The organism is Shewanella sp. 1180_01 (assembly GCF_052850535.1).
On record NZ_VXCT01000002.1, the window covers coordinates 57672 to 115342 of the forward strand.

General features: G+C 46.9%; 52 protein-coding genes (2 of these 52 cut by a window edge). 32 read left to right on the forward strand and 20 right to left on the reverse strand.

The features are described from left to right. A protein-coding gene (locus FW758_RS02640; protein ID WP_446444561.1) for a cysteine hydrolase family protein crosses the window boundary here: on the forward strand, positions 1–415 show its 3' portion. The gene continues 281 nt to the left of window position 1, outside the view; 415 of the gene's 696 nt are visible here — the last part of the coding sequence; its start codon lies beyond the left edge, outside the window; its stop codon occupies positions 413–415. A gap of 103 nt (positions 416–518) precedes the next feature. Beyond that, a complete protein-coding gene (locus tag FW758_RS02645) occupies positions 519–1514 on the forward strand; it encodes a GlxA family transcriptional regulator (RefSeq protein ID WP_446444562.1) in 996 nt (331 codons plus the stop codon). A gap of 246 nt (positions 1515–1760) precedes the next feature. Here FW758_RS02645 and FW758_RS02650 read toward each other — a convergent pair whose 3' ends face one another. Continuing rightward, on the reverse strand, positions 1761–2627 hold the full coding sequence (locus FW758_RS02650) for a LysR family transcriptional regulator (protein WP_107403520.1): 867 nt from the start codon (positions 2625–2627) through the stop codon (positions 1761–1763). A 99-nt stretch (positions 2628–2726) separates the two neighbouring features. Between FW758_RS02650 and FW758_RS02655 the strand changes: the two genes are divergently transcribed. From FW758_RS02655 to FW758_RS02695, 9 genes are all read left to right on the forward strand, one after another. Then, on the forward strand, positions 2727–3338 hold the full coding sequence (locus FW758_RS02655) for a LysE family translocator (protein WP_446444563.1): 612 nt from the start codon (positions 2727–2729) through the stop codon (positions 3336–3338). A gap of 501 nt (positions 3339–3839) precedes the next feature. Further along, positions 3840–4184 (forward strand): metalloregulator ArsR/SmtB family transcription factor, encoded by a 345-nt coding sequence (locus FW758_RS02660; protein WP_071940010.1) that lies wholly within the window; start codon positions 3840–3842, stop codon positions 4182–4184. 169 nt (positions 4185–4353) lie between these two features. Continuing rightward, a complete protein-coding gene (locus FW758_RS02665) occupies positions 4354–5349 on the forward strand; it encodes a permease (RefSeq protein ID WP_006079975.1) in 996 nt (331 codons plus the stop codon). Between the two features lie 9 nt (positions 5350–5358). Next, a complete protein-coding gene (locus FW758_RS02670) occupies positions 5359–5595 on the forward strand; it encodes a thioredoxin family protein (RefSeq protein ID WP_006079976.1) in 237 nt (78 codons plus the stop codon). A 203-nt stretch (positions 5596–5798) separates the two neighbouring features. Continuing rightward, complete coding sequence (locus FW758_RS02675) at positions 5799–6812, forward strand: ArsJ-associated glyceraldehyde-3-phosphate dehydrogenase (protein ID WP_446444564.1); 1014 nt, start codon at positions 5799–5801, stop codon at positions 6810–6812. 10 nt (positions 6813–6822) lie between these two features. Then, on the forward strand, positions 6823–8091 hold the full coding sequence (gene arsJ, locus FW758_RS02680) for an organoarsenical effux MFS transporter ArsJ (protein WP_446444565.1): 1269 nt from the start codon (positions 6823–6825) through the stop codon (positions 8089–8091). Between the two features lie 6 nt (positions 8092–8097). Further along, on the forward strand, positions 8098–8994 hold the full coding sequence (locus FW758_RS02685; protein WP_446444566.1) for a DUF2927 domain-containing protein: 897 nt from the start codon (positions 8098–8100) through the stop codon (positions 8992–8994). Positions 8995–9111: 117 nt separating this feature from the next. Then, the gene (locus tag FW758_RS02690) at positions 9112–10554 is read left to right on the forward strand and encodes an MBL fold metallo-hydrolase RNA specificity domain-containing protein (RefSeq protein ID WP_006084249.1); all 1443 of its coding nucleotides are present in this window, start codon (positions 9112–9114) and stop codon (positions 10552–10554) included. Positions 10555–10844: 290 nt separating this feature from the next. Further along, positions 10845–12221, forward strand: coding sequence for an alanine/glycine:cation symporter family protein (locus FW758_RS02695; protein ID WP_006079981.1), 1377 nt, complete (start codon positions 10845–10847; stop codon positions 12219–12221). Positions 12222–12307: 86 nt separating this feature from the next. Here FW758_RS02695 and FW758_RS02700 read toward each other — a convergent pair whose 3' ends face one another. Further along, positions 12308–13663, reverse strand: a complete 1356-nt coding sequence (locus FW758_RS02700; protein ID WP_283627751.1) for a flavohemoglobin expression-modulating QEGLA motif protein — start codon at positions 13661–13663, stop codon at positions 12308–12310. Positions 13664–13941: 278 nt separating this feature from the next. Here FW758_RS02700 and FW758_RS02705 point away from each other — a divergent pair, with 278 nt between their 5' ends. Continuing rightward, positions 13942–14904 carry a PDC sensor domain-containing protein gene (locus FW758_RS02705; protein WP_446444567.1) on the forward strand — a complete coding sequence of 321 codons (963 nt, stop codon included), beginning with the start codon at positions 13942–13944 and terminating at the stop codon, positions 14902–14904. Positions 14905–15086: 182 nt separating this feature from the next. On the opposite strand, the gene FW758_RS02710 is transcribed toward FW758_RS02705, so the two are convergent. Further along, positions 15087–15263: a PA3496 family putative envelope integrity protein gene (locus FW758_RS02710; protein WP_006079984.1), complete on the reverse strand. Its 177-nt coding sequence runs from the start codon at positions 15261–15263 to the stop codon at positions 15087–15089. Positions 15264–15587: 324 nt separating this feature from the next. Between FW758_RS02710 and FW758_RS02715 the strand changes: the two genes are divergently transcribed. The 4 genes from FW758_RS02715 (at position 15588) to rimK (ending at position 20982) form a co-directional block, all read left to right on the forward strand. Further along, positions 15588–17741: a CHASE domain-containing sensor histidine kinase gene (locus tag FW758_RS02715; protein ID WP_446444568.1), complete on the forward strand. Its 2154-nt coding sequence runs from the start codon at positions 15588–15590 to the stop codon at positions 17739–17741. Then, positions 17738–18172, forward strand: coding sequence for a response regulator (locus FW758_RS02720; RefSeq protein ID WP_446444569.1), 435 nt, complete (start codon positions 17738–17740; stop codon positions 18170–18172). Before FW758_RS02715 ends, FW758_RS02720 begins: the two co-directional genes overlap by 4 nt. 9 nt (positions 18173–18181) lie before the next feature. Next, the gene (locus tag FW758_RS02725; protein WP_107949355.1) at positions 18182–19915 is read left to right on the forward strand and encodes a putative bifunctional diguanylate cyclase/phosphodiesterase; all 1734 of its coding nucleotides are present in this window, start codon (positions 18182–18184) and stop codon (positions 19913–19915) included. Between the two features lie 161 nt (positions 19916–20076). Further along, positions 20077–20982, forward strand: a complete 906-nt coding sequence (gene rimK, locus FW758_RS02730) for a 30S ribosomal protein S6--L-glutamate ligase (protein WP_107949353.1) — start codon at positions 20077–20079, stop codon at positions 20980–20982. Positions 20983–21068: 86 nt separating this feature from the next. Here the strand turns inward: rimK and FW758_RS02735 are convergent, their stop codons facing one another. From FW758_RS02735 to FW758_RS02750, 4 genes are all read right to left on the reverse strand, one after another. Continuing rightward, entirely contained in the window at positions 21069–21761 is a 693-nt protein-coding gene (locus FW758_RS02735; RefSeq protein ID WP_446444570.1) for a TorF family putative porin, read from the reverse strand. Positions 21762–22051: 290 nt separating this feature from the next. Beyond that, a complete protein-coding gene (locus FW758_RS02740) occupies positions 22052–22324 on the reverse strand; it encodes an HU family DNA-binding protein (RefSeq protein ID WP_006079990.1) in 273 nt (90 codons plus the stop codon). 159 nt (positions 22325–22483) lie between these two features. After that, a complete protein-coding gene (locus FW758_RS02745) occupies positions 22484–23281 on the reverse strand; it encodes a response regulator (protein WP_006079991.1) in 798 nt (265 codons plus the stop codon). An 83-nt stretch (positions 23282–23364) separates the two neighbouring features. Continuing rightward, positions 23365–23745: a hypothetical protein gene (locus FW758_RS02750; RefSeq protein WP_432321570.1), complete on the reverse strand. Its 381-nt coding sequence runs from the start codon at positions 23743–23745 to the stop codon at positions 23365–23367. Positions 23746–23872: 127 nt separating this feature from the next. Between FW758_RS02750 and FW758_RS02755 the strand changes: the two genes are divergently transcribed. Continuing rightward, positions 23873–24382, forward strand: coding sequence for a DUF4240 domain-containing protein (locus tag FW758_RS02755; protein ID WP_006079993.1), 510 nt, complete (start codon positions 23873–23875; stop codon positions 24380–24382). A 12-nt stretch (positions 24383–24394) separates the two neighbouring features. Here FW758_RS02755 and FW758_RS02760 read toward each other — a convergent pair whose 3' ends face one another. After that, entirely contained in the window at positions 24395–24709 is a 315-nt protein-coding gene (locus FW758_RS02760) for a hypothetical protein (RefSeq protein ID WP_446444571.1), read from the reverse strand. Positions 24710–24844: 135 nt separating this feature from the next. Beyond that, positions 24845–25153: a hypothetical protein gene (locus tag FW758_RS02765; protein ID WP_446444572.1), complete on the reverse strand. Its 309-nt coding sequence runs from the start codon at positions 25151–25153 to the stop codon at positions 24845–24847. Between the two features lie 277 nt (positions 25154–25430). Here FW758_RS02765 and FW758_RS02770 point away from each other — a divergent pair, with 277 nt between their 5' ends. Next, entirely contained in the window at positions 25431–25955 is a 525-nt protein-coding gene (locus FW758_RS02770) for a DUF3016 domain-containing protein (RefSeq protein WP_012090284.1), read from the forward strand. A gap of 54 nt (positions 25956–26009) precedes the next feature. Here FW758_RS02770 and FW758_RS02775 read toward each other — a convergent pair whose 3' ends face one another. Beyond that, positions 26010–27767: a GGDEF domain-containing protein gene (locus FW758_RS02775; protein WP_107403547.1), complete on the reverse strand. Its 1758-nt coding sequence runs from the start codon at positions 27765–27767 to the stop codon at positions 26010–26012. A 159-nt stretch (positions 27768–27926) separates the two neighbouring features. Then, positions 27927–28235, reverse strand: a complete 309-nt coding sequence (locus tag FW758_RS02780) for a prephenate dehydrogenase (protein ID WP_446444573.1) — start codon at positions 28233–28235, stop codon at positions 27927–27929. 48 nt (positions 28236–28283) lie between these two features. Here FW758_RS02780 and FW758_RS02785 point away from each other — a divergent pair, with 48 nt between their 5' ends. Next, the gene (locus FW758_RS02785; RefSeq protein WP_446444574.1) at positions 28284–29186 is read left to right on the forward strand and encodes a TraB/GumN family protein; all 903 of its coding nucleotides are present in this window, start codon (positions 28284–28286) and stop codon (positions 29184–29186) included. A gap of 34 nt (positions 29187–29220) precedes the next feature. On the opposite strand, the gene FW758_RS02790 is transcribed toward FW758_RS02785, so the two are convergent. After that, on the reverse strand, positions 29221–29994 hold the full coding sequence (locus FW758_RS02790) for a methyltransferase domain-containing protein (protein ID WP_311988664.1): 774 nt from the start codon (positions 29992–29994) through the stop codon (positions 29221–29223). A 415-nt stretch (positions 29995–30409) separates the two neighbouring features. On the opposite strand from FW758_RS02790, the gene FW758_RS02795 reads away from it, so the two are divergent. Continuing rightward, on the forward strand, positions 30410–31240 hold the full coding sequence (locus tag FW758_RS02795; RefSeq protein WP_106651707.1) for a MaoC/PaaZ C-terminal domain-containing protein: 831 nt from the start codon (positions 30410–30412) through the stop codon (positions 31238–31240). 80 nt (positions 31241–31320) lie between these two features. Here the strand turns inward: FW758_RS02795 and FW758_RS02800 are convergent, their stop codons facing one another. Next, positions 31321–32211 (reverse strand): aldo/keto reductase, encoded by an 891-nt coding sequence (locus FW758_RS02800; RefSeq protein WP_342900472.1) that lies wholly within the window; start codon positions 32209–32211, stop codon positions 31321–31323. Between the two features lie 204 nt (positions 32212–32415). On the opposite strand from FW758_RS02800, the gene FW758_RS02805 reads away from it, so the two are divergent. Next, on the forward strand, positions 32416–34203 hold the full coding sequence (locus FW758_RS02805; RefSeq protein WP_446444575.1) for a formate--tetrahydrofolate ligase: 1788 nt from the start codon (positions 32416–32418) through the stop codon (positions 34201–34203). Positions 34204–34362: 159 nt separating this feature from the next. Here the strand turns inward: FW758_RS02805 and FW758_RS02810 are convergent, their stop codons facing one another. Next, positions 34363–36012, reverse strand: a complete 1650-nt coding sequence (locus tag FW758_RS02810) for a mechanosensitive ion channel family protein (RefSeq protein ID WP_446444576.1) — start codon at positions 36010–36012, stop codon at positions 34363–34365. Between the two features lie 245 nt (positions 36013–36257). On the opposite strand from FW758_RS02810, the gene FW758_RS02815 reads away from it, so the two are divergent. Further along, the gene (locus FW758_RS02815) at positions 36258–36587 is read left to right on the forward strand and encodes a hypothetical protein (protein WP_006084232.1); all 330 of its coding nucleotides are present in this window, start codon (positions 36258–36260) and stop codon (positions 36585–36587) included. Between the two features lie 110 nt (positions 36588–36697). Here FW758_RS02815 and FW758_RS02820 read toward each other — a convergent pair whose 3' ends face one another. Next, positions 36698–36823 (reverse strand): hypothetical protein, encoded by a 126-nt coding sequence (locus FW758_RS02820; RefSeq protein WP_086010635.1) that lies wholly within the window; start codon positions 36821–36823, stop codon positions 36698–36700. A 290-nt stretch (positions 36824–37113) separates the two neighbouring features. Here FW758_RS02820 and FW758_RS02825 point away from each other — a divergent pair, with 290 nt between their 5' ends. The 6 genes from FW758_RS02825 (at position 37114) to rraB (ending at position 41736) form a co-directional block, all read left to right on the forward strand. Beyond that, the gene (locus tag FW758_RS02825; RefSeq protein ID WP_006084230.1) at positions 37114–37404 is read left to right on the forward strand and encodes a hypothetical protein; all 291 of its coding nucleotides are present in this window, start codon (positions 37114–37116) and stop codon (positions 37402–37404) included. An 82-nt stretch (positions 37405–37486) separates the two neighbouring features. Further along, positions 37487–38686, forward strand: coding sequence for a hypothetical protein (locus FW758_RS02830; protein WP_446444577.1), 1200 nt, complete (start codon positions 37487–37489; stop codon positions 38684–38686). Next, positions 38670–39578 (forward strand): metal ABC transporter solute-binding protein, Zn/Mn family, encoded by a 909-nt coding sequence (locus FW758_RS02835; RefSeq protein ID WP_006080012.1) that lies wholly within the window; start codon positions 38670–38672, stop codon positions 39576–39578. Before FW758_RS02830 ends, FW758_RS02835 begins: the two co-directional genes overlap by 17 nt. Positions 39579–39582: 4 nt before the next feature. Then, the gene (locus FW758_RS02840) at positions 39583–40383 is read left to right on the forward strand and encodes a metal ABC transporter permease (RefSeq protein WP_012090275.1); all 801 of its coding nucleotides are present in this window, start codon (positions 39583–39585) and stop codon (positions 40381–40383) included. A gap of 161 nt (positions 40384–40544) precedes the next feature. After that, positions 40545–41288 (forward strand): 1-acylglycerol-3-phosphate O-acyltransferase, encoded by a 744-nt coding sequence (locus FW758_RS02845; protein WP_006080014.1) that lies wholly within the window; start codon positions 40545–40547, stop codon positions 41286–41288. 40 nt (positions 41289–41328) lie between these two features. Next, positions 41329–41736 carry a ribonuclease E inhibitor RraB gene (gene rraB, locus FW758_RS02850; RefSeq protein ID WP_107949328.1) on the forward strand — a complete coding sequence of 136 codons (408 nt, stop codon included), beginning with the start codon at positions 41329–41331 and terminating at the stop codon, positions 41734–41736. Positions 41737–41815: 79 nt separating this feature from the next. On the opposite strand, the gene FW758_RS02855 is transcribed toward rraB, so the two are convergent. Together FW758_RS02855 and FW758_RS02860 are read right to left on the reverse strand one after the other, a co-directional pair. Further along, entirely contained in the window at positions 41816–42802 is a 987-nt protein-coding gene (locus FW758_RS02855; protein WP_259511061.1) for a sensor domain-containing diguanylate cyclase, read from the reverse strand. A gap of 18 nt (positions 42803–42820) precedes the next feature. Further along, positions 42821–43816: a response regulator gene (locus tag FW758_RS02860; protein ID WP_006080020.1), complete on the reverse strand. Its 996-nt coding sequence runs from the start codon at positions 43814–43816 to the stop codon at positions 42821–42823. 540 nt (positions 43817–44356) lie between these two features. Here FW758_RS02860 and FW758_RS02865 point away from each other — a divergent pair. Next, a complete protein-coding gene (locus FW758_RS02865; RefSeq protein WP_446444578.1) occupies positions 44357–45163 on the forward strand; it encodes a crotonase/enoyl-CoA hydratase family protein in 807 nt (268 codons plus the stop codon). A gap of 35 nt (positions 45164–45198) precedes the next feature. Here FW758_RS02865 and FW758_RS02870 read toward each other — a convergent pair whose 3' ends face one another. Then, positions 45199–46095 carry a DUF3530 family protein gene (locus FW758_RS02870; RefSeq protein WP_446444579.1) on the reverse strand — a complete coding sequence of 299 codons (897 nt, stop codon included), beginning with the start codon at positions 46093–46095 and terminating at the stop codon, positions 45199–45201. Positions 46096–46352: 257 nt separating this feature from the next. Further along, positions 46353–49259, reverse strand: coding sequence for an RNA polymerase-associated protein RapA (gene rapA, locus FW758_RS02875; protein WP_446444580.1), 2907 nt, complete (start codon positions 49257–49259; stop codon positions 46353–46355). 406 nt (positions 49260–49665) lie between these two features. Here rapA and FW758_RS02880 point away from each other — a divergent pair, with 406 nt between their 5' ends. From FW758_RS02880 to FW758_RS02890, 3 genes are all read left to right on the forward strand, one after another. Further along, positions 49666–51060 carry a PhoH family protein gene (locus tag FW758_RS02880; protein ID WP_259582640.1) on the forward strand — a complete coding sequence of 465 codons (1395 nt, stop codon included), beginning with the start codon at positions 49666–49668 and terminating at the stop codon, positions 51058–51060. 215 nt (positions 51061–51275) lie between these two features. Continuing rightward, positions 51276–54992, forward strand: a complete 3717-nt coding sequence (locus tag FW758_RS02885; protein ID WP_006084221.1) for a response regulator — start codon at positions 51276–51278, stop codon at positions 54990–54992. A gap of 137 nt (positions 54993–55129) precedes the next feature. Continuing rightward, the gene (locus FW758_RS02890) at positions 55130–57538 is read left to right on the forward strand and encodes a zinc-dependent metalloprotease (RefSeq protein WP_446444581.1); all 2409 of its coding nucleotides are present in this window, start codon (positions 55130–55132) and stop codon (positions 57536–57538) included. 20 nt (positions 57539–57558) lie between these two features. Here the strand turns inward: FW758_RS02890 and FW758_RS02895 are convergent, their stop codons facing one another. Continuing rightward, a protein-coding gene (locus FW758_RS02895; RefSeq protein WP_446444582.1) for a protein kinase domain-containing protein crosses the window boundary here: on the reverse strand, positions 57559–57671 show its final stretch. The gene runs 1696 nt beyond the window's last position; 113 of the gene's 1809 nt are visible here — the last part of the coding sequence; the start codon falls outside the window, past its right edge — the gene reads right to left on this strand; it ends in the stop codon at positions 57559–57561.

The window sequence follows — 57671 nt, forward strand, 5'->3', positions numbered from 1 at the left end:
GCGTCATTTAGGACCAGCTGCTGGGCCACTATTTGCGGAAGGCAGCGTTAACGCTGAGTTTCATCAGGATCTACAACCGCTAGATATTGATTTTGTTATCAATAAGGCGACGCCGAGTTCGTTTGTGGGAACTAATCTTGATCAACAACTGAAAGAGAAGGGCATCAAAACACTGGTGATTACTGGGCTGATGACGCACATGTGCGTGTCGAGCACGGCGCGTGATGCTGTGCCTATGGGTTATGATGTGATCATTGCAGAAGATGCCACCGCCACTCGCGATCTGGCAACTTGGGACGGATCTATCGTAGATCACGCCACGCTGCAACGTGCTGCAATAGCCGGTGTCGCCGATGTTTTTGCTGAGATTAAAACTACTCAAGCGGTGCTCAACATGCCAGTGGTGCGACTGTAACGGCCAACAAGCGCAAGATACCCGTTAGTACATAAATGAGTATTAGCTGGTATCTTTGAGTGAGCGACATTAAGGATAGTCTGAGCCGACGATGATAAATACGATGAACCAGAGTGAGATAGAAGCAGCTTCAAAAGTGACCATAGCCATAGTGGTCTTTGATGGGATCATTCCATTTCATCTGTCAGTTCCCTATGAAGTCTTTGAAAAAGTGCTCAAGGCCGATGGCACGCCCGCCTGCGAAATCACCATCTGCGCCGCCACACCCGGAATACTCAAAACCAGCGCAGGCTTTTCGATGATAGTAGAAAAGGGGCTGGATGAATTAAGCTCAAAAGACATCATCATAGTGCCGAGTTGGGATGATCCTGCACACGAGCCAGAACCCTGTATTATTAATGCCTTGCAGCAAGCGCACGCCAATGGATCGCGCATCATAGGCCTGTGCATGGGCGCTTTTGTTGTGGCTGCTGCAGGATTACTCGACGGACGTTCCGCTACCACCCATTGGCGCTGGGCACAATGTTTCCGTAATCTGCACACGAATGTATTTGTCGATGAGAAGGTGCTGTATATCGATAATGGAGATGTGGTCACCTCTGCGGGCACTGCCGCGAGTATTGATTGCTGCCTGTATATCGTTCGGCAAATGTGGGGATCTGAAACGGCTAACGCAGTCGCTCGCCATCTCGTTGTGCCACCGCACCGCCAAGGTGGTCAGGCTCAATACATAGATATTCCCGTTCCAGCGGTTAATCAGCGCGAGCCTTTATCCGCCATTATGGATTGGGCGATAGCAAATATTGCATCGCCGCTGACGGTTGACACTATGGCTGAGAAAGCCTGCATCAGTCGCCGCCATTTTACTCGGCGTTTTCAGCAAGCCACTGGTACCAGTTTTTCATTCTGGTTGGTTAATCAACGGCTTATTATGGTGAAACGATATTTAGAAACGACAGACCACTCCATCGACCGCATCGCCGAACAAGCCGGCTTCGCTTCTACCACCTCACTTCGGCGCCATTTTCGTCAACAGTTTGATATTTCCCCATCGAATTACCGATTTGTATTTAGGGGGAAGAGTAAGGCTAGCGAATGAAAGTTGTTTTATCATTAAAATCTGCACTGACTTTGATGTGATGACTTATCAAGGTTTAGGTGAGTCACTAATCCCCCGCTGTTTTAACAGACTGAACTTATCTCAGCTTGAGATTTCCTCTAAAACTTAACTGACGCATAGACATGGTCTGTCTGCTCGCTGGGTAAAAAATCAGTTATTAAGGTGATGTGAGATTTGAACGGCTTGGGATATTTCTAAGTTAGCGTTCCATACCTAAAATCTGAACTAAGGAGTTTCTGGTTGGCATAAAGACATGGTTTTTTCTAACCACGTTAAGAACTCTAATTCATTGCTTCCCAGTCTTTCTGTATGACTGAGCAGTACGTACTTATGTCCGGATTGAGTAAATCCAAATGGAGCGACCAGTCTCCCACTTTTCAAGTCATCTACTATAAGAGGATATGATCCAATCGCAGCCCCTAAACCGTCAACTGCTGCCTGTAAGCAGAAATAGAAATGCTCAAAGGATTTGGACTTGTTCGTATAAAAGGTATGTGTTGAGCGTGATGACCAATCTGACCATGCAGAAGGTCTCGTTTCACTATGAAGAAGAACAATATCACCTAAGTTGTTCTGAGATTTTCTCCAATATTCAGGGGAAAAAACAGGACCAACCCACTCATTGACTAAGTTGTGCGCCGTATATTCAGGGCTAATATCGAAGTCATCGCGCCGAATGGCTAAAGATAATCCTGTTTCATTTAAATCTACAGGTCCTCCAGCGGTTGATAGCCGAACATCAATACCCGTAAGCCGAAAAAAACTGGCCAGTCGAGGCATCAGCCAGCGCATCGTTAATGTTGGTTCACAGGAAACTTCGAGATGTTTGTTACTTTCCCTTGTTAACTTCTTAATTCCATTATCTAAAGCATTAAAAGCAATGTCAGTGTACTGCTTGAGCAATTCACCTTCCTGCGTTAGACACATTCCTCTGCCTTGCTTGTAAAACAGCATCTGCGATAGATGACTCTCCAGCAATTTAATTTGCTTACTTACTGCTCCGTGAGTGATATGAAGTTTCTCTGCTGCTTTACTGTAATTCGATGACTCTGCCGTAACATGAAATACATAGAATGCTTTTAAATGTCTCATCTGTGATTTTTTCTCACATTTAGGATGCCTTTTTTTCGATTATAACTCATCAATAAATCTATACAATTATCTCAAAATTATGAAAAGTGAGGAGATTAAATGGAGTTATTAAGTTTTGCAGTGTTTGGGCTTTTAATCGTGGTAAGTCCTGGAGCTGACTTTGTTTTGGTATTTAAAAATAGTGCAATTTATGGCAGAAAGGCAGGCGTTTTAACGGCTCTTGGGATAGGGATAGGTGTTTGTGTACATATTACCTATTCTGTTATTGGGATCAGTCATTTAGTTTCTCAAAATGCGGTTTTATTTAGCATAGTGAAGTATGTTGGTGCAGCGTATTTAATTTATCTTGGTGTGACAGGATTAGTCAGTTCCAAGTTAAATCTAGACTATGAAAAAACAAACGTTCAACCCACACAAACTAGAAAGTATATATTTCAAGGTTTTTTATGTAATACATTGAATCCTAAGACGATGATTTTCTTTCTTAGCGTCTTCAGCCAACTCATTTCATCTGATAATGAAAGCATGTCTTTCGCCATTACCTATGGTTTTTACATTGCTTTTTTACATGCAGCTTGGTTTTGTATAGTCGCTTACCTAGTGACATCAAAACACGCGAGTAACATGCTTAAAAAGTTTGGTCATAGAATCAATCAGGCGTGCGGTTTTGGTCTCATTGCTTTTGGCGCGATACTGTCAACCAATGCCTAAACGACACCTTTCACACCTTAAGGAAATATGTTGTAAATTCAGTGGAACCTACAATCGCTAAATAATGATTTTATCTCACTTCAGGGCAATTATTTTTTAGTTAAACGGACTGCTAAAGGATTAGTTAGGATTGGCATTGTTTCACCAGTGACCTTTTAAAACAGGGATGTTTGAACTGAGCCATCATGGATACTTCTTGTAAAAGAAACTGATGGTGAGTCACTGGGAAACAATGACAATGAATGTCGCACAACTGACGATAAAGTTATCTTGCTAGAGCAATAGACATTAGCTGAACAAGAAGTAAAAACTGCACCTCTATCGGATAGCGTTCAACAGTATTTTCGATAATTTTTTCATTGGGTTGTATCAATTCTGATTTCAAATAATCAATCCTTCCTGTCAATGCATCTCACATTTCTTTAAAAAATAACTCAATACATACGTTTTTTCATATATATTATTTACCATATATACTCCAATCAACTTTGGGATCAATCGATGCAACCTGTCGCATTTTTTAAGGCACTTGCCGATGAGACTCGGCTTAAATGCCTACTGCTAATCCAGCGTGAAGGTGAACTATGTGTGTGTGAGCTGATGGCTGCGCTGTCTGAGAGTCAGCCTAAGGTCTCGCGCCACTTAGCCCAGTTGAAAAAGGCTGGGTTGTTGGTCGATAGGCGCCAAGGTCAATGGGTGTTTTATCGGATCAATGCTGAGATCGCGCCTTGGTGCCAGCAGGTACTTGGCCAAACCTGTGATGATAACGACAGCTTTTTGCAGGAGAACGTGCTTAATCTTTGTCAGATGGGCGGTCGACCCGATCGTGTTATGGCCTGTTGCTAAGCGACTGCTGTTAAGCATTAGTGACAGGGGGGCAGTGATAAGCGGTGCTCTGTCATTTCGTGCTGATTCTAAGTGAGTAGAGTCTTAGTCAATTGTGAGTTTAGGGTCGAGCAGACTCGCGCGATTCTAGCGATATTTAAGTAAGTAAACCGTCAGTGTAGGGATCAATATGTTCCAAATATTTACTGATTTTGCGACTTGGCTAGTGTACGGCGTTTTTGGCCTAGAGGCGGGTTCGGCCTTGGGCGGAGCTGTGCATTTTTTTGTTGAAGATGTCAGTAAAATTTTCGTATTGCTGGTGGTGATGATTTATTTCATCGCCTTGCTGCGGGCTTCCTTAGATGTTGAGCGAGTTCGAGATTATTTAGCGGGTAAGAATAAGGGAGTAGGTTACTTGCTGGGGTCGATTTTTGGCGCCATTACGCCTTTTTGTTCTTGCTCGAGTATCCCTGTCTTTTTAGGTTTTACCTCGGCCGGGATCCCCCTTGGGATCACTATGGCCTTTTTGATCACTTCACCTTTGATCAATGAAGTCGCCGTCCTGCTGCTCATGAGTTTACTCGGCTGGAAATTTACCTTGCTATATGTGGCTGTGGGCATGACAGTGGGTATGCTCGGCGGACTATTGTTAGATGCGATTAAGGCCGAGCGTTGGTTGCAGTCCTTCGCCGCCGAAGCCCTCGTTCGTGGACGCCAGATGGCGGTATCGAATGAGGTTTCTACCACTGAGCGGGTCTTATCTTTATCTGAACGTCATGAATTTGCTAAAGCTGAGGCGCTTGAGATTTTTGGCCGCGTCTGGAAATGGGTCATTATCGGCGTGGGTCTTGGCGCTGCCTTGCACGGTTTTGTGCCTGAAGGTTGGGTTGAAACCCATTTAGGCCAAGGCCAATGGTGGTCTGTGCCTGCGGCCGTGTTAGTCGGTATTCCCCTGTATTCCAATGCGACTGGCATCATTCCTGTGATGGAAAGTTTGCTGGCGAACGGCCTGCCTATTGGCACTACGCTGGCGTTTTGTATGAGCACAGTGGCTGCCAGTTTCCCCGAATTTATTTTACTGAAACAAGTGATGCAGTGGCGCCTTTTGGCGGTGCTGTTGGTTGTGCTATTGACGGCATTTACGTTAGTAGGTTGGATTTTTAATTTTGCAGCACCGTATCTTTAAGGAAATAACATGAAACAAGTCAAAGTATTAGGTAGTGGTTGCGCTAAATGTAGTAAAACCGCCGAGATGATTGCGGACATATCAGAAGAAATGGGCGTGGATGCGATTGTGAAAAAGGATACAGATCCTCAAACCCTGTTGAAATTTAAAGTGATGAAGACGCCTGCGGTAGTGATCGATGGTGAGCTCATACACAGCGGATCAGTACCGACTCGTGACGAAATTGAAGGATGGTTAAGAGACTAAGTTGTAGTCAGCTTTAGTCAATCAAGGCTGCTCGTTCGCCAAGCACATAAGTTAAGAAACATAAGCGAATAAATACACGCCATTGCCATACTCAGTCTTTGGCAATGGCGGTGTTATCGTTTAAGTAAACCGTTAGTAGCGTTAAGAAAATATAAAAAAATTAAAGACATATAAATTTAAAATTAACATATTGGAATATCATCATGGCAATCAAAATCGGCATTAATGGCTTCGGCCGTATGGGGCGTTTAGCACTGCGCGCGGCATGGGACTGGGATGAGGTGGAGTTTGTGCAGATCAACGATCCCGCAGGCGACGCCCATACATTGGCACATTTACTCGAGTTTGATTCTGTCCATGGCCGTTGGCGTTATCCCGTGACGGCGAATGCCGATGCGATCCAGATCCAAGATAAAACTATTCGCACCACGCGCAATAAAGCCATTGCCGAGACCGATTGGTCTGGATGCGATGTAGTGATTGAAGCCTCTGGGGTGATGAAAACCAAAGCCTTATTACAAGCCTATTTAGATCAAGGTGTTAAGCGGGTGGTTGTCACTGCTCCCGTGAAAGAAGAGGGCGTGTTAAATGTGGTGATGGGCGTGAACCATCAGTTATATGACCCAGCCATGCACCCAATCGTCACTGCAGCCTCTTGCACCACTAATTGCCTTGCGCCTGTGGTGAAAGTGATCCATGAGCAGATAGGCATCAAACACGGTTCTATGACCACTATCCATGATATTACTAACACCCAAACCATTCTCGATGCGCCGCATAAAGATTTACGCCGCGCCCGCGCCTGTGGTTTGAGTTTAATCCCAACCACCACTGGCAGCGCTACAGCAATTACTCATATATTCCCAGAGCTTAAAGGTAAACTTAATGGCCATGCCGTGCGGGTACCACTGGCTAATGCCTCGCTGACGGATTGTGTATTCGAGCTTGAGCGCGCCGTTACCGAAGCGGAAGTGAATGCGCTACTTAAAACCGCCGCCGAGGGTGAGCTTAAGGGGATTTTAGGCTATGAAGAGCGGCCGCTGGTGTCGGTGGATTACAAAACCGATCCGCGATCGAGCATTGTTGATGCGCTCTCGACCATGGTGGTGAATGGCACTCAACTTAAGCTCTATGTGTGGTACGACAATGAATGGGGCTACGCTAACCGTACGGCTGAGCTTGCCCGTTTAGTCGGCCAGCTTGATTTGCCGCACTAGGAGAGCTCAATTGTTTGCCGCCAAGCCATTTGAACAACTGATGCAATTGCCTGCTGCCGTGCGGCAATATTTGTTGATCACCTTCAATTATTGGAGTTTTACCTTAACCGACGGCGCACTGCGGATGTTAGTGGTGCTGCATTTTCACGATCTTGGCTACAGTCCGCTGGCGATCGCTATGCTGTTTTTGTTCTACGAGATTTTTGGCGTAGTGACCAATCTGATTGGCGGCTGGCTAGGGGCGCGTTTAGGGTTAAATCGCACCATGAACTTGGGCCTTGGCATGCAAGTGTTTGCCTTAGCCATGTTGTTAGTGCCGGCGGCGAGTTTACCCCAGTGGCTCGCAGGCGTGCCTTGGGTGATGGCGGCGCAAGCTTTATCTGGGATCGCTAAAGATCTCAATAAGATGAGTGCCAAAAGCGCGATAAAACTGCTGGTGCCCAAAGGCGAGCAGGGCAAACTTTACCAGTGGGTTGCCCTATTAACGGGGTCTAAAAATGCCCTCAAGGGTGCGGGTTTTTTCCTCGGCGGCACCTTGCTTGCCTTGCTCGGGTTTGAGCTGGCGATCGCCGCTATGGCGCTCATGCTTGGACTCGTCTGGTTACTCAGTTTAGTGATGCTGAAAAAGGATTTAGGTAAAGCCAAGAATAAGCCTAAATTTACGGAGATTTTCTCTAAGAGTCGCAGCGTAAACATTCTCTCGGCGGCGCGATTATTCCTGTTTGCTGCCAGAGATGTGTGGTTTGTGGTGGCGCTACCCGTGTATTTGGCCAGCCAATTAGGCTGGGATCATTGGGCTGTGGGCGGCTTTTTAGCTGTGTGGGTTATCGGTTACGGCATAGTGCAAACCCTAGCACCTAAGATCACGGGCAATCGCCAAGCGCAAAGTCAGTTAACTGATACAGCCCCCGATGGTCGCAGCGCGTTAATTTGGGCCAGTTTGCTGGCCTTTGTACCAGCGCTTATTGCCAGTGCGATACAGTTTAGTTTTTATCCTGAGGCCAGTTTGTTGTTGGGCTTAATGTTATTTGGTGCCCTGTTTGCGGTGAACTCGTCGCTGCACAGTTACTTAATTGTGAGTTACGCCAGTGAAGATGCGGTGTCGCTGGATGTGGGTTTCTACTATATGGCCAATGCTATGGGGCGTTTAGTCGGCACTGTGCTGTCTGGCTTAGTGTATCAAGCCTATGGTTTAGCAGCCTGTTTGTGGATTTCGACCGCTTTTATCGGCATCACTGCTATGATTTCGATTAAGTTACCTCGGCAAGTCGCGGAATAAATGCCAATGCAAACGTGGTGTAAGGTATCAACAGATTACTGCAACGGGTTAATGTTACTTGCGCGTCTGCGGCGTTTAGGATGCAGTGGGTGTTTTATCTTAGGTTTATTCTTTGCTACTGCTTGTCCGCTTTACGCTGCGCCAATGCAATCTGCGTTAACTCCGGCATTAACTCCGGCGCTAGGTCCCGTAGCAGATTGGAAAAACTTAGCCTACATCACCCAAGCTTTTAGCGAAGTCGCCCTTAAAAATGAATACGATAAAGATAAGCATCGTGTGCGTAAGTGGCATGTTCCGGTGCGAGTGTTTATTGAGCATCAAGTGGGCGAAAGGGCGATGCACACCCAATTAGTGCAGATGCACTTAGCGCACTTAGCCGAGATTACGGGTCATGATATTCAGCTGGTGGATACGCTCTTGGATGCGAATCTGCACTTAGTGTTTACCCGTCAATCCCAATGGGAGAGTGAAGTTACCCGCTTAATGGGGCCAAGTTCGGCGAAAAATGTCCACGGCTCAGTGTGTATGGCCAAGTTTGCTCTTAATGCTAAGAGTGAAATTGAACGCGCATGGGTGATTATTCCCGTCGATCAGGCGCAAATGCACGGTAAGTTAGTGGCTTGCGTAGTTGAGGAAATTACTCAAGTGCTCGGGCTGCCCAATGATTCTGAAAAAGTATTCCCCTCCATTTTTAACGATAAAACCCCGCAGGATTTACTTACAGGGCTCGATTTCATTCTGCTCAAACTGCTCTATAACCCGAGTATTCGCGCTGGTATGACGGCCGCTGAGGTCAAAGCGCCATTGCAGATATTGCTCGAACAATGGCAGCGTGATGGCACCCTAATCCATGCCGATAAAACCGTGCGTCAAGGCCAGTTATACCCTTTATTAGGTTATTGATGTTTGAGTGTTACTGCGAAAGTTGACATTGCTCGCATGCGACCAATTAATCCTTTTTCTTTGAGGAATAAGGGCATAGTCTAGCTTTATACAAGGTAAAAACGTTGGAGGGACACCATGCGAATGACACTGCAGTTTTTAGGGGCGACAGAGGAAGTGACCGGCTCGTGCCATTTACTCTCGGTCGATCATGAACACTTATTACTCGATTGTGGTTTGATCCAAGGTGGTAAAGCGGATGAACTGCGTAATCATGATCCCTTCGCCTTCGACCCTGAGTCTATTTCCGCTGTTGTGCTCAGCCATGCCCATATCGACCATTCTGGGCGTTTACCACTCTTAGTCAAAGCGGGTTTTGATGGGCCAATCTACACCCATAAAGCCACGGCAGAACTGTGCGCCATCATGCTCAAAGATGCGGCCATGCTGCAGACTCGCGACACCGAAAGGGTCAATAAAAAGCGCGCTAAACATGATCTTGAACCCTTAGAACCGCTATTCACCGTCGAAGATGCTGAACAGGCCATCACCCAATTTGTGCCGCTGGAATACGGCCAAGTAACTCGGGTCATTCCCCATGTGGATATTTGCCTCTCAGATGCGGGGCATATTTTAGGTTCTGCGTTGGTTGAATTGTGGTTAGGCGAGGGTAAGTCCCAGAAAAAAGTCGTCTTCAGTGGCGATCTTGGCCGTGCGGGTATGCCGATTTTACGCAATCCGACCTTAGTGGATACGGCGGATTTAGTGTTAATGGAAAGCACCTACGGCAACCGTTTTCACCGCAGTTGGACTGAAACCTTAGCCGAGTTGAAAGACATTTTTGCTAAGACAGTCAACGAGAGCCAAGGCAATATCTTACTGCCAGCTTTCTCGGTTGGACGGGCGCAGGAGTTATTATATCTCTTTCATTTATATGCTAAAGAATGGGATCTCGGCCGCTGGAAAATCTGCCTAGACAGTCCCATGGCGATTGAGGCGACTCGCGTCTATGTCAATAATTATCCGTTAATGGATGAGGATTTTAAACGTTTTACCCGCCAACATCCTGGGCAGCATCCGCTGTTGTCGAATGTCGAATTTATCCAGACGACCGAAGAGTCGATGGCGCTGAACGAAGTGCATAAGGGATTGATCATTATCGCGGGTAGCGGCATGTGTAACGGTGGGCGTATTCGTAGCCACTTAGAGCACAATTTATGGCGTCCTGAATGCGATGTGATTATCTGTGGTTATCAAGCCCTTGGCACACCGGGACGTGCCTTGGTCGACGGTGTTGAGGAGCTGACTATCCACGGAAATAGCATCAAAGTCGCGGCAAAATTACACACAGTGGGCGGGCTTTCTGCCCATGCGGATCAAGCTGAGTTATTGCGTTGGTATCGCCACTTTGAAGGTCAACCGCCGCTGATTTTAGTCCACGGAGAACCCGATGCGCAGCATGGATTGGTCGATGTGGTTAACCAAGATCCTAAGACTAAACCTCAAGCCACCGCGATTGCGACCCATGGCGACAGGTTAGATTTAACCGCGCTGCCACAGTTAGTGTGGAAACCAGCTTAAGTTAAGTATCCTACTTTACGGCGCACTGCTCGAGAGGCTCCCTGCATACTCAATGCGGGGAGTTTTTATTTGTGTTGCAAATCAATATCTCACCGCTCGGCAACGACTCTGCGTGCCAATCCATTTCAGATAAATTCGCAGATGATTTAGATTTCCAATTGTTAACTATTCGTTGTAATCTGAGGTGCAACTGTTAGATTGGCTCCTTGATATGTCGTGTTCGTTAGGCCAAGTCCTAATCCGACGGCGTCAGTCAAACTATAACAATAACAAGCAATCACGAGGTTTGAATGGAAGCGATTACGGAGTTTGTTGGCCTGATTAATGGCTTTGTCTGGGGCACACCTATGTTGGTGATGATCTTAGGCGTTGGTTTGTTTCTTTCCCTCGGGCTGAGATTAATGCCCATTCTGAAGTTAGGCACAGGCTTTAAGTTACTTTGGTCTGGCCGTATTCCTGACAAAGATAAAAATGTGAAAGGGGATGTGAGTCCGTTTAATGCGCTGATGACCTCCCTTTCAGCCACTATTGGTACGGGTAATATCGCGGGCGTGGCGACGGCGATTTTTGTCGGTGGCCCAGGCGCGTTATTCTGGATGTGGTGCACCGCATTAGTGGGCATGGCGACTAAGTATTCTGAGGCCGTGCTGGCGGTTAAATTCCGCGAAGTAGATGATCAGGGCAACCATGTCGGTGGCCCTATGTATTACATTAAAAATGGTCTCGGCAAGAAGTGGGCTTGGTTGGGCACACTGTTTGCGATTTTTGGCTCACTCGCTGGCTTTGGTATTGGTAACACAGTACAAGCCAACTCAGTGGCAGCAGCATTAAGCAGTAACTTCGGCGTTCCGGCTTGGGTGTCGGGCGTGGTGATGATGTTGCTCGTGGGCGCGGTATTGATGGGTGGCATTAAGCGTATAGCTGAAGTTGCCGGTAAGTTAGTGCCATTTATGACGATTTTTTATATCACTGCTGGCCTTGGTGTATTGGTGGTGCATATTCAAGATGTGCCAGCGGCGTTTGCCCTAATTATTCACAGTGCTTTTAATCCTGTCGCAGCCCAAGGCGGTTTTGCGGGTGCAGCTGTGTGGGCGGCGATTCGTTTTGGTGTAGCGCGCGGCGTATTCTCCAACGAAGCGGGTTTAGGTAGTGCGCCGATAGCCCATGCTGCGGCACAAACCAATAATCCTGTGGCGCAGGGGCTAGTGGCTATGCTCGGCACCTTTATCGATACGATCGTGGTCTGCTCGATTACAGGGTTGGCCATTGTGGTTTCAGGCTCTTGGACCTCAGGTGAGAATGGCGCCGCGCTGACGTCATACGCTTTTTCCCATGCTTTGCCTCTGGGTAATTATATCGTCGCCATCGCCTTGTCTATTTTTGCCTTCACCACCATTATTGGCTGGAGCTTCTACAGCGAAAAATGTGTGCAGTATCTCTTTGGAATCAAAGCGGTAAAACCTTTTAGGTTGCTATGGACCATAGCCGTGCCACTAGGCGCGGTGAGTTCATTGGATTTTATCTGGCTATTGGCTGATACCTTAAACGCCATGATGGCCATTCCTAACTTAATCGCCTTGGCACTATTAAGCCCTGTGGTCTTTGGGTTAACGCGGGAATACTTCATTAAAAAGCGTGCCGATGAAGCAGCAAAGGCCCAATCTTAATCTGATGAATAAAGTTGAGTCACGTTAGAATAAAAAAGCTCACCTAGTAGTGAGCTTTTTTCATTTAAATCAATAATATTTACGTATTAATCCGAGTTGTTATCGAACTCAGTATCGTCGAGTAACTCAAAGGTTGGTTCGACGTTTGGTAAGTCTTTAAACAGGCGAGTGAAGTGACGTTGTACGCCTTTCAAATCGATTCCCGCGAGACCTGAAGCAAAACCAAACCAAGCATAAAGACCACTAAAGTTATCGAACATGGGCGGTAAATATTTCGGTGTCGTCAGTATGCCCTCTTGGCAGGCCTGGTATAACACAGGGATATCTTCGATCGCCAATTTACCGAGGAACAACATAGGGATAAGTTCGGGAAGGCCTGAGGTGATAGCGCTGCGGATAAAGTTGATGTTTTCCACATAGCCGCGCACATAGGAAATATCCTTAGTGAAGAAGCTGCCGCCTTCTACCATACCCCCACGGAAAACCCTTTGGGTGACGCGATAACTGTCGGTCGTGCTCAGGTTTAATCCTCTGAAATAATTGAATACTTCAATAAAGTCGGCGCCATTTTCTGCCATATCGACCGCGGCGACACGGTCGCTAATACGCCGAGCTCGTCCCGGATTTGAACTTAGGGTCAGCATTTCCAGTAAAACAGCTAAACCCTCTTGAGTCGCGGCTACCCGCGGCGAACCGACACTGAGCCAAGTGGCGTGGGGTTGGGCTCGACCATTTAGCGTAGTGCCGACATGCACCCAACCTTCGTGAACCTCGTATACATTGAGATCCGACTCGCTGAACATGGCTTTGCTATTGAGCTTAACGGTATCGCCACCTACAGCGGCATCGGAGACGATACCGTCACTGAGGCGCACGCGCATGTCATCGCTATGGAAGTATTTCTCTAAACGTTGACTGAGCACGTGAACTGCTTCGGGTGCGCTAATAATCTTAGGGTGATGTTTATTCATGTGTCTCGCTGCCGGCAGCGAGAAGATATAACTGAGTTTATCGCCTAACTGTCGCAGCGTATGACGATCGCCGTGCAATCTGTGACTCGCGCTGCCGTATAATTCTTGGCTAAGTTTACCAAAGGTCGGCGTGCCTCTGTTTTCGAGCATATCGACCACAAGGCGATATTGATCGACGTTAGCCACCAATATCTTGCCGAGTTTATCCCGTTTACCTAAACGTCTATGGATATCCTGTTTTAGGGAGGCGAGTTCTGCGTGGGTTTTGACGGGGTCAAAAGGTAAGGCAATGTTTTGATAGAACTCTTGCTTGATAGCCGGAAGTACAGTGCCCTTATTCGAGAGAAAGCGCTCCTCCATTTCCCGCGGCCATTTGATAGCATCTAAGATTTTTATTGGCGTTTGGATGCGAATTAATTCATCGGAAAAACGGCGTAGATCTTGTTGATATTGGGCTAACGACTCAGACATTCCCGTATATCCTGCAGGTAATTTCAGCGAGAGAGATGTGGCTAATCATAGCCTTAAACCTCATTTATTCATATTGATTCGCAGGCTAGCTGAGGAAATATACCGATTGCATAAATTAACTGTTATCGGTTTTGTGAATCATTTTGGTGCACCTGTGACTATTTTAGCGCTGTGTTTATGAGCCATAAATTAGTAACTATTTGTTTAATAGTATTTTATTGATATGGCATTAAAGCTGCTTTGTTCTGGACTTAGAAATCGGTTGATTGGAGCGAAACATGGCTGCGATGAGTTATTTGAGTGTGATCGAGCGGTATCACGAATACGAAGCCACAGTGCATGAACTGATGGAATCGATTTTAACTGGGATTGCCGATGCCGAGTTATTTAAGCAACCTAAGGTCGATGTCAAAGCGATGAAAGGAATCGCGAAGAGCTATCCCTTTGTTGAGCTGATGTATTTACTCGATAGCCAAGGTTTGCAGATAAGTCAGAATATTGCTGTAGTAGACCACCAAATTGAGTTAATTCCGTTAGGTGGCAATCGTGATCGCAGCCAACGACCCTATTTCACTAATCGTGATGAGTCCGATGGCGTCAACATTACACGTCCCTATTTATCCAATGCCAGTGGTAATTTATGCCTTTCCGCCTCTTTAGCGATTTATCAACAGGAGCAAAAACTGGGTTATTTAGTGGTGGATGTGGACTTGACGCGTTTGATTGAATTTATGATGGGCGACAGTGCACGGCGGCGTGTAACGCCGGCATTTAAAGCGGTTTATGGCGTGATAGTCGCTGGGTTGTTTGTGCTGGTCACTGTATTGCTCTGGACCGCATTGCGGGATATTTACGGACTCTTTACGGTCGAGCGGATTGGCCAAGATCCACTGCAACCCTTTGGGATCATTATTTTTATGACGCTGGCTTTAGCGATTTTTGATCTTGGGAAAACGATTCTCGAAGAAGAAGTGCTAATGCATAAGGATATCTTTCGCCACAGTTCAACACGGCGAACCATTACACGGTTTGTGTCTACCATCCTCATTGCCATTTCCATTGAGGCGCTATTGACTATGTTCAAGGCGTCACTCGGTGAGAAACAATATATTGAACCCGCGATTTGGATTATGTTAGCCGTAGTTGGTTTACTCGTAGGATTAGGTGCTTACGTTTATTTAGGTGCTAAGGCCGAATGGTTGCTGATTAAAACGCAAGCCTATAAAAGCGGTAAAAAGTGACAAGGATGATGTAGCTTTGAAGGTGGTGATTAAGAGGGCTAAACAAGGTCACACCCAGCACTGAGGGCTGGGTGAGATATTAGGTCTGAGTGGACACGAACTGTATGAGTTCTAGATGAGCAATCTGCGATTTAACGCAGCATCACCCTAATTTTGCCCACTAGATACTGAGATCAAATAGGCTAGAAAAAATCGTCATCTCCTAATGCACGCTTTAACTCCGCCCGTTCGAGGTAGTCTTCTAAACGCTTTTTGACTTCACGTCTATGTTGCATTGCCTCGGCAGCTTTGCTGTTTCTCGGTGTGGTCATTGCCTCAAGTTCAGTATCGTTGGGCACGACTTCAGTAATATGAGCCATAACGAATTCCTCTTGTTGTTCCTAACGACTTTCTAACTAAAAAGAGTAGGGTAGAAAAGCAAATAATTTTGTGAGTCAGGGTGAAAAATTCTTCCCGTGTGCCGGATGATTCAGCTTGCCGCTGTTTGGCTTAAGCCTGAGGTTGCAATTGGATATTTGATTAATTCAGTTCTTGCTTATTTTGTGATTGAGAGCACAACAGTGTCATCGATATATTCGGGTTAATTCCGAGTTAAATAGTAGGATAAACTTGAATTTAGGCATAATTGCAACAACACTTGTAGCTGTGTTTATTGCTAATCTTTTGCTAGGGAATTGGCTCATATGGACAAGGATGAGTTTTCTAAATCGCATAGCCCATCAAATAATATCTACTTTAGCGTGCTGAGCTCTAGCTGGCTGATGATTGTCACTGCTTTACTTTTCATGGGCATTTCTTGGTATGTGCTGGAGCAATATCTTAGAGATAGGGGTGAAGAGCGTTTCGAGAACAGTGTTCAAGAGTTAACCGAAGCGGTGAATCGCAGAATGCTTGCCTACGAGCAAGTCTTACGCGGTGGTGTCGGCTTGTTATTATCTTCAAATGATGTGACCCGAAAGGAGTGGCAAACCTATGTTGTCAATGCGCATTTATCCGAGTATTACCCGGGTTTCCAAGGCTTTGGCTATGCTCAGTTACTTAAACCTGACACATTAGATGCCCACGTTCAACAAGTTCAAGCCGAAGGCTTTAAAGACTATAAAATTTACCCTGAAGGAGTTCGTGATCAGTATTGCGTGATCTTGTATTTAGAGCCTTTTGATTGGCGCAATCAAAGAGCCTTTGGTTATGACATGTGTTCCGAGGCTAATCGGCGTAAAGCCATAGATCACGCCATTAGCACTGGCCAGCCAACTATCTCTGGCAAGGTCGCTTTAGTTCAAGATACTCCCGAAGATGCTCAAGCGGGTTTTTTGATGTATTTGCCAATTTATCAAGGAATTGTGGCAACGGAGGCAGAGCGGAAGCAGCAGGCGATTGGACTCGTGTATGCGGCGTTTAGGATGGACGACCTCATGCAAGGAATTATGGGGGATCGATTCTCAGGTTTGAAGCTCGCCATTTATGAAAGCCCGCAGGCAAATGCCGACAGTTTAATGTTTACTAGTAGTAAAGTACTTCCAAATCAAAAAGATGTGTTTTATCAGTCACAGACTGACTTGATTGGCGGTAGGCAGTGGCGCTTGGACATTTCGTCACAATCGCGTTTTATTTCAAGCTCGGAAGAGACCCAAGGTATCTGGCTGCAATTTATCGGTTGTGCATTCATTTTGGCATTGTTTTACTCGGTGCTAATCATGGCGCGTAATCGATATAAAGAGTCATTACTTACCTCTGAGCTAATCGCGAATGAAAAACGCTTTAGACTCGTCATTGAAGCCTCTCCAAGCGCACTGTTTATGGTGGATAAGGCTGGAATTATTACATTGGTAAACACCCATGCCGAACGTTTATTTGGTTATGCCAGAGATGAGTTACTCGGTCGCTCTATTAATATGTTATTGCCAGACGCGCTGAGGGATGTGCACCAGCAGCACATGAATAATTACTTAGTGCAGCCGATTGCGAAAAATATGTCGATGCGGGATGACTTATTTGGCTGTTGTAAGGATGGCAGTCGACTCGCGATAGAAGTGGGGCTGACGCCTATTCATTTCAGTAATGGCATTTTCATTCTCGCGACGATTAACAATGTGTCTGAACGTAAGCGCATTGAAGTCCAGCGTGCAGAACACATGCAAGAGCTTGAGCGGATTAATCAAGAACTCGACCGCTTTGCCTATATCGCCTCCCATGATTTGAAATCCCCACTACGGGGTATCGAGCAGTTAACTTCTTGGTTAGCAGAGGATTTATCCGATAACACCAATGAAAACGTGCAGAAATATCTCGGGCTGATCCAAAGTCGTATTCATCGCATGGTGTTATTGCTCGATGGGCTATTGATGTTTTCCCGTATTGGCCGTGTCGATACTGAAACCACCGAGGTCAACAGTCGGCAACTGACTGAAGACATGTTTGCTCTCGTCGCGCCGCCACAGGGGTTTGAATTAGTTCTAAAAGGGGAGTTTCCAAATTTCCATACTGTACGCGCACTGTTGGAATTGGTGATACGAAATTTAATCAGCAATGCCATTAAACACCATGACTTAGGCACAGGTGTGATCACTGTCTTATGTGAGGCCGCGGATAAACATTATCTATTTAGTGTGATAGACGATGGCCCTGGTATCTCAAGTGCCTATCAGAATAAAGTCTTCGAAATGTTTCAAACACTTAAACCTAGGGATGAAGTCGAGGGCAGTGGTTTAGGGTTATCACTTGTGAAGAAAACAGTTGAAAGTTTAGGTGGGAATATTCAACTCAAATCGCAGGGCAGAGGCTGTTGTTTTTACTTTACTTGGCCTAAGCAAATAGTGAAAAAGGAGCTTCTATGAGAGCAGCAGAGCAATATCAACAGGTCACCATTTTATTAGTTGATGACGATGATGTGGATTACATGGCCGTGCAGCGGGCGATGAGGCAACTTAGGTTACTCAATCCCTTAGTACGAGCGCGGGATGGCATTGAGGCACTAGCGATTCTCACCAGCTTAGACACGATTAAAGGTCCGTATCTTATTTTGCTCGACCTTAATATGCCAAGAATGAATGGCTTTGAGTTTCTTGAGCGGATACGTTCAGATCCTTCACTTTCATCATCTGTCGTTTTTATGCTCACGACGTCGAGTACCGATGAAGATAGAATGAAAGCCTATAGCCATCATGTGGCTGGCTACATGGTTAAAACTGACATAAAGGACGGTTTTAACAATATTTTTAATATGCTTGAAGGTTACTGGCGAATAGTCGAGCTCCCATCCGCATAAGGTGAGTATATGGATTTACTACTGATCGATGATGATGAAGTCGATAGAACGGCAATTATCCGAGCACTTAGGCAGTCGAAATTGACGTTTAATGTGATCGAAGCCAATTGTGCATTTGATGGTTTGAATCTTGCTTTAGAACGTCATTTCGACGGCATTCTATTGGATTATTTATTGCCCGATGCCAATGGGTTAGAAGTGTTAATTAAGCTCAATGCCATGACGCAAGATCAGACTGTGGTCGTGATGCTGAGTCGCTATGAAGATGAAAAACTGGCCCAGCGCTGCATTGAATTAGGTGCGCAGGATTTTCTGCTTAAGGATGAGGTTAACTCGCGGATCTTAACCCGTGCGATTCGCTATGCGAAACAAAGATCTTCAATGGCATTGGCGTTACGGAATAGCCATCAAAAACTCAAAGAGCTGGCCGAGCACGACTCGCTCACTAAGTTGGTTAATCGTTATGGCTTTGAACTGTGTCTGAATCGAGCGATCGCAAGGGCGAAACGTTGCCACGATTATTTAGCCGTTATCTTACTCGATCTCGATGATTTTAAGGCGATCAATGACACTTTAGGCCACCAAACTGGTGATGTGCTGTTAGTTCAAGTGGCGGCTCGATTAAGTGAAGTGCTGCGAGATGGTGACATTATTGCCCGTTTAGGTGGTGACGAATTTGTCGTACTGGTGACAGATAACGATTATAAATATTTCCCCATGATAGTGGCCAATCGACTGCTCAAAGTCTTTGAGGATGAATTTTGTCTCGGTGATAACGATGTGCTTATCGGTGCCAGTATCGGTGTGGCTTTTTATAATGAAGCGGCTTCGAACAGTTCTGAGTTGATGAAATGCGCCGATATCGCCATGTATCGCGCTAAAAAGATGGGCCGAAACCAGATCCAGTTTTATTCCGAAGCCTTAGATAAAGAAGTACGCTACCGCAATCATATCGAATCAAGTTTGCGTATGGCCTTAAAAAGAAATGAGTTTAAGGTCCACTATCAAGCACAGGTTAATGCGAAAACCCATCAGTTGGTGGGGATGGAAGCCCTTATCCGATGGCAGCATCCAGTGGATGGCATTATCGCCCCCGATCAATTTTTACCTATTGCTGACGAAATTGGCTTAATGGATGACATTGATGATTGGGTGCTTGAACAAGCCTGTACCCAAGCTCAGATTTGGTTATCCCAGTTACAGCCTTTAGGCCAAGAATTTACTATTGCAGTTAACCTCTCAGCCTCTCAAATAGGCAATGAGAACCTGTTCGATAAAATAGTGCATATATTGACTAAGACAGGCTTGCCTGCTGGAGCATTAGAGCTTGAAATTACAGAGAATTGCCTCATTGAAGATCCCCATGAACATGCCAAAGTGCTCGATAGAATCGCCGGATTAGGGGTGCGTTTTGCCCTCGATGACTTCGGGACGGGTTTTTCGTCATTAGAACACATCAAACTGTTTCCGATCAGCGTGCTGAAAATCGATAAAAGCTTTGTCGCTTCCTACGACAAAGATGAAAAAGACACCCGATTGCTCGCCGCTTTACTCAACTTTGCCTATGGGTTTAATGTTATTTCTGTGGCGGAGGGTGTTGAAACGTTAGAGCAAGCAGAGTTTTGTACTGCACGCCATTGCACGGTTTTACAAGGGTATTTATTTTCACGTCCCTTAGATACCGCGGCGTTTGAGGCCAAGTATATTCTGCCACTATTAACCCAAACTCAGCTCCCTGTGTGAGAGGTCCCGAACTATTTCAATAGCATAGTGATTTCGTCTGGTGAGGAATATTTTCTTGCTTTACACTGAGCAATAGACAAATATCAGCCCCTTTTTCTGTCGCTGTACTTTTAGTGCTGCAGAACGGTTTATTCACTCATGCTTAAGTTGGTCACTCAGCAATGAAAATAGGTATTTTATCCCAATTCCCCCAGTTGTATTCGACGCAACGTTTAGTGGCGGCTTGTCAAAGCCGCGGACATGAAGCGGTCGTGATCAATACGCTGAACTGCTACATGAATATTAATTCCATTAAACCTAGCATTCATTATGAAGGCACTGAATTAGTTGGTTTTGATGCCATCATCCCGCGTATTCATGCCAGCGTGACTTTTTATGGTTGTGCCGTTGTACGTCAGTTCGAAATGATGGGCGTGTATGCCGCGAATGATTCGATCTCCATTGCGCGTTCTCGGGACAAATTACGGGCGCTGCAATTGCTCTCCCGCAAAGGGATTGGTATGCCTGTGACTGGCTTTGCCAATAAGCCAAATGATATCCCCGACCTCATCAATATGGTGGGCGGCGCTCCGTTAGTCATTAAGTTACTCGAAGGTACTCAAGGGATTGGCGTGGTATTAGCTGAGACGAAAACGGCTGCTGAGAGCGTGATAGAAGCATTCTTGGGGCTGAAAGCGAATATCTTAGTGCAGGAATACATTAAAGAATCCAATGGCAGTGATATTCGTTGTTTTGTTGTCGGTGACAAGGTCATCGCCTCTATGAAGCGCCAAGGTCCCGAGGGGGATTTTCGCTCTAATCTGCATTTGGGTGGCTGTGGTGAGGTGGTTAAAATCACTGCAGTGGAACGTAAAATGGCGATTGCGGCGGTGAAAGCGATGGGATTGGTGGTCGCTGGGGTGGATATTTTACGCTCTAACCGTGGCCCTTTGATCCTTGAGGTTAATTCGGCGCCAGGCATTGAAGGGATTGAACAAACCACAGGGATTTCAGTGACTGAGCCTATTGTTGAATATATCGAGAAAATGGTCGCTGCCCGTAAAACCAATAGACCTATTATTGCCTAATAGTTGATTACGCTAAAAAAACGCCACCGTTTAAGGTGGCGTTTTTTATGCTTAGAGCTTAGACGTAAGATCCTAAATGTTAGATCTTAGAGATCAAAGCTGTAGGAATAGCCGAGTACCAGTTTGGCATCATCATCGGTGAGATCGGTATCAGAAACCATGAACGACACTGTGCCCATGCTGGTATCTGCACTGAGTGTGACGTTATAGTCGGCATAGTTATCTTCGCCAAACCAAGATTGCACAACATCACCGCTTGAGTAGCCATAGTGCACTGATAAGCTAAGTTTTTCAGTGAGAGGCACAGAGACAGTCGCGGCAAGATAGCTGAGATCTTTATTATCTAACGGATCGGCGGCGACATCGTCACTGGCATTGATGACATGGGAGTAACCCAGTTCAAGCCACTTCCAAGTCACTGCAGCATGGAGTTCACCAAAATCAATGCTGCCAGGAGCGTCTGGGTAGGCGTAGTAGAGGTAGCCAAAGTCGTAACTGATGTCTTCGGTAATATTGCCACTATAACCCGCGTAGAGATCCAGCTCGTAGCTCGTATCGTCACCAAAATCCACATTTGATGCCCAAGTGCCAGCATAAAATCCAGAATCATGGCTGTAGTCAATCCCACCTTGGATTGCGACCGCATCTTTAGTTTGGGTCGCACCGCGCCATAGGTAATTAGAGGTACCACCAATGTTGCCTGATACGGCTGCAAAGGCATTGCCAGCCAGTAACATTCCCGTCGATAAGGCCAAAACGCTATACAGTGATTTCTTCATGCTCATCCCCTCGATTGACTTATTTATCGATTCACCATTGGCGCACTTAAGTAAGCAGTGGTCATTAGTGCATCTTGGTTTTTTTCTAAGAAGGGATTTGCTAATCACATGCCACTATTACAATCATATGTAAAACAATACATTAGAATATCAAGTGTTAATAAAATGTTTTCATTTGCCAGCTTATGGGGCAGAGGCGCACTCTTGTTGTGCAAAAAATATTCAGGGTTTCACTGGAAGAAAGCAAAAAAAACGCCTCACAATGGAGGCGTTGTTTTGAATTTTCTCGCTTAGTTTACGCTGTCGCGTAGGGTTTTACCCGCTTTAAACTTAGGCACAGTCGCTTCAGCGATTTGAATTTCTTTACCCGTTTGTGGGTTACGGCCAGTGCGAGCAGCACGAGTCGCAGTTTCAAACGAACCGAAGCCTACGATGGAGATTTTGTCACCATTTTTCATTGATTCGGTAATGGCTGCTTCAAAAGACTTCAATGCGCGTGCGGCTTCTACTTTCGTTAGATCGGCATTTTCTGCAATTTTGGCGATAAGTTCAGTTTTGTTCATTTTTATTGTCTCTTCTTTCCGTAGATTTATTTGAAATAAGCGTGCCTAACATGCCATAAGGTTCAGCGCTTGGAAAGCCTTTTGCGTCTAAGCTGCCGCAGGATGTTCGGTAAAGCGCAGAATATTTACTCAGTTCGTGACTTAAGTTTTATTCTGGTTTCATTCTTCTAACAGTTGATAGAGTAATTTTTTAACCAATTTGGGTTCAAAGGGTTTGTCACATAAGGCATTCACACCCGCTTGGGACACATTGCTGAGGTGGGTATCGTTGGCTTCGGAAGACACCATCAAGATGGGAATATGCGATTGTTGGCTTTCATTGCGGATATATTGAGTCAGCGCAAGGCCATCTACGCTTGGCATATTGTAGTCAGTGATCACTAAGTCAAACATATTGTTTTTCATCAACTCTATGGCCTGTGCACCATCTTCGGCCTCGGTAATCAGTTTCATCCCTAAGTTACCGATAGTGCGTTTAATAACGTTTCTTGCCATGCGGCTATCATCGACCACTAATACGCGCACATCCTGCACATCGAAATTACTGAGGTCGAGTTCATCGTGGCTGAGCAGATCGATTGTGGCATTTAAGGCTGTGGCTAAATGCTCGGCACTGAAGGGCTTAGGCAGGATAGCGACCACACCCGATTGGCGGAATATCTCAAGTTGCTCACGGCGACACTCGCTCGAGACCAGCATAAATTGAATATCTTTGCAGTCAGCGCTAGCCCTTAAGTAGCCTAAGAGATCGATGGCGGTGCCATCATCAAAATGCATGGCGCTGGCGATAAGATCGGGTTTGTGGCGAGCAATAATATCTTTAGCCGCTTCAATGTTTTCTGCGGTTTGAATGCTGAGAATGCCTTCCTGTTGTAAGCGTTGAATAATAATTCGACGCTGGATATCTGAAGGTTCTACCAAAAGAATGGAAAGTTCACTGGGCGATAAATGGCTCATAGTCTACTTCAAGTTAAGAGTCGCAAGTATTTTATTGGGTCGCTAAGCTACGCGATTAGTAACAGCTTAGCAACAAATGTCCATTACTGCGTTTGACGGGTCAAATAATGACTCGTGACCTTAGAAAATGCGATCCAATATTGCAGGAGTAAAATGACAATAATGCTTACAGTAAGCGGCAACATAGGAATATTGTGACCAGAAACAATCACTTTTACATCTTCAGGGGTAATACGATAGGCAATAATCGCTGTAATGCCTAGGGCGGAAAATCCTAAGGTTTGCATGCCGATATAAATCTTCAATACTAAGCTCGACCACGGGGTGCGCATCATTATGCCAACGAGCACGGGGAGTACGCCTAGGGTAAATACATCAAAGGATTGCGTTGTCACAGCCCGTAAAAGTGCGGCAATGCTGAAGAGGCAATATAAAGAGATCAGTAGCATAAGACGTTTAGGCATAGATGTATGTGTAGACAGGTAGCTAAGAAGATGAGCAAGTGTAGGAAATGCCCTAATCCGAGTCCAGCATAACCTTAATATCGTGTAGAATATGCCTTTTTGCGAAAGGCTCTAATAGGTGAAGTTTATGACAGAAGTTGAGTTTTGGGGTTTAGTCACGCGAACGGAAGCGGCGCAATCACAGGAGTCTTTGACTCAAGCACTGAAGCAGAAACTCGCCGAACTGAGTAATGAAGAGCTAAAAGCCTTCGATAAAATCTTTGGTCAGCAAATGCGCCGGAGCTATTTGTGGTCGGTGTGGGGTGCGGCTTACATTATTACTGGCTGTGATTCTGAATATGCTTTTGCCGAATTCAGGTGTTTTTTGATTTCACTCGGCAAAGAAATCTACGATGGTGTAGTCAATCAGCCTGATACTTTAGCGCGTTTAGCCGCTTGGCCTGAGCGAGATGCCTATGCTTATCCCTTTGTGGATGAATACGATCTTATTGCTGGGCAATTATATGAAGATAGAACCGGTGATGAGCTGCCCTTTATGCCATCGGGCAAGGCGACGCCCGTAGGGAAGAAATTTAGCACTAAGCCCAAGGATTTAAAGCAACAATACCCTGAGCTCAGCGCCCGTTTTCCATTTTAATCTTGCAATCGCTTATGAGCGTAAGCAGGCATTGGTTGTGACATCGAAGGTCATGCCGTATTTAGGGCAGATGTCATTCATAAACTCATGTTCTTGCGCAGTTAATTGCTGAGTAAAATCTTGCTTAAGCTGCTCAGTCATTTGGGTTTCAGCCGCATGTTGCGTCTGAGCCAATTTGCTAAAATGAGCGTTAACCGCCTGTTGTTGGCTGATGGTCAATGGCGCCGCATGGCTTGAAAGACTTATGCAAGTTCCGATCGTTAGCAGAGCCAGTAAAGCAAATTTACGTGAGTAAGGATTTGATAAACTTGCTGTTTTTAGGTTCATAGGTAAGCTCCAAGTTAAAAATTACGTTTAACACGTCAGTTCTAAATCGTGCATCCTTAGACGGTAAAGAAAACGAGTTGTACTGTGAGGGGCTTAGCTTATTGTATAAATATTGAACCTATGCTGAACGGTTAGTTAGCGCTCATTCTTCATTTCTTTGCATTGAAAGCCTTGCTTGCGTGTATCGAACTGGCACATAGAACCACATTCCCAAGGTACATCGTCGTAAAAGGCCGATTGTTCGCGAGCAAAATCGCGGCAGGTCTCATAGCTGTCAAAGTTATCCGTTTTTTTATACTTTCCAGAGTCATAGCCATGGTTATAGACAAAGGCAGACCAAGTTTTAGGGCCGGTATTTTTATCACTCGGGGAGATAAACCAAATCGCACTAACTACGCAGGTAAACAGGATAAGAATGAACACAGGTACAACGGGGAATTTCATTTTTATTAAGTGAGCCATGTAAACAATAGCGGAAGGATAACGTTTTTTTTGTGGTTATGCGCGTAAAATGTTCACAAATTGATAACTATACACTTACTTAGTGCAGTCTCGATACAAAAAGATACGTGTCAATTGTGGTTATCAGATAAAATTTACGTATTTATACAAAAGCTTACACAGCATTAGCTGTACTTATATCAGTTTTGCGTTAAGCTCTAGTTCAGGTTAGATTTTGTACTGTGGTTCTCAGAAAGTTATCTAGGCCTTGGAGGCAAACATGAAAATTCAGTCCCTTTTACTCGCAGGTGTATTAAGTTGCAGTGCGGCTTGGGCGGCCGATGAAGCGCCAGTGAATCCCGTCACCGAAGATGGGGTGGTTAAAATTGTTTGGCAAAGTCCTAAGGATTTTCGCGATATCAAATCATCGGGGGAAATCCAATCCCGCTATGAAAAGCGCTTATTTGAGACCTTAACAGAAAACATCAATAAAGAAGCTGCGAAGATTTTAAAGCCGAATCAAAAGCTTGAAATGACTATCACCGATGTTGATCTGGCGGGTGATATGCGCCCAACCTTTGGCGCGACCGCCAATGATTTACGCATTATTAAAGACATTTATCCACCGCGTATAACTTTTTCCTATCAAGTTTTAGAAAACGATAAAGTGATTATTGCGGGTGATGAAAAACTGACGGATATGGGTTTCATGGGGGGGATACAGTCTCTAAGTGACAAACCTTTTATGTACGAAACCAAAATGTTGACTGATTGGTTAAAGAAGACGATTGCCCCACAACTTTAATCGTCAATCTTTCAATCTTTCAATCTTTCAATCGTTAAATCGGTCACTCAAGACTCAAGCACTGAGCGCTTGAGTTTCGATAGTAAGGTGATTTTCTAACAGGTAAAATCCGTTATTCGCGGATTTTGCCTGTTTTTTTGCCCGGGCACTTAAGGTCGACAGGCTGTGTTCATTGGCGTTAAAGGTCAGTGCTGGTGGCAAGATACCCACGCACAGGCTGATCAATTGATGGTAGCAGGCTTCGCCTTGTCTATCGTCGGCGAGCATCTCTTGAGCTTGCCAATGCTCGGCGCTGTAAAACAAATGCTTATGGGTTTCAAAGTCCGCTAGAATTCGTTGGCAACGGCTGATCATATGTTCACAGGTGCTGATAATCACAAAGTCATCGCCGCCCACATGGCCGACAAAGCAATTGTCACTTTTATATTTCAGTAACAGATTAGTCACTTCACAAATCACTTCATCGCCGCGACAAAAGCCATAAATATCGTTATAGGGCTTAAAGTTACATAAATCAAAATAGGCTAGATAAAAGTGTTTCTTTTGGATTTTAAGGCGTTTTAATTCCTCCTGAATGGGCACATTGCCCGGCAAGTCTGTAAGAGGATTTGCATGGCGGGCCATCTTAATTCTGTGCTCTGTGATCCTTTGCAGTAAATCCTTAGTGTGGCCTATGCCGAGCAGTTTGCCCCGGCGAAGTATGATGAACTGCTGAGCGACTGTATTGGCCGTCTCTGAGGTCAGCAATTGGCTCACAGTCGATAAGGGTTCGTTGGCCTCAATTTGGATGACCTGCGGGTCCATCACTTCACTTACGGCATGATTCTCATGCAAGGCACGACCATAGGGCGTACTGAAAAGTTCGAGTAAGGTCGCGCGGCTGATAATCCCCAGCGGCAACTGATTATCGACTACCACAACCGCCTGCAGTGCGGGTTGCGAGCTAAAGGTGTCACTTAAAAATTTGAGTTTGAGTGTGGGCGCCACTGTGATGGCGTTCGTGCACAGGCTTTCGGCCGATTCGCTGTATCTAGGTTGAATCTGAGTATTGTTTGGCACTAAGGTCGCTTTCATCGCGCGGCAGGGGAGCACTTCTGGGCGACCCAGCAAATAGCCTTGGCAATAGACGATACCCAGTTGTTTGAGTACGGCTAATTCCTCTTGCGTTTCAATCCCTTCTGCTATCACTTTGCAGGTTAAGCTTTGGCATAACTCCACAATCGAGCGGACAAACTCTTGTTTGACAGGGGTCGAATCAATTTCATGGATAAAGTGGCGGTCAATTTTGACATAGTCGGGCGACAATTCTGACCAGAGCCTTAAACCTGAATAACCAGCACCTAAGTCATCGATGGCCGTTAAAAAACCTTGGCTGCGATAATGATTCAAGCAAGATTTGAGTAAGTCTATATCATCGGCGGGATATTGCTCTGACAGTTCAATCACCACCTGCGATGGCGCTATGCCGAGTTGTTGCAACAGCTGTAAGGTCATGCCCTTGGGGTGCGCGGGATCTAATAATGCCTTGGGTGAGATATTGATAAACAGCTTGCCTTGGAACTGACGCAGCTTAAATTGCTCGAGTGAAATGCGCCGACAAAGAGTTTCTAACTCGCTTAACTTGCCTTCATGCTCTGCGGTCTGAAATAGCGGCACTGGGGAGTATAACGGGCTGTGTTCAGGGCCGCGACTTAGGGCTTCAAAACCGTGGATCTTATGTTCTAATATATTGAAAATTGGCTGAAATAAGGGATTAATTGCCGATTTAGAAATTATCTTATCGAGCTCTTTAGCCAGATCTAAACTTGTCATTACGTCAGCCCTTTCGTCTATGTGAGCGGAGTCTATGACTTAGAAATGACAAAATGATGACAATTTTGAGGGAGCTTAGCGCTAGCTATGCGGGGGGTTGAGTGGATAGCAGATGAAAAGAGCTGAAGGCTACAGGCGAGTTTCAGCTCTTAATCTCGGTTAGCTTTGTGTCCTAAAGGCCTGCAGCGTTTGCAGTAAAGCGCCGAGCTGGCGTACATAGGTTTCGAGCTCTTTGGGATCGAGCGCTTCATATTCTTCCATACGAGTTAAGTCATCGACCAACTCTTGTACATAGGGCAGAAAACGATTACTCGAAGCGATAAAACCTTGTTCTGCCGTGAATATGCTGGTGAAGTTTCCATGGCCAGCTTTCTTTAGCTCATCTAACTTAGCGTCGGCGTCTATGGCTTGGCGATAGGCGATTTGAAGATTCTCTTTCAGTTGCTCTATAACCTTGGTATGTGGCATAACAGCGTCTCATTGCAAAATTTGCAGGAATTATAAGGGGCAAAGGATATGGCAACAAGCCAATGGCGATTAATTGCATCAATTTGTTTTCTGGCGTTGGCGGGTTGGAGCACCAAAGCGGTGAGTGCCGAAACCGATAAGCCGCCATTTTATCAAGTGCAATGGCAAGGAAAGAGCGCGTATCTACTGGGTTCGATTCATATTGGACGTGCCGATTTTTATCCTTTACCCACCCAAATTGAAACCGCGCTTGGCAAAGCGAAGGGCTTAGTCGTGGAAGTCGATATGAATAAAGCCGATAGCAATGCCTTGCTGCGCCAATACGGCCGCGCCGATAAAACCAAAGGTTTAGATTGGCAGAGCCGAGATAAACAAACGGTTGAGAGCATGACGCCTTACTGCGCTGCCACGGCGAATGTTTGTCAGTCGATTCAATCCTTCGCGCCTTGGCTGCAAGCCACGCAAGTTAACTTAATACGTTATAACAACTTAGGTTACAGCACGGATTATGGTGTTGATATGCAGCTAATGGCCCGCCATGCGGCTTTACCTGTGTATCAATTAGAAACCGCCGAGTCGCAATTTCAGTTATTAGCGTCCTTTGATAGCCAAGCACAGTGGACTATGGTGCGTGAGGCGATTAGTACGTCGGATGCAGACCTTTTGTCGTTAATTGCGGCTTGGCGTTCGGGTAATGAAGCTGAGCTTGATAGCATAATGCAGGAGCAAATGGGCGGCGAGGGCGACACTGAGATGCTAGAGAAAATTCTCTGGCGGCGAAACCATGTGATGGCCGACGGCATTATAAAATTAATGGGCTCGACTGACGTGGCTTCACCATTATTTGTGGTGGTTGGTGCGGGTCATGTGGTGGGCGATAAGAGTGTGGTGCAATTGCTAGAACGAGCAGGCGCCAAAGTGAGCGCCTGCTGGAAACAGACTTGCCAGTAATTGTTTAGGTCGCTGCGCTTAGAGCGACGCGCTTTTAACCTGCAGGACTCTGCCCTAAAAAGTGTACATATCGACCCAGCGAAATATAGGGCTCGCGTTGCGAATACTCGAGCTCCATTTGCAGCAATTTTTGATAATCGAAATCCACTGGTTGACTCTTTTTTAAATAGTCGTGGATCACCCGCACGCCAGACTGACAGATGAGTGACATCTGCCACTCGCTAAACCAATCTTTAACCTCTTGAATATAAAGTGGGTGCGTGGGTGTTAGCCGCACTTTCTTTTTCACTTTTAAATCTGCGGCGACGTAATCGAAATTGCCCGACACTAAGGCATGAAAGCGCATGGCTTCTTTGTTGTAAAACATCAAAGAGAATAATCCCGCGGGTTTAAGCATAGTGAGTAGGCCCGCCATCGTGGGCTTAGCATCCGTTAACCATTCGACGACCGCATGGCACAATATGATATCGAAATAGCCATGTTGCTCGACCGACAGAGCTTGAATAGGCGCATGGATTAGCTGGATAGCTAATGGTTCAGGCGATGCATCTATCTGCTCTTGCGCTTGCGCCAACATCTCCGCCGAGATATCGCACAGCACCACTTCGTGGCCGAGGCGGGCTAATTTCTGGCTAAAGTAACCAAAACCACCGCCCGCATCTAATACCCTGAGTTTTCTATCCCCCAGTTTTACTAGCGCAGGTGCGAGGTCGCGCCACAGTACAGCGGCACGAATGTCGCCTTTAGGCGTACCATAAATATTTTTCGCAAATTTTTGCGCGAGTTTATCAAAATTCTTATCTTGCACGTGATAACTAGGTTAAAGAGAGTGGAACGATAGTGTGGCACAGACGTAAATTTTTCGCACTCAGGAGATGTTATCGCCGAGCCGAGATGGGTAAATTTGTATCATAATATTTTAATTTATTGATTTTATTAGTAGTAATTATTCCTACTAAACTTAGGGATACACAGAACTCTGTCCTCTGGGTTATAATCACGCCGTTTTCGACAAACCTGACTCTATAGCTATCCATTCGGTGAGTCAGCATCAGCCCTTATTAAGACGCAGCGCTGCCTGTTTTACACTCGTTATCAACTTGATTGAGCAGACGTTACTCGTCTGTGCGGGGTAATTTATGGCAATGCATTTATGTGCCAAGGGATAGTTAATTAAAAGGTACTCAGACTTGAATAATGCATATTGTGTTGAATTGAACGCGATGCCGTCGCTGTTTTCTCTTTATCGCAAGATCTTCTTTGGCCGTAAGCCGGGTTGGGATCAGCAACCGCTGCCCTATATAAAGGTGACCGCGCCGCATGTGACTGTGTCTGAAACTAAAGTAAGCCAATATGCGCAGGTGTGTGGTTTTCAATTTGACGGTAAAGTGCTGCCGCCAACCTATTTGTACGTGATGGCATTTCGCCTGCATGCGGTGATTTTTACCCACGATGGCATCACTTTCCCACTGCTTGGGATGATCCACCTAAAGAACCGCATTCAAGTGTATCGCCCTGTAACGGTTGACGAGACTTTCTCCCTCGAGTGTGCCTTGACCACAAGCCGTGAGACGGATTCTGGCTTAGAGTTTGAATTTGTGTCTAAGGCGTTTGTGGGTGAAGAACTCGTTTGGGAATCGCTTTCCACCTATTTATATCGTATCGATGTTGCTGGACGTCGGGTTCGTCCACCTAAAGCCATTGATATGGCGTGGGAAACGCCACAAAGCTGGAGTTTGAGTGAAGATTTAGGTCGTCGTTATGCTAAGGCATCTGGTGACTATAACTTGATCCACTTGCATCCTGTGCTCTCAAAGCGTTTTGGTTTTGATCGCGTGCTCGCCCATGGTATGTGGTCTAAGGCCCGTTGTTTGGCGGAGTTGATGCCAAGCATTGGCGATCGTCCATTTACTGTGGATGTGACCTTTAAACTGCCACTGTTGATGCCTGCCGATGTTGGATTTGGCTATGAGCAGAATGCTAATAATATGGTATTTGAGTTACGTGACAGCAAAGGTCGTCGCCCGCATTTAAGTGGCGATGTGCAGTTTTAAGTCGCATTCAATAATACATATAACAACGGCGCCTTCTGGCGCCGTTGTTGTTTATGGTTGTTGCGTTTGGGAGGTAAAAATTAAGGTACGCTGTGACCCATAGATGCCTGCCAAATACTGAACCATTGCTGGCGATCGAGCTGGATCTCATTGGAGGCAACGGCGCGCTTTATCCGCTCGATATTGCCACTGCCGATAAGCGGCACAGGTCTGCTTGGTAGCATACGAACCCAGGCATAAATCACTTGGCTGATATCTTGGGCTCCCACTTGCTCGGCGATGAGCTTGAGGGTTTGATGCAAGCGAACCGCCTGTGGGTTCGTGGTTTCAAAAATCCTTCCGCCTGCTAAGCACGACCAAGCCATAGGCCGAATACGACGTTGCTGGCACAAATCGAGCGTACCGTCGTGTAAGGTGCTCATCGCCAGTGGCGAGAGTTCCACTTGATTGGTGACTAAAGGGGCATCTAAGCGCGATTGCAACAAGGAAAACTGTGCATTAGTGAAGTTCGATACGCCAAAATGTTGTACTTTGCCTGCTTGTTTGAGGCTCTTAAATGCCTCGGCGACCGCATCAGCGTCCATTAGGGGATCGGGTCTGTGGATCAGCAGCAGATCTAAATAGTCAGTATTGAGCTGTTTAAGGGAATGCTCGACACTGGCAATAATATGCTCACAGGAGGTGTCGTAGTGATTAACGTAGCGCTCAGGGCGGCACGCAAACGCGGGTTTAATGCCGCATTTACTGACAATTTGCATCTGTTGGCGCAGTGCTGGCTTTAAGGCTAATGCCTCGCCAAACAAGGTTTCGCATTGATATTCGCCATAAATATCAGCGTGATCCATAGTGGTCACGCCTAGTTCTAGATATTGCTCAATCAGGTTAAGGCGCTGCATGGGCGTCATGTCCCAGCTTTCCATTCGCCAGAAACCGGCAACAAATTCAGAAAAAGTGAAATGGGACTCGCTCATGCTCTTCCTCTTTGGGACTGTGTGCTTTTGATTTATAGGGCGCAGGGCAAAATATTTGATGCAGATTAAGGAATCGCTCATTAACCCTTTCGATGGCTATATATCTTAAAGCCAATCACCTAATATCCGCCCTATTCAATGAGTGTTGTGCTTAACAACCCCTCATACTAAACCAAAGCGTATCTGAAAGGGAGAAATCGACGCATGCTGACAGATATGGATATTTCGAGTCGCGCAAGCCTTAAAAACATCACCGAACTGGGCACCGACTTAGGCCTGTTACCCGAAGAGATGATGCTATTTGGTCACACTAAAGCCAAGGTGGATCTTAGTGTATTGCAGCGTTTAGCGGGGCAACGCAAAGGTAAATTGATTATCGTTACCGCAGTTACGCCTACACCCCACGGCGAAGGTAAAACGGTGACGAGCATTGGCTTAACACAATCGTTAAATGCCATAGGCCAAAAGGCCTGTGCTTGTATTCGCCAGCCCAGCATGGGACCTGTGTTTGGGGTGAAAGGCGGTGCTGCGGGTGGCGGTTATGCGCAAGTGGTGCCCATGCAGGAGATGAATTTGCATCTCACGGGTGATATTCACGCCGTCAGCAGTGCCCACAATTTAGGGGCGGCGGCGATTGCGGCGCGGCTATTTCACGAGGCGCGCTTAGGTAAAGCAGAATTTGAAGCGCAATCCGGACAAGCGTTTTTGGCTATCGATCCCAAGGAGATCCGCTGGCATCGAGTAGTCGATCATAATGATCGCTGCCTTAGGCAAATCCAAGTGGGCTTAGGCGACAATAACGGCCCAGAGTACGGATCTAGCTTTGATATTACCGCCGCCTCTGAGTTGATGGCGATTTTAGCCTTAAGTCATGATTTGGCGGATCTGCGGGCGCGGATCGGTCGTTTAGTGCTGGCCTTAAATACCCAAGGGCAAGTGATTACCGCCGACGATTTAGGTGTGGCTGGCGCGATGACGGCCATCATGGCCGATGCGATAAAACCGACGTTAATGCAGACCTTAAATGGCTCGCCTTGTCTGATCCACTCGGGACCCTTTGCCAATATTGCCCACGGTAACTCGTCAATTATTGCCGATGACATCGCCCTCAGGCTGGCGGGTTTTGTGGTGACTGAAGGTGGTTTTGGCTCGGATATGGGCTTTGAAAAGTTCTGTAATATCAAAGTACGTCAATCGGGTCAGGCGCCAGCCGCCGCTGTGTTGGTGACGACTTTAAAAGCGCTGAAGGCCAATAGTGGCTTGGCAACTGAGGTGGATAGCAATGTATCAAATATCTATGTGCCAAACATCAGTGCGACAAACAGCAATGCGACAAATATCAATGCGACAAATATCAATGCCCCAGATCAGGCTCGACTCGAAGCGGGCTTTGCAAATTTAAACTGGCATATCAACAATGTGGCGCGTTATGGCATTCCTGTGGTGGTTGCTATTAACCGTTTCGCCACTGATTCCGATGCTGAGTTGCAATGGCTAATGGAAGCCGTCAACGCGAGTGCTGCCTTTGGCTGTGAAATTAGCGATGCCTTCAGCCAAGGGGAAGCGGGCGCTATCGCCTTAGCACAAACTGTGGTTCGCGCCGCTGAAACTGAAAGTCAGTTCAAACTGTTATATCCAGATGAAGCGTCATTAGAGGCTAAGTTGTCCACCTTAGCCGAAGTGGGCTATGGCGCTACAGGCGTGAGTCTTTCTATCGAGGCGAAACAGCAGGCGCAGCAACTGACCGCCCTTGGCTATGGGCATTTGCCTTTGTGTATGGCCAAAACGCCGTTATCCATTAGCCACGATCCTAGCTTAAAGGGTGTTCCTAAGGATTTTGTGGTGCCAGTGCGAGAGTTAGTGTTACATGCGGGGGCGGGATTTATAACTGCCTTAGTGGGTAATGTGATGACTATGCCAGGACTTGGGCTTAAACCGGGATACTTGAAAATCGATATTGATGCCAAAAGTGAGATAGTCGGTTTAGGCTAACGTTTAGATTCAATACAAACGTTTAGAGCAAAGCGAACGCTTAGATACAAAACTAACTGTGGTGAGATAGAAAAGGGCGAGCTGACAGCTACGCCCTTTGACTCAGTTAACGTGCTAATACTGTTGTAGTGCTAACGCTTTAGTGCTGTTTTAAAACGGTTATTTCGTGGTTTGATAGATATGCACATCGCGCTGCGGGAACGGAATGCTGATCCCTTCGGCGTCGAAGCGCATTTTCACTTCACGGGTAATGTCCCAATACACTTCCCAGTAATCTTCCGGTTTTGCCCATGGGCGCACGATAAAGTCCACCGAAGATTCTCCTAGCAGATGCAGTTTAATCGTCGGCTCTGGCAATGGCTGTACTTTAGGATGGGCCTCGACGATGGATTTGAGAATCGCTTCAGCATGTTCTATGTTGTCGCTGTAACCAATACCAAATGTCATATCCACCCGGCGTTGGTGTTCGACCGTGATGTTGTTAATAGTGTCGCCCCAAATCTTATTGTTAGGAATTATAAGGCGTTGGTTATCCATGGTTTTAATCGTAGTCGAGACCAGACTCATGTGGCTTACTCGACCCGTGACGCCAGCGGCGTTGATTAAATCACCCACATCGTAGGGACGATAAATTAAGATCATCATGCCAGAGGCAAAATTCGACAGGGTATCTTGCAGGGCAAAACCAATAATCACACCCGCAATACCAAAGCCTGCGAGTAGCGGCCCAAGTTCGATCCCAAGCTGGGACAGGGCGACCAAGAGTCCTATGGTAAAGACGGCTTTGCCTGATAGCGAGGTGAAGAAGTCTTGTAATAACTTGCTCAAATTCAACTTAGAATTGCTAACGGTATTCTTCACGATCTGTTTGGCTAACTTGCCGGCTAGACCCGCGATAATTAAGATCAAGCAGAATACAAACAACTTAAACACGACGGTAGGGCCATGATTTATCGCTTGTTCCTGCGCCGTGTTCAGCCACTGCTCGACTAAGCTCGAGGCCACATCAAAGCTCAATACGTCCTGAGTAATATCCCCTGACACACTGAACAAGGTCTTTTTCAGCGCTGCGGTGTCTTGGCCTAAAGCATCGAGTAAGTTGATGTCGATATTTAAGCTTTGGCTATTTTGGGCCAAGCGTTCCTTTAGCATCATCACATGGCTAGTTTGCGCCGACGTGACATCTTTACCTGCATTGGTTGCGGTATCGACCGCAGCTTGCAGTTGTTGCTGAGTGTAAGTCACTAAGCTTTCAAGCATATCTGCACGCGCAATCAAAATTTGCAGCAGGGACTTTTGTGTTTCGCTAACATCTTGGCCAACCTGTTCGAGCCAATTGAGTGTCTCGAGTTGCTGTTTGTAATAGGTGTCTTTGTCTAATTCGCGCTTAGAGATATCGAGCAGAATCGCATCATCTGTACCCGAGCCTAGTTGCAGCTCCAATTTATCAATGTTGTCATCGATATAGGTATCAATCTGTTGGATGTAGTTAAGTTGTCCTTGGATCAATGGCTGCAGAAAAGCACTGTCGATCGGCGTTGCTTCGAGCAAATCTTTAATCTTATTACGTAACTGTAACGTTTTGTTTTGAATGCGATATTCGACAATCGTTTTCAACTCACCTTTGGCATGTTTCAGCTTATGGATATCGGTATCGATAGCTTGTTGCAACATAGCCAGTTCGGCTTTGACCGCCACAGGTGTGGTTGATGTGCTTTCGGTTGCCGCGACAGGTTCGGCTTGCGCTGGGGATGAGAGACTTAATAATGGGATAAACAGGGCAAACACTAGAGCGAGGTAGCGATGCATAGGTGTGATCTTAAATAGAAATATGTCTGAGTATGATAGTGGCTGCCGGATTGACTGTAAAACGTCGTCGAGTGAAATTTGCTTCGGAGCTAAGGTTTTTTGCCGCAGGGGTTTACTTGCCTTGCTTTAGGGCTCGTGGTTTTATCCGCATTTTCGACAAGATTAGCCTTTTATCAGCATTTGCTGGCCGTACTCTGGTAGGGATCTGGTAAACTTGCGCATCGCTATTTAGGAATCGTGTTTTCATGTTATGTTCCCATTGTAATCAGTACATCAAGGTCAGTGACATCACCCAACAAAGAGGCAAAGGCTTCGACGCCCAAGTGCGTTGTCCCCACTGCACCGCTTGGTTAGGCCGTAGCCCAACATTGGCTAAGCTTAAGTTATTGGGCTTTTATTTGAGTGTGTTTACGGCGGGATACAGTTATTTCGATGCCTCAGTGCGGCACTTTGCGATCCCTGTGATGATTTTTTCGCTGATGTTGTTGTTCGTGAGTCACTTTATGGACCAAGTGATCACCATTGAAGCGCCGGAACCCGTCGATGATAGTGACCAAAGACAGAAGTACCGATAGAAGACAATCTGCTGAGGCAGAAATGATTCGAGCGCCTTTAGCGGGCGCTCAAGGTATAGCGAAAAGGAGTTTACCCAGGCGAATTACCGCCACAGAGTGTGACTCCAGGTTTACTGAACGACTTGTTCTTGGGCCGCTAAGGAATGCTCAACGTAGTAAATTCCACCAAATATCACCACGCTGAAAATCACTATCCCTAAGATAAGCCCTAAGTTTTCACGAAAAAATGCTAGCATGAGAGTTACCTTTTGGTGGTTAAAAACGGACGCCATATCGAGCTCAATTTCGCCGTTGTGCTCGCTGACATAAAAACTAAATACACTATAGTTACACTCACTTAAGCTAATCTTAAATGCACTCTTTTACCAGCACTCCCGTAAGGTTTCGCCGTTATGTACGAGGCAAGTTGCTGCTAAGATTACCCTGCTCAAATATCTTGTAACCTTTTGCAAAGTAATTACCTTATTGCAACTTGCTATGGCCCTGACATAGACTTATGCAACTTTTTAACTATGGGGACGACTGAGTGAGACTTAAACGTCACATTAGACGCACGATTTCGATATGGCTTTCGGCCATCTTGATATTGCTGTCTTTTGCCGCCTCAGCCCATAGTGTGACCCATCTTGACGATGGGGCTAAGACCCACTGTACCCTGTGCTTCCATCAGCACCAGCTCAACAAGATTTTATTGACCCAACCGCTGACGTTCAATTTAGGCGTGCAGCATTTCGATGTGGTCGAATTTGTTTTACCCCCCTCTATTTCTGAACACGTCAGTGTTTATCGCAGTCGTGCACCTCCTGCTACGCTCTAAATCAACTCAAACATTTTAACTTATTGTATTTCTTGATGACTTTATATTAGTCGTCGAGTGCTAGTTGTATTTTGGAGATATCATGACTGTTTTAAATACCCGAATTTCTTTGGTGGCTTTGGCGTGTGCGTTTGTTTCGCCTAGCCTATTGGCTGAAGATTCGAGCCTCACTAACCCAGCGATCAGCGCCGTATTAAATGGTTACTATCAAACGGGTGAGCGTCCATTAGCCGAGAGCCCGGATGGCTTTGGTTTAGGTGAGACTGAGCTGGCCCTGAGCGCCAATATCGATGATATGTTTTACGGTAAAGTCACAGCTGTGGTTGAGATGCATGACGGTGACACTGAGCTGAATCTTGAAGAAGCCTTCATTCAAACCATGGCGATGCCAGCGGGCTTTTCTATCCGCGGCGGTCGTTTCCTATCGGACATTGGTTACCTCAATAACCAACATTTACACACAGATTCTTTCACCGACCGTCCTGTGGTTTACCGTGCATTTTTAGGCGGCCATTATTTTGATGATGGTATACGTTTCAACTATGTAGCACCAACTGACTTGTATTGGACTATGGGCGTTGAAGCCTTTAAGGGCGACAGTTTACGTGCCGCCGATGAGCATGGTGAGCGTGAGTTTAAGAAGGTCGGCGTTTATACCTTGTACTCAAAAATCGGTGGCGACATCGGCGATAACAGCTCATGGCAAGCGGGTTTAAGTTACCTGCGTAACGAGAATGGCCAAGTGACCGCCCATGAAGAAGGCGAGCATGAAGAAGGCGAGCATGAAGATGAGCATGACCATGGTGATGAGCACGCAGGTCATAGCCACGCCGCATCTTACACAGGTAAAAATACCTATGGTGCTGATTTTGTTTATAAGTGGGCGCCTAACGGTAACTACAAATATCAGAATCTTACTGTGAGCGGCGAGTATTATCGGGTGAGCGACTTTACCCCTATCGATCTGCATCCTGAGGATGCGCCAAGCCAAGATTACCACCAAGGTTGGTATCTGAGCAGTGTGTACCAATTCACGCCGAGCTGGTCAGCGGGTGTGCGCTATGGTGAAGCGGATACCCAAGAGCTCCATGGCGATCATTTCCATGGGCAGAAGTTGAAAGAATCTGAGGTGAGTTTGGCTTGGCATTCTAGCCATTTCTCGACGGTTCGTTTCCAGTATACCAATCAAAAGGGTACTAACTTCGACGGAATTGAAGACGATAACATCTTCACAATTCAATACATTATGTCTCTGGGGGCTCACGGTGCGCATCAATTCTAATTTAGCTAAATTGGCCGCAGTGGCCTTATCTGTCACTTATACCGGTTTGGCCCACGCCGAACTAAACGTGTTTGCCTGTGAACCTGAATATGCGGCATTAGCGAAGGAGCTGGCTCCTACGGCGAGTATCTATTCGGCAACAACGGCATTGCAGGACCCGCATCAAGTGCAGGCACGTCCGAGTTTGATCGCCAAAATGCGTCAGGCGGATCTTGTGGTCTGCGCCGGTGCCGATCTTGAAGTGGGTTGGTTGCCTATGCTGCAGATGAAGTCGGCAAACGCTAACGTGCGCTCGACCGATCAAGGCTTATTTTTCGCCGCCGATCAAATCGAGACCTTAGATAAGCTGGCCAGTGTCGATCGCAGCATGGGTGATGTGCATGCCCAAGGCAATCCACATATTCATTTCGACCCGACGCGTCTGTTAAAAGTCGCCACGGCACTGAGTGCTAAGCTGACTCAGTTAGATCCTGCTGGCGCGGCCGATTATCAAAAGTCACTGGCAGATTTTACCACTCGCTGGCAAGCCGCAGTCCCGCGTTGGGAAGAGCAAGCTAAGGGATTACAAGGTAAAAAAGTGATCGCTTACCACTCAAGCTTCAGATACTTATTCAACTGGATTGGTATCGAGCAAGTGGCGGATTTAGAGCCTAAACCGGGTTTAGCTCCGACTAGCGGCCACTTAGCGAGTCTGCTGACGCGCGCCGAACAAGGGGATATTCTGGCGGTGGTCGTGGCCTCTTATCAGGACGAGCGCGGTGCAAAATGGCTGGGTGAAAAAGCGAACTTGCCCGTGGTGATGTTGCCTATGTCTGTGGGTGGCAACGATAAGAGCCAAGATTTATTTAGCCTTTATGACAGCGTGATTTCCCTCTTAAATGGAGTGAAATAAACCTATGTTTGATCTTGAACTGATGTCGATTCTGTTGCCTGCATTGGCAGCGGGGATCTTAGTGTTGTCGACGCATATTGTACTTGGGAGACAAGTACTTAAGCGTGGCATCATCTTTATCGATTTAGCGATAGCGCAAGTTGCCGCCTTAGGCGCGATTGTCGCTCACATGGACCACAGATTAGAAGACATGCCGTTTGCTAATGTGTGGATGCCAGCGCTGTTTGCCCTCGCGGGCGCAGGGTTTATCGCTTGGTTATCTAAGCGGATGGCGGGTGAGTTGGAGGCAATGATCGGCTGCTTTTATGTGTTGTCTGCGGTAGCGGCTATGTTGCTGCTGGCGAACGACCCACACGGCGCTGAGCTGTTAAAGCAATTGATGTCAGGTCAGATCCTGTGGGTGAGTTGGTCACAACTGATTTTGCCGGCAGTGGTGTATTCACTGGTGTTATTGGCGATATTCCTGCGTCCCCAGATTTTGGATGGTGCAGGGTTCTATCTGCTATTTGCGCTGGTCATTACCTTGTCGGTTGAATTAGTGGGCGTTTATCTGGTGTTCAGTACCTTGATATTGCCCGCTTTAGCACTGAACAAGTACCGCGGTAAAGGTCGGTTATTTTACGCTTACCTCGTCGGTTTGTTGGGCTATGTTCTAGGATTAGTCCTGTCGGCGACGTTAGATCTGCCCAGCGGTGCGGCGATTGTCGCGACTTTGGCCGTGAGCGCCTTAGTGATCCGTTTTGTGTTAGCTAAAGCTGCGCCTCAGGCAACGGGATCTGAAATCCTGCCAAAGCACCACGCTTAGATAAATATTGATATAAAAGCCCATCGATACACTGGATTTTCAGTATATCGATGGGCTTTTTTGCTTGCTTGTTAGCAAGTCAGCTTACAGATGTAAACAATATATTGAGTCCCAAAGCCATGGTGGATATACTGTCGCCACTTTTATAGTCGGAGTAAATCGTGCTTTTAATCGTCAGATCAATGCTGTTGGCGGTGTCATTGTTGCTTGCCTTTATTTTTGGTGGCTTAGTGTGTTTATTAAGACCTCGGCACCGCGACAATGTACATATGTTCGCCAAGATCTTCTCATCGGTCGCTCCGATCCTTGGGATCAAAGTGATTGTACGTCGACATAAAGATGTGCAGGATGGCCCCTATATTTTCCTCGCAAATCATCAGAATAACTTCGATCTTTTCACTCACACGACAGCGGTACCTAAAGGCACTGTGAGTTTGGGCAAGAAGAGTTTGGCGTGGATGCCATTATTCGGTCAAATCTATTGGTTGTCAGGGAATATTCTGATCGACCGCAAAAACCGTCATAGTGCCTTTGATACTATGGCGAAAACCGTGGAAAAAATTAAACAGAAGAATTTGTCTGTGTGGATTTTCCCTGAAGGGACACGTTCACGTGGTCGCGGTTTGTTACCTTTTAAAGCAGGCGCGTTCCATACTGCGATTGCGGCGGGAGTGCCTGTTGTGCCGGTATTGGCCTCGTGCCAAAGCCACATTAAGCTCAATCGCTGGAATAACGGTGTAGTCATTATTGATATGATGGCCCCTGTGGCGACAGCAGGCTTAGATAAAGCCGATGTGAAAAACTTTTCTGCGCAAATCCATGCCAGCATGTCGGCGAGATTTGCCGAGATAAATCAAGAGGCGGCAGCACTTATGGGTAAAACTCTCGCGAGTGATGACGTATAATGCCAATTTGAGCCAGATTTACCTTAACGGAGACAAATCCATGTCTATTGAAAGTCAGTTAAAAGCCCAACTTGCAGAGAATCGTGACATAGTGCAAGCCCTGCTTGACGATGGCTCAGAGCCTGATGCGGAATATATTATTGAGCATCACTTTTCATCGACCAATTTCGATCGTCTCGAAAAAGCCGCAGTAGATGCCTTTAAATTAGGTTTTGAGGTAAACGACGCTGAAGAAATGGAACTGGAAGATGGTTCAATTATTTTCTGTTTCGATGCTGTCGCGCACCACAAACTAGAAGTTGAATTACTGGATAAAGCCGCAGAACAACTGCTGCAATTAGCGGTAAAACAGAAAGTGGAATATGACGGTTGGGGCACCTATTTCGTCGGTGATGAAATGGATGACGAAGAAGATGAAGACGACGAAGATGATGGTTTCCCTCATTAATTCGTACGTGAATATCTAATCTGTACCGTTTTAAATAAAAATGCCCATCTATGATGGGCATTTTTATTGGTTTGATATGTTAGTCTTGGGTCGTTTTATTCACACTTGTACTGGTATGCAAAACGCTGCAATTACGGCCTTTTTGCTTAGCTTCGTACAGCGCTTTATCGGAGCAAGAAATCCAGCTTGAGCTGCTGGTGATGTGGGAACCAATTTCGCACACACCTAAACTCACAGTCACAGAGATCTTCAGGCTTTCATACAGAATGACGGATGCGGCGATTTTTTCCCTGAGTCGCTCGGTGAAATGCATGGCATCGGCGCCGCTGGTTTTGGGTAATACGACTGCAAATTCTTCGCCGCCATAACGTCCGGCGCAATCGGTCTCACGCAGGGATTGGCTGAGTAAGTGGGCGATATGCTGGATCACTTTATCCCCCGCCACATGACCATAGCTGTCGTTGATATGTTTAAAGTTATCGATATCTATCATCACTAAACTTGCCATGCCTGAATAGCGGGCATATATATCGTACTCATGGTCTAAACATTCTTGCCAATGGCGACGGTTATGCAGCTGAGTCAGGCCATCGGTTTGGCTTAGGCGCTCGAGTTGCTCGTTGGCTGCTTTAAGTTGCAATTTGTTGATGGCGATATCAGTCACGTCATAAATAATCACGCTGATATGGGTCACTTGTCCCGTGAGCGATGCCAGTGGCAACAAGGTCACGTTTTGGTACATGTAGTCAGCACGGCCCGTGATCGGGCGGTAGTTTTTAAATTGGAAAACGTACGGCCTTTGTTCCCAGCTAATAAATGCACGGTTTTTAAGCATAAAAACCGATTCCATTTTCTGCTTTAACCAAGTGGCGGGCAGATCGGGGAAGCGGGTAAACAGGTTTTGACCTTTGATCGAATTAGGGGAAACACCGCTGTGATTCTCCATAAAACCGTTCCACAGCTGGATATTGTAATGGCGATCTAATACCACTAATCCCACCTCTATGGTTTGCACCATATCGATGAGCCAGTGTAGTTCGTTCATTGCGCTTTGGTCATTTGACATAGGATAAAATCCAACTGGTTAATCGAGTAAATAGCCGAGTTTATAGCTAAGCGTGGGGATAGAATCCTCGGTGAAGAGCAGTAACAAATCGCATTGAATATTATGATCTTCAATCCGATAGTTGATCTCCATAGCCAAAGTTCGCTGCCATTTCTCTGAATTATCATGGATCAGATCGTTAACCGTGCAGTGCCGTCCTAGCACGACAGGGTGAGCCTGACTAAATTTCATGTCGAGCTGTTCAGAAATGCCGTTAAGGAAGGCGCCGATCAGCACGTTTCCGGTATCGATCAGGACTTCTATCTCAGTATTTTTATCTTCAGGATTGGCTAATCCCATCAGCTTGGCCATGTCCTTAAAGCTGGAGTCATGGAACAAGAGCAGGGCTTCACCCGCAATTCCCGCCCCAATAAAACCTTGGCAAAGAGCCGATACGGTCGAGCTTTCTTCCGTGGCCTTGAGTGCCATGGTTAACTCACTCACCTCAAGCACGTTCACGTTGGGGATGGGCAGTAACACGAATACATCGAGTAACTTAGCTAACAGATCGGCGGCGCGGCCCATGGCGACGTTGGCAATTTCTTGGCAAGCGTCACGCATGTCGACTTTGATCATAGGGACTTCGTCGGCGATATCTTTCTGCGTCAGGGTTAAGATGCCGTAATCTTGCAAAATGTTGCTGATGGCATCGGCGCTAACGGGTTTTTGAATAAAATCTAATGCGCCTAAGGCTTTGACTCGCTCGTGAGCTTTGATTTGAATGTCGCCAGAGACCACAATGATCAGCGCGGGGAGATCCTGCTGCTGCACGGTTTGCAGTACTTCATAACCGTCCATCACTGGCATGTTGAGATCGAGAAACACCACTTCGCCTTTTCCGGCTCGGATAGCATCAAGGCCTTCGGCACCATTGGTCGCATAAGTAATTTCCACATCCCACTCTTTTGGGAGCGTGCGGGCCATTTGCTTACGCGCCATGGCGGAATCGTCACAGATGAGTACAGATATTGACATGCTGACTAGTGATCCTTATTTGCCCATTAATTGAAGATAACACTTATTTTTCAGGTCCGACTGACGAATTGCATTCTTCGGGCAAGTCTGATTTATATCTTCTAGATGTAACTTATAGATATTATTGATTAATTTATTTTTTCGCTGACATTAAAATTTGGCTCATTATTGAATCACATGATGCAAAATTTTAAATCGAGCTGGCTAATTTTTAGCAAATAACAAGGATGTAACGAATAAAAAGGACGACTGAGTCCATCTGTTTGCGGCGTTATCCTTAGCGGCAAGTACAGTGCTATATAAGCGTCGATGTTGGCGGCGAGGTAACTTCATTGCCGAGTTCGATAAGTCTATCTCATCGAAAGATACATTAGGATTACCGCACGTAGTGGCGACAGCCTAACATAAGTTGCCTTCAGTCCATGTTTGAATTGGCAATATTTTGACTCAAGTCAAAAAACAGGCTCATGTTATATCTTTTAGTGAATTATTCCAAACGTGTTAACATTTATTCTGGACTGACCAGTAACGGAATATTTCATGAGTGGCCAAAGTGTACAAGTCAAAATCGATGATGGCATCGCCTATGTGTTGCTTAATCGTCCTGAAAAAATGAATGCGATTAACTATTTGATGTTTAGTGATCTCGACCGTGCGATTAAAAAAATCAAATCTAATCGTGGGGTACGAGCCGTGATCCTCTCAGGTGCGGCGGGCAATTTTAGCTCAGGGCTCGATGTCAAAAGCGTGATGTCGGCACCCATGCAGGCAGTTAAGTTACTGTTTAAGGGCTTACCTGGGAATGCTAACTTGGCACAGCGGGTGTCATTAGGTTGGCAAAACTTGCCCGTACCTGTGATTGCCGTACTTGAAGGCTGTTGCTATGGCGGCGGTATGCAAATCGCCTTGGGCGCAGATGTGCGCATCGCTAGCCATGACTGTAAGTTATCGATTATGGAAGCGAAATGGGGACTCGTGCCCGATATGGCGGGGTTGGTCGCGTTAAGGCAAATCATGCCTAAGGATCAAGCCATGCTGCTGAGCCTGACGGCAAAAGTGCTTGAGAGCAATGAAGCGCTGACCTTAGGACTCGTGACCCAAGTGAGCGAGACGCCGATGGAAGCGGCTCAACAATTGGCGCAGCAACTGATGCAAACCTCACCGGATGCTGCAGCGGCCATCAAACTCAGCATTAACCGCAGTTGGACGGCATCGGTGCGGAGCTTGCTTTGCCGTGAGTCGATTAGTCAGATTCGGTTATTGTTAGGCAAAAATTGCAAGATAGCGGCGGCGCGTCAGCTGAAAGATCCGCAGAAACCTTACCAAGATCGTCAGTCGGGTTGGTAATGCTATTTTGTCTGAATTAGCTTGAATCGCCGTTGTTACTGAGCGCCGCTCATACGGGCAGAAAAGCCTTTTATCGCATTTAAACAATTCTGCCATGCGCTCTCGTTATCTAAATTGAGCGCTAAGCTGGTTTGGCGGTAGTTAGGGCTTTTTAAGGTCACGGCTAAAATCTTACGATTAGCGGCCGTTTCTAATGAGGCGGGATGACCGTCTGGCGATTGGATATCTAAAATCGGCAAGGTGAGTTTCGCCAGTTGCTCCGCGAGTGCTTGGTTGAGCTTTTCATCCTCACGATAGGGATTGACGACGATCAGCACATCGGGATCGGCAATCTTCTTTTGGCTCAATAGGCTAATCAATAATCCTGCGCTTTGGTCGGCGGTGATCAAAATGCGTTTGCCCGCATAGTCTGCGCCGACCGCATCTAATTGCGACATGCTTTGGACCAGAAAGTCTTCCTGCTCTTGCAGATGTTTGCTGTTATCTTCGGGCTTGATTTTAGGGCTAGGTTTGTTTGACGGTGAGCTTAATTGCGCGGCGCCGGGCGAGGTAACTTCGGTGGCGGCGGTGGCAAAATTGGCCGCAGGCAGCTCAGTTGGCGGGGTTAAACTTAAGCTGGCCCAACCGGCAGGATTGATATTACGGCGCACAAACGCCATCAGTCCCGGCGCGTCTGCTGTGCCGTTGGTGGCGGGCAGAATGATTGCCGCACCGAGTTTCTTTTTTCCTTCCCATGGCCGTACTAACAAATCGTAGGGCTGATTGTCTATGGTGATTTGTTTGACTTCATTCTCAGGTAAATAGCGGTTATTTAATTTTTTTGCACTGACTTCAGCTGGCGTTGGCGCAGCTGTTGCTGGGTCTGCCGCGCGGGTAGAGATGGCTGTGAAACCAAGTAGGAGGCAAAAGAGAAGCGAAATAATGCGTGCCATAGAATTGATAACCACCTGTGTAGTCTCATAAATTCATCAGTGCTTGAGTATAACCTGAACAATTACCAAAAAGTGAACTTTCCTCGCCAAAGAGTGACGCCTCATCATTTGGGATAATCACGTTAATTGGGAAGACGCTGCTGAACATCAAAAGCCGCTTATTATAGAAAACTACTTTGAATCGAAAGCCACAGGGCATAAAAAAGCCCAGCGCTTTGGCTGGGCTAATTGATGGAAACCTGTGGTTCCGCTTGGGCCTATACGTGGCTGACAAGTACCATACGGATCGCATCGAGTTGTAACTGGCTTGCATCCAGATAAGTGTTTAACTCTTGCATCTGATTGCGCAGGTACTCCAATTCTTCCTCACGGATATTGGGATTTACTGCCTTGAGTGACTCTAAACGATCGAGCTCTGCGCTCAGTTGCTGAGTCATTTTCTCTCTGGCTTGGGCGACCATTTCATCGACAACCACTTGAGCATATTCTTCACCCTTAGCAAATAACGGATGCAGAATTGGCTGAGATGCGGTGACTAACTTGCCGCCAATGTGGCGATTCACCGCGCTCAATTGCTTATCGAAACTGGCGTAATCCACTTTAGCCGACAGGTCGTTACCGTTTTTATCCAGCAACACGCGAATGGGTGTTGGTGGTAAATAACGATACAACTGGCTCGACTTAGGTGCAGAAGCATCGGCTATGTAGATGAGTTCTAAGAATAAGGTACCTGCAGGCAGGGCTTTATTCTTCAGAATGGCAACGCTGGTGGTGCCGGTTTCTGAACCTGTGATCAGATCTAGCCCCGTTTGCACCAGTGGATGCTCTTGGGTGATCAGCGCAATATCATCGCGAGATAACGCTGTGTCACGGTCGAAGGTCACAGTCACGCCATCTTCAGGCAAGCCAGGGTAGGTTGGGAACATCATGTGTTCGCTTGGACGCAGAATGATTGAGTTTTCACCCTTATCTTCTTGATCGACACCGATAATATCCCACAGACGTATCACTGAACCGATCAAATAGGTATCACCATCATTCTGGGCGAGGCGCTGGACGATAGCCATTGCCTTCTCGCCGCCGTGTGAGTTGATTTCCAGCAGCTTGTCGCGGCCTTGCTCCATGGCGTGCTTGAGTTCTTTATAACGGCTCTGGGTGTGATTGAGCAGGTTTGTCAGCTCGTCGCTGTCATCAACCACAAGCACGTTTAACAGATCTTCGGCAAATTCACTGTAAAGCACATGGCCACTCGGACAAGTCAGTTCGAATGCATTTAGCCCTTGGTGATACCACTGCATCAAACGTTCTTGGGCGGTGTCTTCAAGGTACGGCAAGTGAATTTGGATATCATTTTTCTGGCCGATACGATCTAAACGACCGATGCGCTGTTCCAATAAATCTGGGTTTAGCGGCAGATCGAATAGTACTAAGTGACTGGCAAACTGGAAGTTACGGCCTTCAGAACCAATTTCAGAACAGATCAACGCCTGTGCGCCGCCTTCCTCTTGGGCAAAGTAAGCGCCGGCTTTATCGCGCTCGATAATCGACATGCCTTCGTGGAATACCGTCGCTTGAATCCCTTCGCGTGTGCGCAGGGCTTCTTCTAAGCTCAGGGCGGTTTCCGCTTGGCTGGCGATGATCAGCACTTTTTTGCTGCGGTGTGATTTTAAGAACTCAATTAACCAATCCACACGGGGATCGAACTTCCACCAACTGGCGCTGTTATCTTCAAATTCTTGATACAGTTTTTCAGGACTCAGGGCTTGCGCCGCTTTCGCCTCTAATGACTTGTGTCCGCCCATCATGCCGCTGACGCGTGCGGCAGTTTGATATTGATCTGGCATGGCGTGTGGATAAGCGTTAAAGAAACGCTTAGGGAAGCCTTTTACCGAGGCGCGACTGTTGCGGTACAAGACGCGACCAGTACCGTGACGGTCGAGTAATTCTTGCAGTAATTCGCTGCGAGCAGCTTGCTGTACTTCGGCATCAATGCCGTCGGCTTGGATTAGACGAATACTTGGGCTGATGTCTTTCTCGCCCAGTAACTCGGTCAAGCTGTTGATAGCGGTATCGGGTAATTTAACGTTGCCAGCCAGTGCTTCGGCGGCAATGGCGACGTCTTTATAGCTGTCTTCTTCGGCTAGGAAGGCATCGTAATCGTAGAAACGATCTGGATCGAGCAGGCGCAAACGGGCGAAGTGACTTTCATGGCCAAGTTGATCCGGCGTTGCGGTTAACAGCAAAACGCCTGGGATCACTTCGCTTAATGCCTCAACCACTTGATAGGCCCGGCTTGGCGCTTCTTCGGTCCATTCTAAGTGGTGAGCTTCGTCAACCACTAACAGATCCCAATCGGCATCAAGAGCTTGATCTAGACGTTTTTTCTTACGCAGTAATTCGAGTGAACAAATCACTAATTGTTCTGTGTAGAATGGATTGTCGTGATCGGCATAGGCTTCTACACAACGATCTTCATCAAATACCGAGAAGCGCAGGTTAAAGCGGCGCAGCATTTCCACTAACCACTGATGGCGCAGAGTATCGGGCACGATAATCAGGATGCGTTCGGCGCGGCCGGTCAGCAGTTGTTGGTGAATAATCAGACCCGCTTCAATGGTTTTACCTAAACCCACTTCGTCGGCGAGAAGAACACGCGGCGCATAGCGACGACCGACTTCATGGGCAATCCACATTTGATGCGGAATAAGTCCAACGCGTGGACCTTGCAGACCAAGCAAATCCGATGAGGCCAGTTTGTGGCGCAACATTTGGCACTGATAACGCACACCAAAACGGTCGAGACGATCGATTTGGCCGGCGAATAAACGGTCTTGGGGTTTATTGAAACGAATATTGTGGTTCAGCAGGGTTTCACGCAGGGTAACTTGCTCGCCTGTCTCACTGTGAATGCCGTGATAGATCACTATCCCGTCTTTCTCGGTCAATTCACTGACCGCAAGGCTCCAGCCTTCATGGCTTTCAACCGAATAGCCGGGATTGTATATAACGCGTGTCAGAGGGGCTTCTGCTCGGGAGAACATGCGATTCTCACCCGTGGCAGGGAATAAAACAGTGACCATACGGCCTTCTACTTGAACCACAGTTCCTAAACCAAGCTCTGACTCGGTATCACTTATCCAACGTTGACCTAAGGCGAACGGCATCTTAAATTCTCATTTCTAGGCGGACTCTAACAAAGGGCGCGTATGTTATACCAATACTCGTGATATTTAAATCGCCCTCTCACCCGTTAGAGCCTAATTCCCAGAGTGCTAGATTACAAATTGTACAAGCGACAAAATTGTCGTGCCAGTACATGAAATTGTCACGCTAATGTCACATCCGCGGTTATACACTGCCTCGAGTCTGTATGGTAAACAATGGTTGCTGTATTGTTATCTCGTGAGTTTGGTGCCAATATCAACTTAAGGTTTAAGTGCGAGTAAAGTGCTATCAACTTGAACCTTATGATCATTCTTTGCCATATGCTTTGCCAGTAATAGGAGTTGGGTAACTTTTATTGAGACTCAAAAGTTTGTTTAAACTTTAATGAAGTACTCTGGAGGCGCCATGGAACAAGACGACAGAAAGTTGTTTGTACTGGATACCAATGTGTTACTACATGAACCTTTGGCGATCTATTCGTTTAAAGAGCACGATGTGGTCATTCCGATGACAGTGCTAGAAGAGTTGGACCAGATTAAAGATCGAAAGAGTGATGTGAGTCGGGATGCTAGAGTTGCCATTAGGGCATTGGAAGATACCCTAGGCGGTGAAACTACCCCAGAACAGATTATCAATGGTGTCCCTTTGCCCAGCCGAGAGGGTCATGCCGATGCGGTCGGTTCGCTCTCCATCTTTCCTGACCACCTTGTCGATTTTACCTTAGGCGCCCTGCCGGGAGATGGAAACGACAATCGCATTATCAATACCGCCCTACATCTGCAAAACCTGCATCATCCCCGTACCGTTGTCTTAGTCACCAAAGATATCAATATGCGCCTCAAAGCTAAGGGCGCGGGCATTCAATTGGTTGAAGATTATCGAACCGACCAGTTGATCGATGACATTCGCTTCCTCAGCAAAGGTTTTTACCAGTTCGAAGGTAATTTTTGGGAGCACTTGAATAAGGTCTCCACCGAGCGCCATGGTAGACACACAGTGCATGAAGTGCCGCTCAAAGATCTCGAAAATGATAAGTTTTACATCAACCAATACCTTATCGACACTGAGTCTGATTTTTGCGGTCGCGTTACCGAGCGCACAGACACCCATCTGCACATTTTAGATCTTGGCCGTGAGCGAGTGAAAAACCTCGAAGCGTGGGGCGTTAAACCTAAAAACGTCTATCAAGGTATGGCGCTGCAAGCATTGCTCGATCCCGATATCGATCTGGTGATCTTAACCGGCCCCGCCGGTTGCGGTAAAACCTTGCTCGCCATGGCGGCGGCGTTGGAACTGGTGGTCGAGCGTAATCGCTACGACAAAGTGATCGTTACCCGTAACACCCCAGAAATCGCCGAATCTATCGGCTTCTTGCCCGGCACCGAAGAGGAGAAGATGATGCCGTGGCTGGCCGCCATTACTGACACGCTCGAAGTGCTACACAAGAATGATGTTAATCCCACCGGCAGCATGAACTACATCATGGAGAAGGCTAACATTCAGTTTAAGTCGATCAACTTTATGCGCGGGCGTTCAATCCAAAACTCCATCGTGCTACTGGATGAATGTCAAAACCTCACCGCCTCGCAGATCAAAACCATGATCACCCGAATGGGCGAGGGCACAAAACTGATTTGTTGCGGTAACTTAGCGCAAATCGACTCTAACTACTTAACCGCAGTAACCTCAGGTTTAACCTACATTGTTGAACGTTTTAAAGACTTTGAAGGTAGCGCTAACGTGTATCTCAATGGCGTAGTGCGTTCACGCTTAGCGGAATACGCCGAAGAGCATCTCTAAAGAGTGTCGGTTTATTTTAGAGTAATCACCAAGGCCTCAGATATTGAGGCCTTAGTTTTATAGAGTAGTAGATTTTTAATCGACTTATCAGTGGTATGAGTAGCCTTTATCCAGCAATTATTTTATGTGATTGGTAGTTTCTTCCTGCTACTATATGGAGCTCATAGCTTTTGCCGCCGTTGGCTGAAATCAAGCGCTGCAATCAAGGGTAGTGGATGAAATCGAGTGAGCCGGATCTGCAACTAAAATCGCCGATCCAGAAGAACTACAACCGTGCCGTTTTTTATACGTACATTGGCGTTATCGTCATGTCTTTGTTGACCGCATGGATGTTTTTCGACCGCCAAAAAGCGCAGCAGATGGAACAGCGTGAAGAACAGGTTCAGCGGCATGTTCTGCAAATCGATTTGTTACTCGAGTCGAGCATTAGAGCGGTAAAAAGCTTACGCAACGTCGCCGTGGATCATTTGCGATTAGGCGAACTCGTGCGTAAAGAACGCTTACCCCAATACGGTAAATTCAACGAAAGCGGCCAGTATTTTACCTTAGAACCTAGCTACGCCCAGAGCGGTGAGCCTTTTACCAACATGGGTAGGATTACTGGCGCAGGTTCCCTCGATGGCCGCAGCGACAAGTTCTATCAAGAACTTGAGATGTTGTTTGAGCTGTCGCTGTCATTCCCCGTCGCCAAAGAAGCCGCCCCGAAAGCCTCGGCAATTTATTACCTGTCAAAACGTAGGATCATGTCCTATTTCCCTTGGTCTAATGACGATCAACGTTTTAGGGACGAATTACTCAACAAGAAACAGTTTCAATACGCCACCCCGGCAATGAACCCGCAGCGCAGTGTGTTTTGGAGCGAAGCCTATGTCGACTCCACGGGCAAAGGCTTATTGACCACTTTAGGTGTGCCCGTTTATTTGGACGATGAGTTCATTGGCTCAATTAACTTAGACATGACGCTTGCCTCGTTAGCGCGGCAAATTCGGGTCTACTTTAAGATGCCGGGCACTGTGATTTTGCTCGACCAACAGAACAATATTTTATCCCACAGCGATTTTGATAGCTCAGACATTAATCGGGTCTATCACATCAGCCAACGTATTCCCTCTGAGCTGCATTCTTTACCTGAGTCGGAATTGTTCGATGCTCATGATGGCATCATACGTAACGGCTATTACATCCACTCGGTTGCCCTGCATAACGCGCCTTGGCGTTTACTGTATTTGCAGGATGAAGACGATCTATTCCAAGACTCGTGGGAAAAACTACAGCTGACCTTTATTTTGGTGGTGATCGCCCTGTCTGTGTTGGTGACCATAGTGCATTGGCAGACGCGCCGCTCTTTTGTAAGCCCTGCCTCGCGACTACTGTCGCACCTAGAGGGTTGCTCGCAAGAGCCGCGTAAGCCACCGGAGAAAATCACCCGCGGCTGGGAACCTTGGTTCTTGCTGGTGAGTCGGATTTTTGAGGAAAACAAGCAATATACCCACCATTTAGCGGAGCAGAATAAGCGGCTCGATAAGCTAGTGGCGCGGCGTACTGAACGCTTAAAAGACACCACAGAGCGGCGTGAGCGCGAATATGCGCTGCTACGTTCTTTGCTTGACTCGATCCCTGAAGCCATTGTCTTTAAAGATAAAGAAGGCAACTATTTAGGCTGTAACAAAGCAGCTGAACGCATGCTGGGTTACACAGAGAGCGAGATGATAGGTTTATCATCTGAGGATCTGACCTCGCCAGAAATGGGCATTCGTATCCGCGCCGAAGACGAACAAGTCTTAAAAGATCGCACGCCGCTGCGCTACCAAGAAAAGGTTGAGCTTGCGGGTAAACCTGTGTTGCTCGATACCCTTAAACTGCCTTTCTATAATCGCCGCGGCGAATTGCAGGGTCTGATTGCCGTGTGGCGTGATGTGACGCGCGAATACGAATCCGCCGAACAATTGCGCCTGTCCGAAGAGCGTTATCACTTAGCCATGGATGCGGTGGAAGATGGCCTGTGGGATTGGTATTTAGACTCTGAACAAATCATTTGTAACCCAGCCTATTATTCTATGCTGGGTTATAAAACCAATGAGTTCCCAGCTCTTGTGTCGACGATTGATGAACTATCCCACCCAGACGATCGGATTCGCGTCGAGGAATACCGTGCCCAGTATCTCGCGGACCCTGTCGGCGCTTACGAAATCGAATTCCGTATGTTAGGTAAAAATGGCGGCTATCACTGGGTGTTATCCCGTGGCCGTGTGGTGGAGTTCACCGCCGAAGGTCAGCCTAAGCGTATGCTCGGTACCCATAAGGATATTACCCGTCATAAGAGTAACGAAGTGGCGCTTTTAGAAGCCAAGCAAGATGCCGAATTAGCTAACCTCTACAAGAGTGAATTCTTGGCCAACATGAGCCATGAGATCCGCACGCCGATGAACGCCATTATCGGTATGTTGCAGTTGGCGCAGCGCACCTCGTTAACGGCGCAGCAGAAAGATTACCTCGAAAAAGCCGGTTTCTCGGCGCAATCGCTACTGAGGATCATCAACGATATTCTCGACTTCTCTAAAATTGAGGCGGGTAAGTTGGAGCTTGAGCGGGTGCCATTCCCGCTGGATAAAGTGCTCGATCATGCCCTCGATCTCAATGCGCTCAAGGCACAGGAACAGGGCGTTGAGTTACTCTTGTATGCCCCAGTGACTGCGGGACTCATTCTTAAGGGCGATCCACTGCGTTTAGGCCAAGTGCTGATTAACTTGTTATCGAATGCGGTGAAATTTACCCAATCTGGCGAAATTGAGCTGGGTTGTGAAGATGTCGGCGAGCGCGATCATCGTATTACCTTGAAATTCTGGGTGCGCGATACCGGTATCGGCATAGGTAAAGATCAGCAGGATAAGTTGTTTGATGCCTTCGCCCAAGCCGACGGTTCAACCACCCGCAAATACGGTGGCACGGGCTTAGGTTTATCGATCAGTAAGCATCTGGTGTCTATGATGGGCGGTAAGATGCAAGTGCAGAGTGAGCTTGGGGTCGGCAGTACCTTTAGCTTTACCATCAGCTTTGAAATTGCCGAAGCCGCTAAGATTGAGCCTTTAGTCGTGCCGGAAAAACTCAATAGCCTACGCACCTTAGTCGTTGACGATAACCCGACTGCACTGCAAATTTATTCGACCTTGATGCGAGATTTCCACTTCGAAGTCGATACCGCTGCCAGTGGCGCCGAAGCACTTTATAAACTGTCGCGGGCACCAATCGATCTGCTATTGCTCGACTGGATGATGCCAGAAATGGACGGCAGCGATGTGGTCAGCGCCATAGATACTATGGTCGCCGAAGGCCGCTTAGCGAAACGACCAGTGATTATTATGATGACGGCCTATGCGGCAGAGCCCTTGCAGCATGAAGTCGATAGCGCCAATGTGTTCGCCGTACTGCAAAAACCGTTTAAGGCATCGAGCCTGTTCGATGAGATCATTGCCGCCTTTGCCGATGAGCCGAGATTGAATGTGGTTCAGCCTATGGTTGAAGTCCAAGTTGAAGACGGAGAACACACAGGTTTAGTGCTGCTGGTGGAAGATAATTTTATCAATCAGCAAGTGGCGACTGAACTCCTTAAAAGTGCAGGCTATGAAGTGGTGCTGGCCGGCAATGGCCAAGTTGCGCTGGATACCATAGACTCGCGGCCGTTTGATGCCGTGTTAATGGATATTCAAATGCCAGTGATGGACGGGTTAACCGCTGCAAGGGCACTGCGTGAGCGTTTTAGTGCCGATGAACTGCCTATTATTGCCATGACGGCTCATGCCATGTCGGGCGATAGGGAAAAGAGTTTAGCGGCGGGGATGAATGCCCACATCACTAAACCCATAGTGCTCAACGAATTATTTGAAACATTAAATCACTGGATCAAACATAAGAATCAGCATCAGAATCGTTAATTTATTTGCTCGGGGCCAGTGATGGCCTCGCATTATTTACTTTAAATCAATTGCTTGAGATAAGCAGTCATCAAAGATGCCAATGACTTAAACGATTTATAAGGTAAATAACGCAGCCAGCCGTATCAGGAGGAAAGATGAAACCCCAAAGTTTAGCCTTAGCCTTATCCATAGCGCTGTTAGGATTTCCCACCGTTACCGTCGCAGCAGCCGCGCCTAGCGCCAAGATCATTAAGCAAAGCCAAGAGGCGAAAGGGTTTCTTAATCTCTATTACGAGGAATCTCAGGGAGAGTTATACCTTGAGGTCAATCGCTTAAATCAGCCTTTTCTCTTGGTCACTAGTTTGCCGCAGGGCGTAGGTTCGAACGACCTTGGTCTCGATCGCGGCCAACTGGGTCAGACCCGCATGGTGCAGTTTGAACGCCAAGGTCCCTATGTTTTACTCAAGCAACTCAATACCCAATATCGTGCTAATACCACTGACGCCGCCGAGCAAAGAGCGGTTGCAGAAGCCTTTGCCGATTCTGTGTTATGGCAAGGAAAAGTGATTGATGGCAAGCCCGATCTGGTGGCGATCAACGATCTGGTGCTCAATGATTTACACGGCGTATCTTCCGTATTGCAACAAACAGAGCAGGGCAATTATCGGCTCGATTTGAGTCGTTCTGTCATCCTACCCAAAGGGATTAAATCCTTTGAGAAAAATGCCGATGTGGATGTGCAACTCACCTTTAAAGGCGATGTCGCAGGCGCGCAGGTCGCACAGGTAGCACCCGATGGCACCTTAATGTCGGTGCGGATGCGTTATTCCTTTGTTGAGCTTCCCGATACTGATTACCAGCCGCGGGCTTATCATCCTATGAGCGGCTATTTGTCCGATGAGTATCAAGACTATGCGACGCCCTTTGACCAACCTTTAGTGCAGCGTTTTATCCTGCGCCACCGTTTACAGAAAGTGCATCCTGGCCCTGCGCCAAGCGAAGTCGTTAAACCTATTACTTATTATCTCGATCCCGGTGTGCCAGAGCCGATACGGTCTGCCTTGCTCGATGGCGCGCGCTGGTGGGAGACGGCTTTTACTCGCGCCGGATTTATTAACGGCTTTAAAGTTGAGTTATTACCTGTAGATGCCGATCCGCAGGATATTCGCTACAACATGATCCAATGGGTGCACAGGGCGACGCGGGGTTGGTCCTATGGCGCCGCGCTGACCGATCCACGCACTGGTGAAATCATTAAGGGTCAAGTCACGCTCGGCAGCTTGCGTGTGCGGCAGGATTACTTGATTGCCAAAGGCTTAACCGCAGGCTGGCAGGATAGAGTGGCGGCCGAGAAAGCGGCGACAGCCTTGTCGCTGGCGCGTATTCGTCAACTGGCCGCCCATGAAGTTGGCCATACCTTAGGGCTTGATCATAACTTTGCCGCTTCGACCAATCAGGATGCCTCTGTGATGGATTATCCCCATCCGAAAATCCTGCTAAAGGGCAATGATATTGATATTTCCGCCCCTTACACTACAGGTGTTGGCCCTTGGGATGATTTTGCTATCGCCTATGGTTATAGCGATCAAGGTGATGCCAGTACCCAACAAGCACTGCAAGTCGACTTACTGGCCGATGTGGCGAAACGTGGCTTACGTTATATCGGTGAGGCCGATTCTCGCCAAAAGGATGCGAGTCAGGCCTATGCCAGTTTGTGGGATAGTGGTGACGATCCGATCGACCAGTTGGGTAAGCTCGACAAAATTCGCACTAAGGCGATTGCGGGTTTCTCCAGTGCGGCCTTGTTACCCAATGAGCCACTGGGCGAGCTAGCCGATGCCTTTGCGCCAATTTATTTGCTGACGCGTTATCAAATCGATGCGGTTGCTAAGTTTATTGGCGGCACTGACTATAACTATCAATCCATAGGTGAAGGCAGCCGCTGGAGCTATATTGCGCCGCAATTGCAGTTAACGGGTTTAGACGAACTGCTTAAAACCTTAGATGCGGCGAGTTTAACTGTGCCGCAATCCTTGCTCGACAGTTTAGTGCCAAAGGCGGGGAATTATCATTCCACGCGGGAATCCTTCGACTCAGGTTTAGGCGCAATTAACGATCCTCTCGGCATGGCTGAAGTATTTAGCCGTCATACTGTTAGCTTGCTATTGATGCCTAAACGTTTGAACCGTGTCAGCCAAGCATCCATGGCGGATAGCGAGCAGTTATCGGTGACAACATTACTGGATAAGTTATTCGCGGCGACCTTGTATCAAGAGGACAAGCTTGGGCTGGTCGAAGGCGTGTGGATGCGAGTGAACGCGGTGGTGATTGATGAAGTGCTGGCAACGCTGCACAATCCTCAAACCTCACCAGAGGTGAGGGCTGCGATCAACGATCGCGCTCAGTTTGTGATTAAGCAATTGAAAGCGAAGTCGAATCGAGCGAATGCAAGTCTTGCGGCCCATTATACTTGGTTGCAACAGGGTCTGGCTGCGGGCTTAACCGATGCTAAGGTTAAGCTGATCCCTAAGCCGTTAAGCTTACCGCCGGGATCACCGATTTAATCTGATGAATATAGGCGCCATTAGGCGCCTATTTCTTTTGGATTTTTCGGATAAAAGTGATCGGCTTTACGCTCTAGATGGGTAAAGCGGCGGGTGTTTTTGTAGGGCAGTTTCATAAAGCCCGACACGCCGT

Bases quoted from the DNA above. Each gene is read 5' to 3' on its own strand.
- FW758_RS02645 (WP_446444562.1), top strand. From the start codon at position 519: ATGAACCAGAGTGAGATAGAAGCAGCTTCAAAAGTGACCATAGCCATA.
- FW758_RS02650 (WP_107403520.1), bottom strand. From the start codon at position 2,627: ATGAGACATTTAAAAGCATTCTATGTATTTCATGTTACGGCAGAGTCA.
- FW758_RS02655 (WP_446444563.1), top strand. From the start codon at position 2,727: ATGGAGTTATTAAGTTTTGCAGTGTTTGGGCTTTTAATCGTGGTAAGT.
- FW758_RS02660 (WP_071940010.1), top strand. From the start codon at position 3,840: ATGCAACCTGTCGCATTTTTTAAGGCACTTGCCGATGAGACTCGGCTT.
- FW758_RS02665 (WP_006079975.1), top strand. From the start codon at position 4,354: ATGTTCCAAATATTTACTGATTTTGCGACTTGGCTAGTGTACGGCGTT.
- FW758_RS02670 (WP_006079976.1), top strand. From the start codon at position 5,359: ATGAAACAAGTCAAAGTATTAGGTAGTGGTTGCGCTAAATGTAGTAAA.
- FW758_RS02675 (WP_446444564.1), top strand. From the start codon at position 5,799: ATGGCAATCAAAATCGGCATTAATGGCTTCGGCCGTATGGGGCGTTTA.
- FW758_RS02685 (WP_446444566.1), top strand. From the start codon at position 8,098: ATGCAAACGTGGTGTAAGGTATCAACAGATTACTGCAACGGGTTAATG.
- FW758_RS02690 (WP_006084249.1), top strand. From the start codon at position 9,112: ATGCGAATGACACTGCAGTTTTTAGGGGCGACAGAGGAAGTGACCGGC.
- FW758_RS02695 (WP_006079981.1), top strand. From the start codon at position 10,845: ATGGAAGCGATTACGGAGTTTGTTGGCCTGATTAATGGCTTTGTCTGG.
- FW758_RS02700 (WP_283627751.1), bottom strand. From the start codon at position 13,663: ATGTCTGAGTCGTTAGCCCAATATCAACAAGATCTACGCCGTTTTTCC.
- FW758_RS02705 (WP_446444567.1), top strand. From the start codon at position 13,942: ATGGCTGCGATGAGTTATTTGAGTGTGATCGAGCGGTATCACGAATAC.
- FW758_RS02710 (WP_006079984.1), bottom strand. From the start codon at position 15,263: ATGGCTCATATTACTGAAGTCGTGCCCAACGATACTGAACTTGAGGCA.
- FW758_RS02715 (WP_446444568.1), top strand. From the start codon at position 15,588: ATGGACAAGGATGAGTTTTCTAAATCGCATAGCCCATCAAATAATATC.
- FW758_RS02720 (WP_446444569.1), top strand. From the start codon at position 17,738: ATGAGAGCAGCAGAGCAATATCAACAGGTCACCATTTTATTAGTTGAT.
- FW758_RS02725 (WP_107949355.1), top strand. From the start codon at position 18,182: ATGGATTTACTACTGATCGATGATGATGAAGTCGATAGAACGGCAATT.
- rimK (WP_107949353.1), top strand. From the start codon at position 20,077: ATGAAAATAGGTATTTTATCCCAATTCCCCCAGTTGTATTCGACGCAA.
- FW758_RS02735 (WP_446444570.1), bottom strand. From the start codon at position 21,761: ATGAAGAAATCACTGTATAGCGTTTTGGCCTTATCGACGGGAATGTTA.
- FW758_RS02740 (WP_006079990.1), bottom strand. From the start codon at position 22,324: ATGAACAAAACTGAACTTATCGCCAAAATTGCAGAAAATGCCGATCTA.
- FW758_RS02745 (WP_006079991.1), bottom strand. From the start codon at position 23,281: ATGAGCCATTTATCGCCCAGTGAACTTTCCATTCTTTTGGTAGAACCT.
- FW758_RS02750 (WP_432321570.1), bottom strand. From the start codon at position 23,745: ATGCCTAAACGTCTTATGCTACTGATCTCTTTATATTGCCTCTTCAGC.
- FW758_RS02755 (WP_006079993.1), top strand. From the start codon at position 23,873: ATGACAGAAGTTGAGTTTTGGGGTTTAGTCACGCGAACGGAAGCGGCG.
- FW758_RS02760 (WP_446444571.1), bottom strand. From the start codon at position 24,709: ATGAACCTAAAAACAGCAAGTTTATCAAATCCTTACTCACGTAAATTT.
- FW758_RS02765 (WP_446444572.1), bottom strand. From the start codon at position 25,153: ATGAAATTCCCCGTTGTACCTGTGTTCATTCTTATCCTGTTTACCTGC.
- FW758_RS02770 (WP_012090284.1), top strand. From the start codon at position 25,431: ATGAAAATTCAGTCCCTTTTACTCGCAGGTGTATTAAGTTGCAGTGCG.
- FW758_RS02775 (WP_107403547.1), bottom strand. From the start codon at position 27,767: ATGACAAGTTTAGATCTGGCTAAAGAGCTCGATAAGATAATTTCTAAA.
- FW758_RS02780 (WP_446444573.1), bottom strand. From the start codon at position 28,235: ATGCCACATACCAAGGTTATAGAGCAACTGAAAGAGAATCTTCAAATC.
- FW758_RS02785 (WP_446444574.1), top strand. From the start codon at position 28,284: ATGGCAACAAGCCAATGGCGATTAATTGCATCAATTTGTTTTCTGGCG.
- FW758_RS02795 (WP_106651707.1), top strand. From the start codon at position 30,410: ATGCCGTCGCTGTTTTCTCTTTATCGCAAGATCTTCTTTGGCCGTAAG.
- FW758_RS02800 (WP_342900472.1), bottom strand. From the start codon at position 32,211: ATGAGCGAGTCCCATTTCACTTTTTCTGAATTTGTTGCCGGTTTCTGG.
- FW758_RS02805 (WP_446444575.1), top strand. From the start codon at position 32,416: ATGCTGACAGATATGGATATTTCGAGTCGCGCAAGCCTTAAAAACATC.
- FW758_RS02810 (WP_446444576.1), bottom strand. From the start codon at position 36,012: ATGCATCGCTACCTCGCTCTAGTGTTTGCCCTGTTTATCCCATTATTA.
- FW758_RS02815 (WP_006084232.1), top strand. From the start codon at position 36,258: ATGTTATGTTCCCATTGTAATCAGTACATCAAGGTCAGTGACATCACC.
- FW758_RS02820 (WP_086010635.1), bottom strand. From the start codon at position 36,823: ATGCTAGCATTTTTTCGTGAAAACTTAGGGCTTATCTTAGGGATAGTG.
- FW758_RS02830 (WP_446444577.1), top strand. From the start codon at position 37,487: ATGACTGTTTTAAATACCCGAATTTCTTTGGTGGCTTTGGCGTGTGCG.
- FW758_RS02840 (WP_012090275.1), top strand. From the start codon at position 39,583: ATGTTTGATCTTGAACTGATGTCGATTCTGTTGCCTGCATTGGCAGCG.
- rraB (WP_107949328.1), top strand. From the start codon at position 41,329: ATGTCTATTGAAAGTCAGTTAAAAGCCCAACTTGCAGAGAATCGTGAC.
- FW758_RS02855 (WP_259511061.1), bottom strand. From the start codon at position 42,802: ATGTCAAATGACCAAAGCGCAATGAACGAACTACACTGGCTCATCGAT.
- FW758_RS02860 (WP_006080020.1), bottom strand. From the start codon at position 43,816: ATGTCAATATCTGTACTCATCTGTGACGATTCCGCCATGGCGCGTAAG.
- FW758_RS02865 (WP_446444578.1), top strand. From the start codon at position 44,357: ATGAGTGGCCAAAGTGTACAAGTCAAAATCGATGATGGCATCGCCTAT.
- FW758_RS02870 (WP_446444579.1), bottom strand. From the start codon at position 46,095: ATGGCACGCATTATTTCGCTTCTCTTTTGCCTCCTACTTGGTTTCACA.
- rapA (WP_446444580.1), bottom strand. From the start codon at position 49,259: ATGCCGTTCGCCTTAGGTCAACGTTGGATAAGTGATACCGAGTCAGAG.
- FW758_RS02880 (WP_259582640.1), top strand. From the start codon at position 49,666: ATGGAACAAGACGACAGAAAGTTGTTTGTACTGGATACCAATGTGTTA.
- FW758_RS02885 (WP_006084221.1), top strand. From the start codon at position 51,276: ATGAAATCGAGTGAGCCGGATCTGCAACTAAAATCGCCGATCCAGAAG.
- FW758_RS02890 (WP_446444581.1), top strand. From the start codon at position 55,130: ATGAAACCCCAAAGTTTAGCCTTAGCCTTATCCATAGCGCTGTTAGGA.